The sequence below is a fragment of the Pseudomonas sp. AC211 genome (assembly GCF_979258055.1).
Window position 1 is genome coordinate 5,158,838 of the sequence record NZ_OZ409830.1, and the last position, 56,641, is coordinate 5,215,478.

Consider the following 56,641-nt stretch of genomic DNA (forward strand, 5'->3'; position numbering starts at 1 on the left):
TGGCTGACGGCGTTGAAAGCGCTGGAGCAATCCGACTGGGCCAAAGAGGCGTTCGGCGAGGCGTACCTGAAGGTGTATCTGGCCATCAAGTACACCGAGTACCGCGAGTTCATGGGCGAGGTCGGCGAGCAGGATTGGCGCTGGTACCTGGTGCATGCCTGACGGCGTGTTAGCTGCTACGTTTTAATCAGTCGTTTCGGAGCGGGCGTATGCGGTGGTGTTGGTGGCTGGCAATGGTGTTGACGGTGGGCTCGGCTCAGGCCGAAACCCTGCGTGTGGGCATCGAAAGCCACGACTACATGCCGTACTTCCGCGCCCAGCCCGGGCAGCCGGTGGAAGGCTATGCGGTGGAGCTGTTGCAGCGCTTTGCCGATGACCAGAAGATGACGCTGCAACTGCTGCCGCGTCCGCTCAATCGCCTGCACCACGATTTGCTCAATAGCGAAAACCTCGACGTGATCTTTCCCGACAACCCGCAGTGGTCGCGCGAGTTGAAGGGCGACCGGCGCATGTATTACAGCCATGCCGCCATCAATCTGGTGGACGCCACGCTGGTGCTGCACGAACGCCTGGGCATGGGCCGAGGGGCGGTGAAGCGGCTCGGCACGGTGCGCGGGTTCACCCCGCAAGCCTGGGCTGAGCAGATGGCCAGCGGCGAGGTGGAGTTGCTTGAAGCCAATGACATTGGTGGGCTGATTCGCATGGCACTGCGCGGGCGCATCGATGCGGTGTACGCCAACGCCGAAGTGGTGCGTCTGCAATTGCAGGAAATGGGCGAGCCGGGTGAGCGCCTGGTGGCCGACCCGCAGTTGCCGCTGGCGCGCACCAGTTTTCACCTGAGCACGCTCGAGCATCCGCAGTTGCTGGAACGCTTTAACCGCTTCCTTGAACAACACGCCGGCGAACTGGCGGCGTTGCGCGAACGCTATGGGCTGGCTTGCAGCGCCAGCGACCTGGTCGAAGAGCTGCCCGCCTGCCGCGCGCGCAGTCTGGCCGGCAGCCGCTAAGCGGTTCGCCCGGACGTGACGCGCAAGGGCGTTGCATCGTTCCCATAGCCAATGCTAAACAGCGCCAGTGCGCCTTTGCCGTCAGGCTTGCGCGCTCACTTTCTCAGGGCAAACGAGACGACCATGGAACCCGGAAACTCCCAGCTGACAATGACCGTCTTGATGACGCCCGACATGGCCAACTTCTCTGGCAACGTGCACGGCGGCACGCTGCTCAAATACCTCGACGAAGTGGCCTTCGCCTGCGCCAGCCGCTATGCCGGTACTTACGTGGTGACCTTGTCGGTGGATCAGGTGATTTTCCGCGAGCCGGTGCATGTCGGTGAGCTGGTGACTTTTCTCGCCTCGGTGAATTACACCGGGCGCACGTCGATGGAAATCGGCGTGAAAGTGGTGACCGAAAACATCCGTGAAAAAGTCGGTGCGCCACACCAACAGCTGCTTTTTCACCATGGTGGCTGTGGGCGATAACGGCAGCCCAACCGTGGTGCCGCCGCTGGAGCCGGAAAGCGCCGATGAAAAGCGCCGCTTCCGCCAAGCGCAACAGCGCCGCGATTTGCGCCAGGAACTGGAGCGTCGCTACCAAGAGATCCGTGAAGACGGCGACCCCGCCAAGGCCTGAAGCCAGCGCCCGCGCCGTGTTCAAATGGCTCGAACGTGGCGCGAATGCCCCGCCAAACGGTCGCTTTTGGCGGGTACTGTTTTCCCGAATCTTTACGTTATACTGCGCGGCCTTTGGCCGGCTTCGCTCCGGTCTCGCATACAAGCCACGCCTGGTTTTCCAGCGTGGCTTGTTAGTTTTTGCCGCGCCTTCAGGCGCCAATGAGAAGAGGCACGACGATGAGCGTACTGGTTGGCGTGATCATGGGCTCCAAGTCCGATTGGTCCACCCTTAGCCACACCGCCGATATGCTGGAGAAGCTGGGCATTCCTCACGAAGTGAAGGTTGTGTCCGCTCACCGCACCCCGGATTTGCTTTTCCAGTACGCCGAAGAAGCCGAAGGCCGTGGCATTCAGGTGATCATCGCCGGCGCTGGCGGCGCGGCCCATTTGCCAGGTATGTGCGCGGCCAAAACGCACCTGCCGGTGCTGGGTGTGCCGGTGCAGTCGTCGATGCTCTCGGGCGTCGATTCGCTGTTGTCGATTGTGCAAATGCCAGCCGGCATTCCGGTCGCCACCCTGGCCATCGGCAAGGCCGGCGCGGTGAACGCGGCTTTGCTGGCGGCGAGCATTCTTGGCCATCAACACCCGCAGTTCCACGCCGCGCTGAAGCAATTCCGTACCGAGCAAACGGACAGCGTGCTGGATAACCCGGACCCGCGCATCGCCTGATGCCACGCCGGTTTTATGCGGCGCCGAGCGCCGCTGTGTCTGAGTTTCGAATGGGGCGGTAAAGATGAAAATCGGTGTAATCGGTGGCGGCCAACTGGGTCGCATGTTGGCGCTGGCGGGTACGCCGCTGGGCATGAACTTCGCCTTTCTCGACCCGGCGCCAGATGCCTGCGCAGCTGCCTCGGGCGAGCACTTGCGCGCCGATTACAACGACCAGGATCACCTGCGCCAACTGGCCGACGAAGTGGACCTGGTGACCTTCGAATTCGAAAGCGTGCCGGCCGAAACCGTGGCCTTTCTGTCGCAATTCGTGCCGGTTTATCCCAGCGCCGAAGCCCTGCGCATCGCCCGCGACCGCTGGTTCGAAAAGAGCATGTTCAAAGAACTGGGCATTCCCACGCCTGCGTTCGCCGACATTCAGTCGCAAGCCGACCTCGACGCCGCCGTCACCACCATCGGCCTGCCAGCGGTGCTGAAAACCCGCACCCTGGGCTACGACGGTAAAGGCCAGGTGCTGCGCAAGCCTGAAGATGTAGTCGGCACCTTCGCCGAGTTGGGCAGCGTACCGTGCTTGCTCGAAGGCTTCGTGTCGTTCACCGGTGAAGTGTCGCTGGTAGCCGCTGCGCGCCCGCGATGGCGAAACCCGTTTCTACCCGCTGGTGCACAACACCCATGTGAACGGCATTTTGTGCCTGTCCATCGCCAGCACCGCTCACCCGCTGCAAGCGTTGGCGGAGGACTACGTGAGCCGCGTGCTGACAAAGCTCGATTACGTGGGCGTGTTGGCCTTCGAATTTTTTGAAGTAGACGGCGGCCTCAAGGCCAACGAAACCGCGCCGCGTGTGCACAACTCCGGGCACTGGACCATTGAAGGCGCCGAGTGCAGCCAGTTCGAGAACCACCTGCGCGCCGTCGCCGGCCTGCCGTTGGGCTCGACCGCCAAGCTGGGCGAGAGCGCCATGCTCAACTTCATCGGCGAAGTGCCGGCGGTTGAGCAGGTGATCGCCATCGACGATTGCCACGTGCACCACTACGGCAAAGCGTTCAAAGCCGGGCGCAAGGTGGGCCACGCCACGGTGCGCAGCGCCGACCGCGCCACGCTGGATGCGCAAGTGGCCAAGGTTCAAGCGCTGATCAAATAGCGCCGGCCTTTCGCCTGGGTCGCGGTTGCCTGGACCTAAACATGGAACCTCCCCGTTCGCCTACTCTCTGATTTCAGGTGCCAGCGTTGGCACCCTTGCCATTGAGAGGGGATTTCCACGGGCATTATCGGCACCATCATTATTGGTTTCTTCGCGGGCCTGATCGCGCGCTTCCTCAAGCCGGGCGACGACAGCATGGGCTGGATCATGACCATCCTGCTGGGTATCGCCGGTCTGCTGGCAGCCACCTACGGCGGCCAGGCGCTGGGCCTGTATCAGGCGGGCGAAGCGGCCGGCTTTGTCGGCGCGGTAGTCGGCGCGATCGTTCTGCTGGTCATCTACGGCATGGTTAAGAAGCGCTAAGCCGCATTGCCGCAACGGGCGGTTGATTCGCCGCGCGTGATTCGCGCAGCATGGCGCGATGACTGACTTCTTCGCGTTTTATCAGCACCTTGGCGTTGCCCTGACCGTGCTGGTGCTGGCCACGTTCGTATTGGCCGGCACCGTCAAAGGTGTAATCGGCCTTGGCCTGCCCACCGTGGCCATGGGCTTGTTGGGGCTGGCGATGCTGCCCCGCAAGCTGCGGCTCTGCTTTTCATTCCTTCCACCGTCACCAATATCTGGCAGCTGGCAATCGGCGGCGCGTTGCGTCCGCTGTGGCTGCGCTTGTGGCCATTGCTGCTGACTATCGTCATCGGCACGGCGTTGGGTTCCTGGTGGCTAGGGCTGGGCTCGGGTCAGTGGGATGACCCATGCGTTGGGCGCTGCGTTGCTGGTGTATGCCTTGAGCGGTTTGCTGCTGCCGACCCTGCGCGTTCCCGCCGCATGGGGAGCCCTGGTTGGTCCGGTTTGCGGTCTGCTGACCGGCGTGGTCACTGCCGCCACCGGCGTGTTCGGTGATTCCTGCCGTGCCGTATCTGCAAGCCTTGGGCTTGCAGCGCGATGCGCTGGTGCAGGCGTTGGGGCTGTCGTTTGACGGTGTCCACGTTGGCGCTCGGCGCGGCGCTGTTTTGGCGTGGCGAGCTGGGCAGCGCTGGAGTTGGGCGCCTCGCTGGTGGCGCTGCTGCCGGCGCTGTTGGGCATGGCGCTGGGCCAGTCGGCTGCGGCAGCGCATCAGCGCGCTGCTGTTCAAGCGCCTGTTCTTTATCGGCTTGGCGCTGCTGGGTCTGCACCTGGCAATTAGCGGCTGATAGACTCGCCGGCTTCCGTCTTCCCTGAGTTTTTCCATGCGCCGCTTATTGTTCAGCCTGTTGCTACTCAGTGGTTTCGCTCACGCCCAACTGCCCGGAAACCGACTGGCTGTCGCTGATGCCCAAAGCCGATCAAAAGGCGTTGGAAGCCATGCCGGAAATCAGCCACAACACCCCCGAAGGCGACGGAACGTTCAGCAGCAAAGGCGGTTTAAAGCAGGAGAAAGGTTTGCCGGCGGTGATGTATTCCACCCACACCGTGGCGGCGATGAACAACAAGACCATCCGTATCGGCGGCTACCCGGTGCCGCTGGAAACCGACGCCAAAGGCCGCAGCACCTTGTTTTTCCTCGTGCCATACCCCGGCGCCTGCATCCACGTGCCGCCACCGCCGCCGAACCAAATGGTGCTGGTGCGTTATCCCAAAGGCCTGAAGCTCGACGACATCTATAACCCACTCTGGGTGACCGGCACCTTGAAAGTGGAAAAGGTCAGCAACGACCTGGCCGACGCCGCCTACGCACTGGATGCCAGCAACGTGCGAGCGGTGACCGAGGCGGATTTGTAATCATCGTTGCCGGTGCTCCACGATAGATTTTTTCTTATGGCCATCAAGCGGCGATAGCTTTTAATCTGCGTTTACATTTTTCAGCGCCGGTTCACTGCTATGCCGACTTCCATTCTTGCCATGCGAAACGCCTGGGTTAACCAGGCGCACAACCACCCGTTCACCACCTTGGGTTTCGGCGCCGCTGCCGTCGCGGTGCTGGTGTTGCTGGTGATGAGCATCTACAACGCCTTTCAGGGCGACGGCTCCGGGCATTTGCACATCGCCTTTTACGGCGGCATGGCCGGTTTCGGCGCCACAGCACTGGGCGCGATTTTCGCGCTGACCTTGGGCTCGATCAAAGCCCGCACCCAAGACACCATGCTCGGCTTCGCCGCCGGCATGATGCTCGCCGCCAGCTCCTTCTCGCTGATTCTGCCGGGCCTGGCCGCCGCCAAAGAAATCACCGGCAACGGCCCCATGGCCGCCTTAACGGTGGTTGTCGGCCTCGGCCTGGGCGTGTTGCTGATGCTCGGCCTCGACCGTTTTACCCCGCACGAACACGACAGCACCGGCCCCTGCGGCCCGGAAGCCGAGCGCATTAACCGTGTGTGGCTGTTTGTGTTGGCCGTGACGCTGCACAACATCCCGGAAGGCATGGCGATTGGCGTGAGCTTTTCCGGCGGCGACATGAGTGTTGGCCTGCCGCTGACCACCGCCATCGCCATCCAAGACATTCCCGAAGGCCTCGCCGTGGCCAGCTGGCGCTGCGGGCCACCGGTATGTCGTCGATGAAAGCCGCGCTGCTGGCCGTTTTGAGCGGTGCCATGGAGCCGTTGGGCGCGTTGATCGGCATTGGCGTTTCCAGCGGCTTCGCCTTGGCGTACCCGATCAGCATGAGGCCTGGCGGCCGGCGCGATGATTTTTGTGGTGTCCCACGAAGTGATTCCGGAAACCCACCGCAACGGCCACCAGACCCCGGCCACGCTGGGCCTGGATGGCGGGCTTCGCGGTGATGATGTTCCTCGATACAGCGCTGGGCTAACGCACTCAGGCGCTGGTGTCGGTATCCACCAGGCGGTTACGCCCCAGCGCTTTGCCGCTGTACAAGCGCTGGTCAGCGCAGCGGTAGAGTTCGGCCGCGCTGAGGCCATCGGTCGGCCACTGGGCCAGGCCGAAGGTGGCCGACAGGGCGATAACCTCGTCGCCATAGCGCAGTGGATGGCTGGCGATGTGCTCACGCAGGTTTTCCACCAGCGGCGTGGCGGCCGCCAATTCGGTGTTGGGCAGAATCAGCCCGAACTCTTCGCCGCCCAGCCGCCCCAGGCTGTCGGTGGCGCGCAGCCGTAGCCGCAAACCCTCGCAACATCATGCCTCAGCGCCTGATCGCCCGCGTCGTGGCCCCAGGTGTCGTTGACCCGTTTGAAATGGTCGACATCCATGATCACCAACACCACCGGCAGGGTGCTGCGTTCCGCTTCCAGAATGCTGCGCTCCAACGCCTGCTGAAAACTGCCGCGGCTGGCCACCCCGGTCAGCGCATCGGTCTGCGCCTGGCGTTCGAGCTGGTCATAGCAGCGGCGCGACGGAATTCGTACAGGTGCACAAAGATGATGATCATCACCCCGCACAGCACGGCGTTGAGCACATCGATGAGCGCGGCGGAATCGGCCGGCAGCGGGTATTTGTCGAAATACAGGGCAATGGCGGTGAGCGTGAACGGCATGGTCAGCAGGAAGCCGCGTACCCGGCCGAGGAGCAGATACGAGAGCAGCGGAATGATGTAAATCCACACATAGGCGGCGCTCGACGCCTCGGGCATGACGATGATGTACAGAAGAAAGAAGAAGGTCGGGATCAGGTACAGGTAAATCCACGGCACCAGGTTGCGCACCGCCACAATCTTCCAGCCACCCCATACCAGCAGCGCGCTGGTGACCAGCTCGAACACGGCGATGGCGGGATGCGAAGCGAGGAACTGCAGCACGGCGAAGCAACTCAGCGTGACGCCCGTGCTCACCAGAATCAGGCGCATCAGCGTGCGCTTACCGGTGTCTTCCAGGCCGTTCTTACCCGCCGAAGCGCTGAATTTTCTGAGCATGGGAGCCGGGCACTGGCGAAGAGTGATGGCGCATTGCAATACAGTGCCGGGCGATTGGCAAGGGGCGCTTGAGCAGAGCCCCCGTGTTTAGGCGGATTCAGCCCAGAGCGTGACGGCCATAGTGTGCGCGGCGCCGGGCGCGAGGGTGAGGTGGTCGTCCAGCACGTTGGCGGTTTCGATGCACAACATGCCGGGCCAGGCGTCGTCGGCGAACTGGCTCAAGCGCTGGGCTTTATCGGTCCACGGGTTCCACACCACCGCCGATTGCGAGCCGCTGCTGGCCAGGGTGAATGCGTCGGTTCCACAGCGGATCAAAGATGCTCACCTGCGCCGGTACATCGAGATAGATGCGGTCGGTTTCGCCAGTAAACGTGATGTCGCCGTGCTGGGTGCGCTGCTCCCAGTTCGCCAGTGTTTCGATGTAGCGGGTCTGGTCGAAGCCTTCGAGGCGCGTCTGGTGGATGTCACCCACAGCAAAATAGGTATGCAACGCCTGGCTCATCGCCAACGGCTGATTGCTGCCGTTACGGGTGGTCAGGCTGAGGGTCAGGCGTTCGTCCAACTGAACTTCCAGGCTGAGTTCAATGCCGGCGGGCAGCGCGGGCAGGCTGTTGGCCGGCAAGGTGAAACGCAGGGTCACGCGCTGGTCATCGTTGTCGATGCCTTGCAACTGCCAGTCCAGGCCACGAACCGGGCCGTGAGCGGGTGCCGACGCGCCGGCATGTTGCTGCTGAATCGGCTCGGGGTTTCGCGCCAGGTCGCCAAACCACGGCCAGCACACCGGCACGCCGCCACGCACCGATTGGCCTTTTTTATAGGCGGCTTGCTCGCTCAGCCAAACGACCGGTTGTTGATCGTGGGGCTGGTAAGTCAGCACCTGCGCGCCCTGTTGGGCGATCAGCAAATTGGCGTGGGCGGTGCGAATGCGCCAGCACACCAGTTCGTCCAGTTCGATGCGTTCAACGTGGGGGGCGATGGTGGCGAGGGACATTCGGGGGCTCCTGACGTACGAAATTCAGTCCCCTCTCCCGTTTACGGGAGAGGGTTAGGGTGAGGGCAGCAGGCGACTCGGTCTTGACTGGCGCAACGGCCAACCCTCACCCCTCGCCCCTTCTCCCGGAGGGAGAGGGGAATCACAGCGGCTTACCGCCGTGGCACGGGCCGTGTCCGGCCGCTGCCATCAATAGCCACAAACACAAACACCGCCTCGGTCACCTTGCGCCATTCGCTGGAGAGCGGGTCATCGCTCCACACTTCGACCAGCATCTGAATCGAGCTGCGGCCGATTTCCAGGGTTTGGCTGTAGAAGGAAAAGCTGGGCGCCTACGGCAACCGGGACCAGAAAGGCCATGCGGTCGATGGCGACGGTGGAGACGCGCCCGCCAGCGACTTTGCTCGCCATGGCCGTGCCGGCGAGATCCATCTGCGAGACCAGCCAGCCGCCGTAAATGTCGCCGAAGCCATTGGTTTCGCGGGGGAGGGCGGTAATTTGCAGCGCCAGATCGCCTTGCGGCGTTGGGTCTTCTTGTTCGAGTTCGATCATGCCTAGGGTGCCTCTTACCCGTCACTCTTATTGGTTGTGGTCAGTCTCGGGCTTGACTGCTCACTCGGCTAACAGGCCGCAAGTTGGGTTCGCAGAAGACCCGGCCGCTCTAGCTGGGGCCAGACGCGGACAGGCCGCAGTATATCGGGGGTTTTGTCCTAGCACGACTGCCGGGTTCCAGAATTGACCGAGATGGTTACATTGCTGTGTCGAACTGTCGCAATTTGCTATCGTGCCGCCCTGCCGCGCGGGGCTTTGCGCCCGCTGTGGCTGCGCTTTCAGCCGATTGAGAAGCCCTCTTTTATGTCCACCGCCGCCTCGCCCGCCCCTGTCCCGACCCGACCGCTGACTCGCAGCGATTACAAAACCCTGTCGCTCTCCGCTCTGGGCGGTGCGCTGGAGTTTTACGACTTCATCATTTTCGTGTTCTTCGCGGCCGTGGTCGGCAAGCTGTTCTTCCCGGCCGAAATGCCCGAATGGCTGCGGCAGATGCAAACCTTCGGCATCTTCGCCGCCGGCTATCTGGCTCGCCCGCTGGGCGGCATCGTCATGGCGCACTTCGGCGATCTGCTCGGGCGCAAGAAAATGTTCACCCTGAGCATTTTTATGATGGCCGTGCCCACGTTGCTGATGGGCTTGCTGCCCACCTACGCGCAGATCGGTATCTGGGCGCCCATCGCCTTGCTGGTGCTGCGGGTGATTCAGGGGGCCGCCATTGGCGGTGAAGTGCCCGGCGCCTGGGTGTTTGTCGCCGAGCACGTGCCGCCACGGCACATCGGCTATGCCTGCGGCACGCTGACCTCGGGGCTGACCGCCGGCATTCTGCTGGGCTCGCTGGTGGCCACCTTGTTCAACAGCATTTTCACGCCCGAAGAACTGCTGGCCTACGGCTGGCGTGGGCCCTTCCTGCTCGGCGGCGTGTTTGGGTTGTTCTCGGTGTACCTGCGCCGCTGGCTGCACGAAACGCCGGTGTTCGCCGAGCTGCAGCAACGCAAAGCCTTGGCCGAAGAAGTGCCGCTCAAGGCCGTGGTGCGCGATCACCGGGGCGCGATTCTGTTGTCGATGCTGCTCACCTGGGTGCTGTCGGCCGGCATCATCGTGGTCATTCTGATGACGCCCACGCTGTTGCAAACCCTCTACCACTTCAACGCGGCCACGGCGCTGCAGGCCAATAGCCTGGCCATCGTGTTTTTGAGTATGGGTTGCGTAGCGGCTGGTGCTTTGGCTGATCGATTCGGCGCGGGCCGTGTGTTTATCGTCGGCAGCTTGCTGCTGTTGGCCAGTTCGTGGACGTTCTACACGCAGGTCAGCGCTCATCCCGAATGGCTGTTCCCGCTCTACGCGCTAACGGGCCTGTTCGTGGGCACCATCGGCGCGGTGCCGTTTGTGATGGTCAATGCCTTCCCGCCGGTGGTGCGTTTTTCCGGGTTGTCGTTTTCCTACAACCTGGCCTACGCCATCTTCGGCGGGCTGACACCGATGCTCGTCACCCTGCTGCTCAAGACCGACCCCCTCGGGCCGGCCTATTACGTGGCCGCGCTGTGCGGCCTGGGCTTTTGCGTAGGCGTGTACCTGCTTACTTCGAAGCGCTGACCCGCCACACTTTGTTGCCGACGTCGTCAGTCACCAGCAGGGCGCCCTGGCTGTCGATGGCGACATCCACCGGACGGCCTTGCGCTTCGCCTTCAGGGTTGAGGAAGCCGGTGAGCACGTCTTGCGGCATGCCGTTGGGTTTGCCGCCGCTGAACGGCACGAAGATCACCTTGTAGCCCGCGCGCGGCTCGCGGTTCCATGAGCCGTGTTGCGCCACCAGCAGCCCTTCCTTGTAGTCCGGTAGCGCGCTTTTGTCGCCAAAGGTGATGCCAAGCGACGCGGTGTGCGAGCCCAGCGCGTAATCGGGCACCAAGGCTTTGGCGACCAGGTCCGGCTGCTGCGGCTCTACGCGTTCGTCGACGTGCTGGCCGTAGTAGCTGTAGGGCCAGCCATAAAAACCGTCTTCCTTCACCGAGGTGATGTAGTCCGGCACCAGGTCATTGCCGATTTCGTCGCGCTCATTCACCGCCACCCACAGCGCACCGGTGGTGGGTTCCCAGGCCAGGCCGTTGGGGTTGCGCAGACCGGTGGCGAACAGGCGTTTGTCGCCGCTGCTGGGGTCCAGCTCCCAGATGGCGGCGCGGCCTTCTTCTATATCCAGGCCGTTTTCGCCGACGTTGCTGTTGGAGCCGACCGTGACGTACAGCTTTTTACCGTCCTGGCTGGCGATCAGGTTTTTCGTCCAGTGATGGTTCAGGCCGGCCGGCAGCGCGGTGATTTTGGTCGGCTCGGCGCTGATTTCGGTCTGGCCTGCCACGTACGGCACGCGCACCACGGCGTCGGCGTTGGCGATATACACGTCGTTGCCGACCAGGGCCATGCCGAAGGGTGAGTGCAGGTTTTTCAAAAAGGTGGTGCGCACTTCGGCGATGCCGTCGTGGTCGGCGTCGCGCAGCAAGGTGATGCGGTCGGCGCTCGGCACGCCGGCGCCGGCTTTGGCCATGATCTTCTTGGCCACCCATTCCTTGATTTTGAAGTCGCCTTCATCTTCCGGCTTCGGCGCGTTGCTCTCGGCCACCAGCACGTCGCCGTTGGGCAACACGTGCAGCCAGCGCGGATGGTCCAGCCCTTCGGCAAACAGATTCACCTTGGTGCCCGGCGCCGCTTCCGGCGTTCCACCCACTGGCCAGCCGACCGCGTTGGCAATGTTCACCGTCGGCAGCAGGCCCGACTCGGGTTCCGGCAGCGTCGGCTTCGGCCCGTAGCCCTTTAGCGCATCGGCGGTTGGCGTTTCCGCGCAGCTCACGCACGCGACGGTCAGTAGGGATAGCGGCAGTAAACGAGCGAAATGCATGGGGCGGTCTCCGGGTCGTTGCTAGTGGCTCAATAAGTGACAGCACAACGTTCACACTGTTTTGAAAACCTGCGCTGCGGCTTTATTGGCAGCTTTTAGTTATACGGCAGCTTCGCGATTCTGGACCCCCGCGTTCGCGAGGGTGACGGGGCTGCGCATCTATTTATAGGTGGTGGAGCGTCGCGAGCGAAGGCCAGGCAAGGCGAAGGGCGGACGAGCGAGCGCAGTTGGCTGCAGCCAATGAGCATCGCGACCCGCACTTCAACGCCGCATGGCCGAGCGCAGCAGCTCCATGATGGCCTTTCATCTAATTGTCACATTCAAGTCATAGAGTCTTCACACGGCCTAAAGATACTTGGGCCCGTTCCATCACAACCCTATCCTGCTAGGAGCAAGGCATGAAACTTAAGCGTTTGATGGCGGCCCTGACTTTTGTCGCCGCTGGCGTCGCCACCGCAAGCGCGGTTGCCGCTGTTGACCCGTCGATCCCGGCCTACAACAAGACCACCGGCGTATCCGGCAACCTGTCCAGCGTTGGTTCCGACACCCTCGCCAACCTCATGACCCTGTGGGCTGAGGAATACAAACGCCTGTACCCGAACGTCAATATCCAGATTCAGGCCGCCGGTTCTTCCACCGCGCCACCCGCTCTGACCGAAGGCACCGCTAACCTGGGCCCAATGTCGCGCAAAATGAAAGACGTTGAGCTGCAAGCCTTCGAATCCAAATACGGCTACAAGCCGACTGCCGTTCCGGTAGCCGTCGACGCCCTGGCTGTATTCGTACACAAAGACAACCCGATCAAAGGCCTGACCATGGCTCAGGTTGATGCAATCTTCTCGGCAACCCGCCTGTGCGGTGGCCCGAAAGACATCAAAACCTGGGGCGACCTGGGCATCACCGGCGACCTGGCCAACAAGCCAGTACAACTGTTCGGTCGTAACTCGGTATCGGCACCTACGGCTACTTCAAAGAAGAAGCCCTGTGCAAAGGCGACTACAAAGCCAACGTGAACGAGCAGCCGGGTTCGGCTTCGGTGGTTCAGTCCATCAGCTCCTCGCTGAACGGCATCGGTTACTCGGGCATTGGCTACAAAACTGCCAGCGTTCGTACCGTACCGTTGGCTAAGAAAGAAGGCGGCGAGTTCGTAGAAGACAACGAGCAAAACGCCCTGAACGGTTCCTACCCGCTGTCGCGCTTCCTGTTCGTGTACGTGAACAAGGCGCCGAACAAGCCTCTGGCTCCGCTGGAAGCTGAATTCGTGAAGATGGTGTTGTCGCAATCCGGTCAGCAAGTGGTCGTGAAAGACGGCTATATCCCGCTGCCTGCGAAAGTTGCCGAGAAGGCGTTGAAAGACCTGGGTCTCTAAGACCAGCAGGAGCGGTTAACCGCCGCTCCGTTGAACACATAAGCGCCGTTTGGTGATCCGAGCGGCGTATTTCGCAAGCCCGCTGTCAATTGCACTTGGTGTTATTGCTCAGTGGGTTTTTTGCGTCACTGCTTTGTCATGTTTCTGTCATACAGAGCCGCTAGGGTGTGCGCATGAACGATCTGGCAAATTCCCCCATGACTGCGAATTCCTCCTCCGGACGCATTGATTTCAATACGCCCGAGCTGCAACGCAAGCGCCGTATGCGTGCGCTTAAAGACCATTTGGCCCGCTGGTACGTAATGATCGGCGGCCTTTCCGTGCTCGGCGCGATCACTCTGATCTTCTTTTATCTGGGCTATGTCGTGTTCCCCCTGTTCCAGGGCGCCGAGCTGACCGAGAAGAAGGTGCAGACGCCTGCATGGCTGCAACAAGACGCTGGCAAACCCCTGCTGCTCGCCATTGAAGAGCAGAACCAGGTGGCCATGCGCGTTTCCGATAAAGGCGAGGTGATTTTCTTCACCACCAAAACCGGCGACGAAATCAAACGCTTCCCCCTGACCCTGCCAGCCGGCGCCACCGTGGCGTCCATCGGCCAGGCGCAAGCCGGTAACAATCTGGTGGTGCTGGGTCTGTCCAACGGCCAGGCGCTGGTGTTCAAACACACCTACGTCGTCACCTACCCGGACAACCACAAAACCATCACCCCGCAGCTCGACTACCCCTACGGCGAAGCGCCGCTGGCTATCGACCCGCAGGGCCGCCCGCTGGAACACGTGAGCATCAACGCCAACGACGAAACCATGCTGCTGGGCGCCTCCAGTGGCAGCGAGTTGCTGATGCTGTCGCTGACCAGCGAAGAAAACATGATGACCGGCGAAACCACGCTGACGCAGGACCGCATCGTGCTGCCGCAGATCGCCGAGCCGATCAAAGCGCTGTACATCGACCCGCGCCAGCAGTGGCTGTACGTGTTGAACGGTCGTGCCCAGGCCGACGTGTTCAACCTGCGTGAACGCAGCCTCAACGGCCGCTACAAACTGCTGGAAGACGCCGATACCGAAGTCACCGCCAGCGCCCAGTTGCTGGGTGGCATTTCGCTGATGGTGGGTAACTCCAAAGGTGGCATCAGCCAGTGGTTCATGGCCCGCGACCCGGACGGTTCCTCGCGCTTCAAACACATTCGCGACTTCCAACAAGGCGATTCGGCGATTCTGCAGATCAACCCGGAAGAGCGTCGCAAAGGCTTCGTCGCCCTGGATGCCGCCGGTGAGCTGGGCGTTTACCACAGCACCGCCGAACGCACGCTGCTGGTGGAAAAAATTGTCGAGGGCAAAGGCGCCCTCGCCATGTCGCCACGGGCTAACCGCTTGCTGGTTGAAGCCGGTACCGAGTTGCATCCGCTGACCCTGAAAAACCCGCACCCGGAAGTATCCTTCAGCGCGCTGTGGGGCAAGGTCTGGTACGAAAGCTACGACGAACCCAAGTACATCTGGCAGTCGACCGCCGCCAACACCGAGTTCGAGCCCAAGCTGAGCCTGGCACCGCTGACCTTCGGTACGCTGAAAGCCGCGTTCTACGCCATGCTGCTGGCCGCGCCGCTGGCCGTCGCCGCCGCCATCTACACCGCCTACTTCATGGCGCCGCGCATGCGCCGCAAAGTGAAGCCGGTGATCGAACTGATGGAAGCGCTGCCCACCGTTATTCTCGGCTTCTTCGCCGGCCTGTTCCTGGCGCCGTATGTAGAAGGCCACTTGCCAGGCATTTTCAGCCTGCTGGTGCTGACGCCGTTGGGCATCTTGCTCGCCGGCTGGGGCTGGAGCCGCTTGCCGGAGTCCATCCGCCTGCGCGTTCCTGAAGGCTGGGAATCGCTGACCCTGATCCCGGTGATCCTGATCGTTGGCACCCTGGCCCTGGGCATGAGCCCGTACATGGAAAACTGGTTCTTCGGCGGCGACATGCGCCTGTGGATCTCCCATGACCTGGGCATCACCTACGACCAGCGCAACGCCCTGATCGTCGGTCTGGCCATGGGTTTTGCCGTGATCCCGAACATCTTCTCGATTGCCGAAGACGCCGTGTTCAGCGTGCCGCGCAGCCTGACCCTGGGCTCGCTGGCACTGGGTGCAACCACTTGGCAGACCATGACCCGCGTGGTGATTCTCACCGCCAGCCCGGGCATTTTCTCGGCGCTGATGATCGGCATGGGCCGCGCGGTCGGCGAAACCATGATCGTGCTGATGGCCACCGGCAACACGCCGGTCATGGAAATGAACCTGTTCGAAGGCCTGCGCACCCTGGCCGCCAACGTGGCGGTGGAAATGCCGGAATCGGAAGTCGGCGGCAGCCACTACCGCGTGCTGTTCCTCTCGGCACTGGTACTGCTGCTGTTCACCTTCATCATGAACACCTTGGCCGAACTGATTCGTCAGCGTCTGCGCAAGAAATACGCAGCGCTCTAAAGGATGAATGCCGTGAAGAAGAATTCTCTCAACGCTTGGTTCAAAAGCGGTTCGCCAGGCATCTGGATGAGCGGCGGCGCGGTGTCTATCGCCGTCATCATGACCATCGGCCTGCTGCTGGTTATTGCCTTCCGCGGTCTGGGGCACTTCTGGCCCGCCGACCTGCTGCAAGCCACTTACTCCATTCCCGGCCAAGCCAGCCACACCGTGGTCGGCGAAGTGGTGCAGGCCGAAGAAGTGCCGCTGGCGCGTTTGAAAGGTGCTGGCTTGCCGGTGCCGGAAAACGGCCCGGAGTTCATGACCCGCGAGCTGCTGAAAGTCGGTAACCGTGACATCTACGGCAGTGACTTCACCTGGCTGGTCGGCGATTGGCTGGTCGACCAGAAGAAGCCGGTTGAACTCATGACGCTAGTGCGCCGCGAGTGGGGCAACTTCTACGGCACGCTGGTTAGCGTCAAGGAAAGCGGCAAGGTGATCGCCGAAGGCGAAGCCGGCTGGCCGACCCTGCAAGAGCGCATCGTTCGGGTCGAAGGCCTGGCCGAGCAACTGAGCAAGCTGGAAAAGAAAGACATCGGCGCGATCAACCATGACCTCGAACGCCTGCGTCTGAAAACCCGCAAGCTCGAACTCGACAAAGCCCTGACGCCTGAAGCCCAGGCCGACATCGAAGCCGAGCGCGCAGAGCTGGACGCCAAGTACAAAGGCCTGGAAGGCCAACTGCTGGAGCTGCACCAGGCGGTCGACCGCGACAGCATCGTGGTGCGTGAAGCCGACGGCAAAGAAATTGAAATCAGCCTCGGCAAGATCGTGCACGCCTACCAGCCAAACGGCATGGGCGTGTTCACCAAGCTGCGCATGTACTTCGCCAACCTGTGGGAATTCCTCTCCGACGACCCGCGTGAAGCGAACACCGAAGGCGGCATCTTCCCGGCCATTTTCGGCACCGTGATGATGACCCTGATCATGGCCATGATCGTCACGCCGTTTGGTGTACTGGCGGCGGTTTACCTGCGCGAATACGCCAAGCAAGGCCCGCTGACCCGCATCATCCGCATCGCGGTGAACAACCTGGCCGGCGTTCCGGCCATCGTTTACGGCGTGTTCGGTCTGGGCTTCTTCGTCTACGTGCTGGGCGGCTCCATCGACCGCCTGTTCTTCGCCGAAGCGCTGCCGGCGCCGACCTTTGGTACGCCGGGCCTGATGTGGGCCTCGCTGACCCTGGCGATTCTCGCCGTGCCGGTGGTGATCGTGGCCACCGAAGAAGGCCTGGCGCGTATTCCGCGTGCCGTGCGTGAAGGCTCGTTGGCCCTCGGCGCGACCAAGGCAGAAACGCTGTGGAAAGTCGTACTGCCAATGGCCAGCCCGGCGATGATGACCGGCATGATCCTCGCCGTGGCCTGCGCCGCTGGCGAAGTGGCTCCGCTGATGCTGGTGGGTGTGGTGAAACTGGCGCCGTCGCTGCCAGTGGACGGCAACTACCCGTACCTGCACCTTGACCAGAAAATCATGCACCTGGGCTTCCACATCTACGACGTCGGCTTCCAGAGCCCGAACGTAGAAGCGGCCCGCCCGCTGGTATACGCCACTGCGTTGCTGCTGGTGATGGTGATTGCAGGCCTGAACCTGTCGGCGGTGGCCATTCGTAACCACCTGCGCGAGAAGTACAAGGCGCTGGATCACTAACGTCATCCCCGCGAACGGGAAATGACGAAGTAAAGAATTGAACGACTATTCGCTGACCAGTGCACCGGTCAGCCAAACGCACACAACGCATCGAGGTTTCTCCATGCAGCACGAAGCCCAGCCACACGGCATCAACATCTCTGCCCTTGGCCGTGAAAAGCAGAACCTGACCCTGGCTGAAGAAGCCGTGACCCTGGAAGTGCCAGGCTTGAGCCTGTTCTACGGCGAAAAGCAGGCGCTCTACGACGTCAAAATGAACATCCCCAAGCAGCGCGTGACCGCCTTTATCGGCCCGTCGGGCTGCGGCAAGTCGACCCTGCTGCGCTGCTTCAACCGCATGAACGATCTGGTAGACGGCTGCCGCGTTGAAGGTGAAATCAACCTCGACGGCAACAACATCTACCGCAAAGGCGAAGACGTGGCCGAGCTGCGTCGCCGCGTCGGCATGGTGTTCCAGAAGCCCAACCCGTTCCCCAAAAGCATCTACGAGAACGTGGCGTACGGCCTGCGCATTCAAGGCATCAACCAGAAGCGCGTGCTCGACGAAGCCGTCGAAGCCTCGCTGCGTGGCGCGGCCCTGTGGGACGAAGTAAAAGACCGTCTGCACGAGTCGGCGCTGGGTATGTCCGGCGGTCAGCAACAGCGTCTGGTCATCGCCCGCACCATCGCCGTGCAGCCTGAAGTGCTGCTGCTCGACGAACCGTGCTCGGCCCTGGACCCGATCTCCACCCTGAAAGTGGAAGAGCTGATCTACGAGCTGAAATCGAAATTCACCATCGTCATCGTGACCCACAACATGCAACAGGCCGCGCGGGTGTCTGACTACACGGCGTTTATGTACATGGGCAAGCTGATCGAGTTTGGCGACACGGATACGTTGTTTACCAACCCGGCGAAGAAACAAACGGAAGACTACATCACCGGTCGCTACGGCTAGTTTCGGTCAGTCCCCTCTCCCGCCTGCGGGAGAGGGTTAGGGAGAGGGGCTTTTGCGTTGTCTGCCAACCCTCTCCCCCGGCCCCTCTCCCGAGGACGGGAGAGGGGAGTCAAACCCCGGTTCAGGACATGCTCATGATCAACAAAGACAGCCTCACCCACCATATTTCCGCCCAGTTCAACGCTGAGCTGGAAGACGTGCGCAGCCACCTGCTGGCCATGGGCGGCCTGGTGGAAAAACAAGTGAACGACGCCGTTACCGCGCTGATCGACGCCGACTCCGGTCTGGCTCAGCAAGTGCGCGAGATCGACGACCAGATCAACCAGATGGAGCGCAACATCGACGAAGAGTGCATCCGCATTCTGGCCCGTCGTCAGCCTGCCGCGTCCGACCTGCGTCTGATCATCAGCATCTCCAAATCGGTGATCGACCTCGAGCGCATCGGCGACGAAGCGACCAAGATCGCCAAGCGCGCCATCGAACTATGCGAAAGCGGCGAGTCGCCACGCGGTTACGTGGAAGTGCGCCACATCGGCGACCAGGTTCGCAAAATGGTGCAGGAGTCGCTCGACGCCTTCGCCCGCTTCGACGCCGACCTGGCCCTGTCGGTGGCCAAGTACGACAAAACCATCGACCGCGAATACAAAACCGCCCTGCGCGAATTGGTCACCTACATGATGGAAGACCCGCGCTCCATCACGCGCGTGCTGAGCATCATCTGGGTACTGCGCTCGCTGGAGCGCATCGGCGACCACGCCCGTAACATCGCCGAGTTGGTGATTTACCTCGTGCGCGGCACGGATGTAAAACACCTGGGTTTGGCAAGAATGGAAGAAGAAGTGAAAGGGATCGCCGACAAAGGCTGACCCTTACACGTCCCTGTAGGAGCGGCTTTAGCCGCGATGCTTTTTGCGACTTCAAAAAGCTCGAGGCTAAAGCCTCTCCTACAGGTATGCGCAGCACTGCTAAAACGCCCGGCCCAGCCCGGGCGTTGTCGTTTTTGTGCACTACCGTCGGGTTCCGTAAGCCGATTTGCCTATTCGCCGCGTGGCGAGGCTATGCTTATGCCATTACTGAAGGGGTGGTCGATGAGCAAAATCAGCGTGCTGGTGGTGGATGACGCGCCGTTTATTCGTGATCTGGTAAAAGAAAGGGCTGCGCAATGCATTCCCTGGCATCCAGATTGAAGACGCGGTTAACGGTCGCAAAGCCCAGCAGATTCTTGGGCGACAGGCGTTCGACCTGATCCTGTGCGACTGGGAAATGCCCGAACTCTCCGGCCTGGAATTGCTCAGCTGGTGCCGCGAACAGCCCGAGATGAAAACCACCCCGTTCATCATGGTCACCAGCCGTGGCGATAAAGAGAACGTAGTCCAGGCCATTCAGGCCGGCGTGTCCGACTTTATCGGCAAGCCCTTCACCAACGAGCAGTTGGTCACCAAAGTCAAAAAAGCGCTGCACAAAGCCGGCAAGTTGGAAGCCCTGATGGGCGGCGCCCCGAAAACGGCGGCCTCGCCATTCGGCAATGACTCACTGTCTGCACTCACCGGCGGCAAGGCCGAAGTGGTCAAACCCAAACCTGCGGCGCCGGCGTCCACTGGCTCTGCCGCTGCACTTCTGGGCGGCGCCGCCAAACCGGCGCCGGCCACTGCCGCGCCGTCAGGTCGCGGCCAAGGGCAACTGCGGCTACCCAGCGGCAGCCTGGCCTGCGTGATCAAAGCGCTGAGCCTGAAAGAGGCCTCACTGTTGGTTAAACGCCTGGATACTTTGCCGCAAGTGCTGGAAAGCGCCGTGCTTGACCTGGAGCAGGGCGACGGTGGCGAAGTGGCGCGCCTCAACGGCTACCTGCACTCGGTCGCCGCCTTCGAACCCAAACCCGACAGCGAGTGGCTGCAACTGATCTTCCGCTTCGTTGACCGCGACCCGCAAAAGCTCGACTACCTGTCGCGGTTGATCGCCCGTGGTTCGGCGCAGAAGCATTTCAGTCCGGGCGCCTAAACGCGTCAGCCGACCGATGGCGCGAGGCGGTTCACATCGCGACGGCTGGTGTCTCGCGGGCCCCGCGCGGCGCTGCTAATCTTCTCCGTCCAAGAACCCATTAGAACGATGCCGTTATGCTAGGGCGCATTATCCTTCTCTGTGGTCTGACGCTCGCGGCTGCCAACCCGGCAGCGGCATTGACCATCTACAAATACACCGACGCCAATGGCGTGGTGACCTACACCGACAAAGCCGCGCCCGGCGCGCAGGTGTTCGTGTTTCGCGACCGCATGGTCGAGCGCCTCGACACCCAGGTGAAGCTGGAAACCAAAAAACACGACGCCGGCGAAACCCTCTTGGTACGCAACGACCTCTACGGGCCCGTGGAAATCGAACTGAGCGTGAACAACGCGGTGAACGTGTCCGGTATGCCGGATAAACCGATTCACTGGGTATTGCCGCCGCGCAGCAAAATTCGCCTGCTCACCCTGGCCCCGCGCGACCCCAACCAAGCCATGCGCTACAAACCCAAACTGCGCACGGCGCTGGGCGACCCGCGCTTGCTGCCGATTGCCTACGACTACCCGCTGCCGTGGGTCGGCGGTCCGTTCCGGCAGAGTCAGGGCGCCAACGGCAAATACAGCCACTTCACGCCAAAAGGGCGCTTTGCCATCGACATCGCCATGCCCGAAGGCACGCCTATCGTCTCGGCCCGTGCCGGTACGGTGGTGAAAGTGGAAAACAGCCAGAGCGGGCGCGGCAATAACCCGTCGGGCAACTTTGTGCGGGTGCTGCACGACGACGGCACCATGGGCGTGTACCTGCACCTGATGCGCGGCTCGGTGGTGGTCAACGAAGGCCAGCGCATTGCCCTCGGCACGCCGCTGGCGCGCTCCGGCAATACCGGCAACAGCAGCGGCCCGCACTTGCACTTCGTGATTCAGCGCAACATGGGCCTGGCGCTGGAGTCGATTCCCTTCGACTTCGTGCAGCCGGTCGACACCTTGCCCAACTTTGCCGTGGGCGGTGAGTGAACGGGCCTGCTAGCCTGTGGGCAGAACGTCGGTTTTTGCCATGGACCGACACCGAGGCAAAGGGTGAGCAATGCGGGTACGTGTACAAGTCATAAGCCTGTTGATGTGCTGGCTGGCAGCGTTCAGCTGCCATGCCGCACTGGTGCAATTGCAAGACGACAGCGAGCCCGTGCGCCTCGGCCCACAGCTTGAATACCTGATCCCCCAGCAACCGCTGCAATTCGTCGACGCCCAGCGCTCGCGCGGCTGGCAAGCCGTGAACGCCGAATCGCTGAACCTCGGCCATCAGGAACAACCGGTGTGGGTGCGCATGCACCTGCTCAACCTCGCCGCCATCAACAACTGGCTGCTGGTGGTGGAATGGCCGATTCTCGACCGCGCCGACGTGCGCCTGTACTACCCCGAAAGCCGCGGCTGGGGAAATGTGCAGTCTGCTGGCGACCACATTCCCTTCAGCAATTGGCCCATGGCCGAGCGACAACTGGTGTTTCCCCTGAAGCTGGAGAAAGCCGAGGAAGCTTGGGTCTACATGCGCATCAGCAGCAAAGAAAACGTGCTGGTGCCCATGCAACTGTTCAGCGAAACGCAATTTCAGGCCCAGGAAAAAAGCCTGCGCATGCTGCTCGGCATGTTCTTCGGCGCCATGCTCGCCATCCTGCTCTACAACGCCGCGCTGTACCTGTTCACCAAACACCGCAGCTACATCTGGTACACCTTGTACCTGCTGGGCGTGATCATCTACGAGCTGAGCATCAGCGGTGTCGGCCCGCTCTACGTGTGGCCCGACCTGGGCGAACCGGCGCGGCAGATCTACGCGCTGTCGGCGATCTGGAGCTTCTTTGCCGCCGCCATGTTCGTACGCGCCTTCCTGCGTCTGCCGCGCTACGGCGGCTGGCCGTTGTGGACCAACAACCTGCTGGCCTTCTATTGGCTGGCGGCCCTGGTGCTGGTGGTGGTCGAGCCGGACTGGGTGTACTGGATTGGCGTCAACCAGGTGGCCCTGGCCTCGTGCATTTTGGCCTTGGTGGTGGCGGTATTCGCCTGGCGACGGGGCAACGGCTCGGCGCCGATGTTTATCCTGGCCTGGACGTTTTTGATCGTCTGCACCTTCGTGCATGTGGCGGCGCTGGAAGGCCTGCTGCCGATTAACCAAGTAACCTTGCGCATGCAAACGCTGGGCTTTTTCGTCGAATTTATTCTGCTCTCCGTCGCCCTGGCCGACCGCCTCAACCGCGAGCGGGCCGCGCGGGTGAAAGCCCAACACAGCCTGCTCGAAGCCCGCGAACAGGCCCTGAGTACCCAGCAGCAAATGCTCGACGTGCAGCGGCGCACCAACGAAGAACTCGAACTGCGCGTGCAAGAACGCACCGCCGCGCTGCAACGCACCAAACTCGATCTGGAACAGGCCAACACCGAGCTGACCCGCATCAGCCACACCGACGCCCTCACGCAATTGGCCAACCGCCGTTACTGCGACCAACAGCTCGCCCACCTCAACGACCCAGCGTTGGCGGTGCTGATGATCGACATCGACCACTTCAAACGCATCAACGACACCTACGGCCATCCATTCGGCGACACCTGCATCAGCGCTGTGGCCCAAGTGCTCAAACAAGCCACACGGCGCAGTGCCGATTTGGCCGCGCGTTATGGCGGTGAGGAATTTGTAGTGTTGCTGCGCGACAGCAACCCCAAAGACGCGTTTGAACTGGCCGAACAAGTTCGCCAGGCCGTAGCGGGCATAACCCTCGACAGCGGCGTAGAGCCCGTGCAACTCACCGTGAGTATTGGCGTGGCGTGCAACTCGCCTGAGCGAGCGCTGGATGTGCAGGCGCTGCTGAGCGCAGCGGATCGGGCGCTGTACGCCGCCAAGCAGGGCGGGCGCAACCAGGTTCAGGGCGTGGCGCCGTTGCCGGCTTGAAGGGTGCGAGCATCGCCGCTCCGGTGCACGTAGGTTGGGTTGAGCGAATGCGAAGCCCAACGTTACCCGAGGCGCAGGTATTCATTACCGCGTGTGGCTGAGCGTTTGCTTTCGCGCCTTACGCGCGAGTCACTTTTAGCAGTCGCCCTAAAAAGTAACCAAAAACGGCTTGCCCCTACCTTGGCCCTCCGCTGCGCTGCGGGTTCCCTCATTCCGCCGCCGCTCCGGGGGCACGGCGAGACGGGCCATCCTTGGCCCGACACGCCTTTCGCGGCTCCCGGCCGCTCAACCCCCTCCACGTCGACTCTACTCGGCCTGCGATGAATGGGGCGGGCAGATCAAGATCAAGGTCAACATCAAGATCAAAAGCCCCTCACCCCAGCCCTCTCCCTGAGGGAGAGGGGGCGGGCCAGGTGTGGACGCGGTGGTGGCGTTACGTCACCCCTCGCCCGCTTGCGGGGAGAGGGGCTGGGGGTGAGGGCCTTTGTTCGAGACACCTTCGCTCAAACGCACTGAAACCATGCGCCTTGCCAGCGCCTGGTGCGCCATCTCCAGGCAGCGCCGGCCTTACGCTTCCCAGCCTCCCCAACAACCCCTTGAAAACCCGCAGGTTTTCCCCCTCAGCAAAACCCTGGCACCGACCTTGCTACATCCCTACCCGAACGGGATGAGTTATTCGCGTCGGCGCCGCCGTCACAACGCTGCTCATGACGCTTGGCACACAGGAGCTGTAACCAGAGGCGAACTAGGGTTCCGGTCCACAGAAGTGGACGCTGGTCCGAGAGTTTTCCGGCCCTAAGGAAGAGGGCTACACGGCGGGAGAAAAGCCCGGGAGACGTGATGTCATCCCGTGCCTGTTTCCTAACGTGTAGGAGTGTTGCCATGACCACGCCGTTGTCTCGCTTCAAGCTTCCTCTGTTGCGCAAAAGCCTGCTCGGGGCTTGCCTGGCCGCTGCCGCCAGCCTGTTGCCGGTCACTTCTCACGCCGTTGAAAAACTGAAAATCGGCACCGTTGTCTGGGCCGGTTACGCGCCGTTTTACGTGGCCGACAAGCTCGACCTTTACAAACCCCACGGCCTGAAAGTCGAGCTGCAGTTTTTCAACGACCCAGCGTTGATTCCCACCGCCATGGTCGGCGGCGCGCTCGATGGCGGCATGTTGACCTACGACCAGGTCGTCGGCGGCGTGGCCAAGGGCCTGAAGCACCGAGTGGTCATGCCCATCGACTTCTCCAACGGTGGCGATGCCATCGTGGCCGACAAATCCATTGCTTCGGTGAAGGACTTCAAGGGCAAAAAAGTCGGCTACAACCCGCTGTCGCCCTCTGACTTCCTGCTCGCCTATGCCTTGAAATCCAACGGCATGACCGAGAAAGACATCAGCCCGGTGAACATGACCCCCGAGGGCATTCCCGGCGCCATGGCGTCTGGCAGCTTGCCGGTTGGCGTGACCTACGAGCCAAACGTGTCGCAGATTCTTGGCATGCCGGGCGACAAGTTTCACGTGGTGTATTCCTCCAAAGACGCCCCGGGCCTGATCACCGACGTGCTGGTGTTCGACGAGAAAGTCATCGCCAAACGCAAAGTCGCCATCAACGCGCTGATGCAGGGCTATGTCGATGGCCTGGCGTATATCAAAAGCCACCCGGAAGAATCCGCCGAAATCATCGGCAAGGTGCTCGGCGTCAGCGCCAAGGAAGCCACCGAGCAAATGAGCGGCGTGTACAACATTCCGCTGGCGGAAATGAGCAAGAACTTCGAAAAGTCCGACGCTACCAGCTCCTTCTTTGGCAGCGGCGCGAGTGATCGGCACCTTGCTCAAGGACAACGGCCAGATTCCCGCCGTGCCGGATTTCGCCGCCACGTTTGACGCGTCCTTTGTCGAGGCGCTGGCTAAGTAAGCCGGTATCGATGTCACGTTGCCGGTGCGCAACCCCCTGCGCACCCACGCAACGCCGATGAGACAGGAGCCATCATGTCTGCTCAGATTTTCCGCTACGCCGACGGGAAAATTCCCAATTCACTGGCGTTCGCCTATGTATTCGCCGCCTACTTCGGCGGCCTCGCCCTGCTGTTTTCCGCCCATCTGGGGCTGAACCTGCTCGGCACCTTATTGCTCGGCCACGGCATGATCATCGCGGCCTACCTGATTCACGAGTTTGCCCATGGCACCATTTTCGCCAAGCCCAAGCACAACGAATGGGCGGGCGAAGTGTGCAGTTGGCTGTGTGGCAGTTGCTACGCCGGGTTTCAGTACCTGCGCAAGAAACACATGCGCCACCACGTCGACCGCGCCGACGTCATCACCTTCGACACCAAGGCGTTTATGAGCGCCTGCCCGGCGTGGCTGCGCAAAATCATTCTGGCGCTGGAATGGATGTATATCCCGGCCATCGAGCTGGTGATGCATTACTACGTGGTGGTGTTGCCCTTTATCACCACCGACGAAAAACACCGCGCCAATCGCAAGAAAGTGCTGCTGACGCTGGCGATCCGCTCGGCCTTGTTCGCGCTGCTGGCGGCGGTGTCGGTGAAGGCGCTGGTGCTCTACGCCGTGGCCTGGATGTTGATGTTGACCGTGCTGCGTTTTGCCGATGCCTATCAGCACACCTACGACGCCTTCGCGGTGCTCGAAGACGGCGGCGCCATTCCCGAAGACAAAGTGCGCGACCGCGTTTACGAGCAGCACAACACCTACAGCAACGTGGTCTCGGCCCGTTGGCCGGCGCTCAATCTGTTGCTGCTGAATTTCTCGTACCACAACGCTCACCACGAAAAACCGGTGGCGCCGTGGTATCGCCTGCCGGCGTTGCACCGCGAGCTGTATGGCAGCGATTACGCCCAGGTGCTGCCGATGCGCCTGCTGCTCAAAAGCTTCCATGAACACCGCTTGCGCCGCGTGCTGGATGACCACTACGGCGAAGTGGCCGCGCCCGAGCAGCAACGGCGCGCCGATGGTTTTTACGGCGCGGTGGGCGTGTCGTTTCTGACGGCGGTGTAAACCATGAGCCTCGATTACGTTGGCAAAACCGTGGTGCTCACGGGCGCGGCGAGCGGTATCGGCAAAGGCCTGGCCCGCGCGTTTGCCGAGCAGGGCGCGCGCCTGGAATTGCTCGACCGCAGCGGCGACGCCTTGTCGAGGGTGGCCGACGAGTTGCAACGCCTGACGCGGGTCAGCACCCATGTGCTGGATCTGGCCGACAGCGAAGCCGTTGCCGCCTACGCCGCCAGCCGCGCCGAACGGCCGCTGGATGTGCTCATCAATAACGCTGGCGTCGAGTACGCCACGCCGCTGAGCGACACCGGCGCCGCTGCCGACGCTCACTGGCAAGCGCTGCTGGATAACAACGTGGCCTCCATGCTGCGCCTGACTCGCGCGCTGCAAGGTCAATTGAAAGCCGGCGCCAGCATCATCAACCAGGCCTCCATCTGGGGCCTGAAGGGCGTGCCAGGGTTTAGCGCTTATGTGGCCAGCAAGCACGCAGTCATCGGCCTGACCCGTTCACTGGCTTGGGAGCTTGGCCCTCGGCGTATTCGGGTGAACGCGGTGTGTCCCGGCTGGATCGGCACCGAGGCGGCCATGCGCTCGCTGGCAGTAATGGCGGCCAGCAACGGGCGCAGTGAAGCTGAAGAACTGGCGCTCATCCTCGCCGCCCAGGCAGTGCCGGAATTGCTCACGCCGGCCGACCTGGCAGGCACCTTTTTGTTTCTCGGCAGCGCCCTGGCCCTGCCACTGACCGGGCAGGCGTTGTCGGTCAGCCACGGCGAGGTTATGCACTGATGACGGACTTACCGCTAAAAGGCCAGGTGGCCCTGGTTACCGGCGCCGCCACGGGCATCGGGCGCGCCACGGTATTGGCCTTGGCTGCGGCGGGCGCCAAGGTGTGGATCAATCACCTGGACCAGGAACGTGCCGCCATCGGCTTGGTGGCGCGCATCACCTCGGCCGGCGGCTGGGCGCGGGCGGTGGAGGCCGATGTGTCGTCGGCGCCGCAAGTGGCGGCCATGTTCGAGGAAATATTCGCCGCTGGCGTGCTGGATATTCTGGTCAACAACGCCGGCATCATTCTGGAAAAACCCTTTTTGGAAACCACCGAGGACGACTGGGCCAACCTGCTCGGCGTCGACCTCAGCGCCGTGTACCGCTGCTGCCGCCATGCGCTGGGGCATATGCAGCCGCGTGGCTCGGGTTGCATCGTCAATATCGCCTCGGAACTCGGCCACTTGGGGCGCGAGAAATACGCGGCGTACTGCACCGCCAAGGCCGGCGTCATCGGCCTGACCAAATCGCTGGCCCGCGAATTCGCCCCGGCCATTCGCATCAATGGCGTGGCGCCCGGCCCCGTGGACACGCCCATGGTCAGCGCAGAACACATGAGCGCCGAAATGATCGCCAAGGAGGTCGCCATTCCCGCTGGCCGCCTCGGCAAGCCCGAGGAAATTGCCGCCGCCGTGCTGTTTCTGGTGTCGCCTCAGGCCAGTTTCTTCCAAGGCCAAATGCTCGGCGCCAATGGCGGCGCGTGGATGGGCTAATGATCAGATTCCTGCTCAAACCCGAAAGCATTTTGCTGCTCGCCGCCGCCATCTGGGGCCTGGGTTGGATGCCGCTGCAACACCTCAGCGGCCTGGGCCTGCGCGGTATGCCGGTGGTGTTGGCCACTTACGGTTTGCTCTGCGTGGTGGCGGTGCCCATTCTGCTGTGGCAGCGCCGTGCCTGGTGGCCTCAGCGCTATGCCTTGCTGGCAATCGCCGTGTTTGGCGGCTGGGCCACGGCGGGGCTGGTCGGCGCCTTGTCCGAGGGCGAAGTGGTGCGCGCCATGCTGCTGTTCTACCTGGCGCCGGTGTGGGCGATGCTCGGCGGCTGGCTGCTGCTCGGTGAGCGCCTGACGCTGTTACGGGTTGGCGCGCTGGTGCTGGCGATGATTGGCATTGGCCTGACGCTGGGCGTCAGCCGCGACAGTTTCAGTGCTTTTGGCAGCAGCGATTGGCTGGCCCTCAGTGCCGGTCTGGCCTTTGCCCTTAACAACCTCGCCACCCGCCACGCTGAACAGATTCCCTTGGCCAGCAAAGCCGTGGTGGCTTTTATCGGCAGCGCGCTGCTGGCCGGGCTGTTCTGCCTGGCCGAAGGCAGCAGCGTGCCGCCAATGGACGGCTTCACCTGGGCCAAGATCGCCCTCTTTGGCGTGTTCTGGCTGCTGGCCATGGGCGCCGCGCAATACGGGTTTACCCATGTCGAAGCCAGCCGCGCGGCGGTGTTGGCCGTTATCGAACTGGTGGCCGCCGTGCTCAGTTCCGCCTGGTTTGGCGACCGCGAATTGGGCCTGCGCGAATGGTGTGGCGGCGCCCTGGTGTTGGTGGCCGCGCTGATCGCCGCCCGGCCGCCCCGTGAACCTTCTCTTATTTCCTGTGAGGCAAGCCGATGAGCGTCGAACCCAACGCAACCGTACGCATGGACCAACTCAGCTGGGTGGAATACGAGCGCCGCGTGCGCGAGCTGTCTCCGGTGGTCTTTCTGCCTTGCGGCGCCACCGAGCAGCACGGCCCGCACTTGCCGCTGGGCACCGATGCACTGCTGGCCAGCGCCTTGTGCGAAGACGTGGCCGCCAAGGTTGGCGGCCTGGTGGCGCCGGCGCTGTCCTACGGCTACAAGTCGCAGCCCAAGTGCGGCGGCGGAAATCACTTTTGCGGCACCACCAGCCTCGACGGGCAAACCCTGATCGCCCTGGTGCGTGACGCCGTGCGCGAGTTCGCCCGCCATGGCGTGAAGCGGCTGGTGCTGGTCGACGGCCACTACGAAAACCAGTGGTTCGTCACCGAAGGCATCGAGCTGGCCATGCGCGAACTGGGTAAAGACACGGCCCTGGAAGTGATGCGCCTGGAGCATTGGGATTTCTGCACCGAGCAGACCCTGGCAGCGGTATTTCCCAACGGCTTCCCCGGTTTTGCCCTGGAACATGCGGCCGTCATCGAAACCTCGCTGATGTTGCATTACCTGCCCAACCTGGTGCGCATCGACCTGATTCCCGACGAGCCACCGGCCGACTTCCCGCCGTATGACATGTACCCGAGCCGCACCGAGTGGGTGCCGGCTTCGGGCGTTCTCGTCGGCCAAAGGCTCGACGGCGGAGAAGGGCGCGCGCATGGCCGGCGACATCACCCAGGGCATCGCCCAGGCCGTGCGCAAGGAATTCCGCTTGTGAGCAAGGCGCTGATCGTGATCGACATGCAGCGCGACTTCTGCGCGCCCGGCGGCTATGCCGACACGGCCGGCTTGGACATCAGCCGTCTGCGCGCGCCTATAGAACCCATCCAGCGCCTGCTCGCCTGCGCCCGTGCGCAAGGGCTGCTGGTGGTGCACACCCGCGAAGGCCATCGCCCGGACCTCAGCGATTTACCCGAGCCGAAACGCCGCCGCGCCGAACACGCCGGCGCACCGATTGGCCAGCCAGGGCCGCTGGGGCGGCTGCTGGTGCGCGGCGAGTTTGGTCACGACCTGATCGACGAGCTGCAACCGCTGCCCGGCGAGCCGGTCATCGACAAGCCCGGCTACAGCGCCTTTGCCAGCACCGACCTGGAATTGCTGCTGCGCAACCGTGGCATCAGCGAACTGCTGATTACCGGCGTGACCACCGAAGTGTGCGTGTCTTCGACCCTGCGCAGCGCCGTGGACCTGGGTTACGCCTGCACGCTGGTCAGCGATGCCTGCGGCTCGGCGTATCCCGAACTGCATGCGGCGGCGCTGGCGATGGTCGACGTGGAAGGCGGTTTGTTCGGCCGCGTGTGCGACAGCGTGCGATTGATCACTGAACTGGAGGCACGCCCATGAGCGGTTCGCCATTAACTTGCAGTGCCGTGCCCGAGCGCTATCTGGGCGTGTGGCAGCGCACGCTGCTGACCACCACCGACGGCGTGCACGACACCAGTACCCGCGTGTACTGGCTGCAAACCGCGCGACTGTTTGCCGATCTGCGCATTCCGCTACCAACGCCCTACAGCGTGCGTGAGCTGACGGCGCAGGGCGGCTTTGCCGGCGTTACCGAAGTGACCCAAACCGGCGACAAGGAAACCTGCCAATGGCACCGCGCCGTGGACTTCCAGCCGCCCCGTGGCAGCGAAGACATCGGCTACATGGACTTTCAAAACGCCAACTGCGTGTTCGAAGACGGCCTCGACGCCAGCTACCACGAAGTGTGGGAGCGCTTGCCCGAGTCGCTCGGCCGCAACTGGGGCGTATGGCTGGTGGCGGCGGATGACCGCCAGGGCTGCCTGTTGCTGGCCGGCGACTGCTTCTTGTTTGTGGCCGGGCGGCCAAGGCCGCTGACGCCGGCGCCGTCACTGCAAGCCTTGCTGGACGAAGGCGGCAGCGCCGAGCGATTGCTTGAGTGCGAACTCTCTTTTGGCTGGCATCAACAGGGCGAAACGCCGTGGCTGATTAGCCTGTCGACCATTCCCGAGCGCGTCGGCGATGTGCTGTTGCCTGCCAGCGTCAGCCCGGACGACAGCACCCAGTTGTGCGCCGCTCACATCCTGGAACAGCTCGGCCATGTCCCACCGATTGGCGGCTGGCGCCTGCGCGAGCACCCCGTTTTTCCGTTAGCCGAGGAGGCCGTGCTATGAGCGCGCATCAACCCTTGCCTGAGGTTCAGGCGCCCACCCGACCGGCCCGGCAACGCTGGTGGGTGATTCGCGGTGAATTGCCGCGCGCCGCGATCTGGGGCCTGGCCACCGCAGGTTTGCTGCTGCCGTTGCTCATCTGGTGGGCCTATACCGCCGCCGGGCTGGCCAACCCGATGTTCATGCCAGGGCCAGACGCGGTGCTGGCGCGGGTAGGGCGCTGGTGGAGCGACGAGGGCTTGCTCGCCGACATCGGCATCAGCGTGTACCGCGTGATGACCGGCTTTCTCGCCTCGGCGCTGTTCGCCTTGCCGCTGGGGTTGTACATCGGCACCTACCGGCCGGTGCAGGCGTTTCTCGAACCGCTGACCGACTTCATCCGCTACATGCCGGCCGTGGCGTTTATTCCGCTGGTGATGCTGTGGGTCGGGATCGATGAAAGCTCGAAAGTGCTGATCATCTTTATCGGCACCTTTTTCCAAATGGTGCTGATGGTTGCCGAAGACGTGCGCCGCGTGCCGATGGCGCAAATCGAAGCGGCGCAAACCATGGGCGCCAGCCGCAGCGAAATCGTCAAACTGGTGGTGCTGCCCTCGGCGCGCCCGGCGCTGCTCGACACGCTGCGCATCACCTGCGGTTGGGCCTGGACGTACCTGGTGGTGGCCGAACTGGTGGCCGCGAATTCGGGCCTGGGTTACGCCATTCTCAAAGCCCAGCGCTATATGCAAACCGACAAGATTTTCGCCGGCATCATTCTGATCGGCGTTATCGGCCTGCTCACCGACCAGGCGTTTCGCTGGCTCGGCCGCGCGGCCTTTCCCTGGTTGAAGAGGTGAGCCATGAGCGACGCTAAGATCAAAATCCGCCAGGTCAGCAAAGTCTTCAAAACGCGCGACCGCGACGTGCAGGCGCTGCAAGACATCAACCTGGATATTCAGCGCAACGAATTCATCACCTTTGTCGGCGCCTCGGGCTGCGGCAAGTCCACGCTGCTGCGCAGCATTGGCGGGCTTGAACAGCACAGCCGTGGCGAAATTCTGCTCGACGGCCGCGCCGTAAACGGGCCGGGCATCGACCGCGCCATGGTGTTTCAGCACTACAGCCTGTACCCGTGGTTGAACGTGATGCAGAACATCAAGTTTTGTCGGCAATTGAAGGTGGTGGCCGACACGGTGAAAAGCGATGGCGACGTCGAAGTGGCCAGCGGCCGCGCCGATGCGCTGTTGAATTTGATGGGCCTGTCGGCGTTTCACCAGGCGTACCCCAATCAGCTCTCCGGCGGCATGCAGCAACGTGTGGCGATTGCTCGGGCCTTGATGCCCAAGCCGGAAATTCTGCTGATGGACGAACCCTTCGGCGCGTTGGATGCGCAAACCCGCGAAGTGATGCACGACCTGATCCGCCACGTTCATCGCCTAGAAAAGAGCACCATTCTGTTCGTCACCCATGACGTGGAAGAGGCCATTTACCTGGGCGGTCGCGTGGTGCTGATGGCGCCGCGTCCTGGGCGCATCGACACCATCTATGACGTGCCGCTGCCGGCCGAGCGCAATCAAGACATGAAACTGTCAGCTGAGTTTCTTACCCTCAAACGCGAGATACTGGCGCGCATTCGCGAAACCTCGGGCATGAGCACCGATTTGGAGCTCCTCGAGCAACTGACGCGTACGCAGCCGTTGGCGTTGTAGGCGGCAATCGGCGGTTCCAGGAATCGAGACTGAAACCTCGAGCTTCTGATCGCGGTTGGCCGCAACTAACCGCCAACCGTCCGGTCTCACCCATGCCCGGCGTGGAACTTGCTTTTCACGCTGGGTAGCGTCACCCCTTCTAATAAAAACAATCTGCTTACTTCTGAATCGTGAATAATCGCCGCCGCCGAGTGACCGGCCGTGGCTGTGTGTGTCTGTGAGGGATAACGTGGAATTTGCTCTATCTATTGCGCCCTATGCGGGCATTACCGTGATGATTCCGGCCGTGCTGTTGGTGGCCGCCTGGCTCAATTACAGCGCCTCGCGACGCGTCGCGGTGCTGTGGCTGACGGTGGTGGTGCTCGCCTATGGTGCGGTGATGTTCAGCAAACTGGCATTCAAAGGCTGGGGCCATGGCTGGGAAGCGTTGAACATTGCGGTGTTCAGTGGCCACGCCATGAACGCCTGCTTGGTAACGCCGGTGCTTGTGAGCCTGCTGGCTCGCCAATGGCATCCGTTGCTGCGCTGGCCCGCTGCCGGTGCGGCGTTGATCGGTGGTTGGTACTTCAGCGTCACGGTGGTTGCGCCCTATGTGCATCCGTTGCCCGAAGCCATTGCCGGCGCGCTGATCGGCGGCCTGGGCTCCATGACCTTCCTGGCCCTCGCCGAACGTGCGGAAATTCGCCCGCTGCCGGCGCGCGCCATGGCCATGGGTTTCACCGTGATCGCCGTGTGCGCCAGCTTGCCCAAGTACACCGCCGAGGGCTTGCTCAACCACTTCGCCATCACCCTGTCGGGCGCCGAAGAGCCCTATACCAAACCCCATTGGCACAATTCACCGACCGCGCAATCGTCGCGTTGATCGGCATAACGGCGCGCGCCTGAACTATTAAAGCGCGGCCGGGGTCTGTAGGTGCGTGTTACCGGCGCACCGCCATCAGCGACCGCTTGCCTGACCCGTTTAGCTGCAGTCAAACGGGTCGCCAACGGTCGCCGCAGTAGGCGCAAGGATGAACAGGAACGGCCCGCGCGCGACGCTGGCCTTGGGCAGTTTCACCGCAACAAACGACTGCAGGGATTCGCTATGAAGCGCCTCGAACTACTGGACTACGGCCGTTTTATCGCCGCCATCATGGTGGTGCTTTACCACTACACCTTTAACGGCATTGCCAATGGCAAGCTCAGTTCTCTCAGCCATATTCCCGAGCTGATCGAGTTCACCAAATACGGTTATCTGGGCGTTGAGCTGTTCTCTATGATCAGCGGCTACGTCATCTTCTACTCCGCGCGCAACCGCAGCGCCGCCCAATTCGCCGCCTCCCGCGCGATTCGTCTTTATCCCTCGTACTGGTTCGCCGTGCTGTTCACCAGCGCCATCGCCTGGATGTGGGCGACTACGCAAATGCAGGTCACGCAGCTGCAAACCTTGGTCAACCTGAGCATGTTCCAGTCCTACCTGGGCATCGGCCACGTCGATGGCGTGTACTGGACGCTGGTGCTGGAAGTGCAGTTCTACGTGCTGGTGCTGCTGTGCCTGTTCGTGGGCTGGCAGGACCGCCTGGAAATTCTGTTCAGTTGGTGGCCGGTCGTCATGCTGGTGGCCTTGCTCGTCGGCCTCAACCGGGCGCCGTTGTTGGGCGGCTATTTCAGCTACTTTGCCGCCGGTGCGCTGTTCGCCATTCTCAAAGAAAAAGCCAACTGGAAAAGCGCGGCCTCGCTGGCCCTGGCGTTTGGCTTGTGCGTGCGCTTCTCGCTGGAAGTGGCGGGGGAGAAAGCGCTGGAATCCGGCGCCTATTTCTCGCCCGTGGTAGTGGCGAGCATGATCTGCCTGTTCTTCGCGTTCTTCCTCACCCTGAACGTGGAAAAAGTGCAGCAACTGCGCCTGCCGTTCTCGAAAACCCTCGGCGCGCTGACCTACCCCGTGTACTTGATTCACGCCCACTTCGGTTACATGTTCCTCAGCCGCTTCGCCACCGACGAGAACCGCGCCTGGATGTATCCGCTGGCGATTGGCATCGTGCTGGTGGTGGCGTTCTGCATGAACCGCTTTATCGAAGTGGGCCTGGCCGGTATGTGGAAAAAACTGGCTAACCTCACCGTGTACCGCGCGGTAGATGGCGTACAACGACTGTCGGCTGGTGTGCTGCGCCGGCCCGCTTAATTCCTGGAAACGGATTTTCCCCCATGGCCCGCTGGGTAGTGCTGATTGTTGTCGCCCTGACCTTGCCTGCGGGCGCGTACCTGTGGGCCAAAGCCGAGTATTACCCCGCCGAGGTGGTGGACCGCGCCCAAGCCTTTATCACCCTTCTTGAAGCCGGGCAGATGGATCAAGCCCAGGCCATGGCCATGAGCAACGAGTACATGGGCCGCACGCCGGAAGAATTCGCCGACCGCATGTGGGCTCAGCGCTGCCGCGTTGACCGAGTGGAATGGACCTCACCACCGCAAACCAACGGTAACCGCCTGCGCCGCTGGTGGCGCGGCGTCGACATCGAAATGCCGGAAGTGGCGGTCGAATTCGAAGGCGACTGCCTGCTGCTGGTCAGCATGCGCCGCGGCGCCGACGGCCAATGGCGCGTGTTCAACATCCAGCGCCACGCCGGCTGAACCGCACCCAAGCTTTTGCCTAACCAACGACGACAAAAAATCTAATTTCGCTATGGCCGGTGCGTGGACAGAATGCGGGCATAGGTCGTGGGTGCTGCAAAAGCGCCCTCTCCCCCAGCCCTCTCCCGCGAGCGGGCGAGGGGGCAGACCGCAACTGATCGTCGAACTCCGCTCCAGTCCCCTCGCCCGTTTACGGGAGAGGGCTAGGGAGAGGGGCTTTTCCCACGGCAAACCAGGGCGTCCCATGAGCACACCGACCCATACCCGCATTCGCATGTTCAACACCAAGGACACCTACCCCAACCAGACCCTCGACAACGACCTGTGCCAGGCCGTGCGTGCCGGCAATACCGTGTACGTGCGCGGCCAGGTGGGCACCGACTTCGACGGCAACCTGGTCGGCCTCGGCGACCCCCGCGCCCAAGCCGAACAGGCCATGAAAAACCTCAAGCAACTGCTGGAAGAGGCGGGCAGCGACCTCAGCCATATCGTTAAAACCACCACCTACCTCACCGACCCGCGCTACCGCGAGCCGGTGTATCAGGAAGTGGGGAAATGGTTGAAGGGTGTGTTTCCAATTTCCACTGGCCTGGTGGTTTCTGCGTTGGGACAGCCACAGTGGCTGATGGAGATCGATGTAATCGCCGTCATTCCGGACTAAAAGCTACTGCGCTTGGCGATACGGCGTTGAAAGCCTCTTCGGAATGCTCATTGACTACAGTCAACTCCGCTTCCTCATCGACTTTCGCCTTGCCTCGCCGGCGCTCGTGACGCTTTTCTTTTTTATGCAGGAGCATTAATGACCTTCTCCATCGTCGGCCGTTGCGCCGAAACCGGCCAACTCGGCATCGCCATCAGCTCCTCCAGCATTGCCGTGGGCGCCCGTTGCCCCTGGGTGCGAGGTGGCATTGGCGCGGTCAGCACGCAGAACATCACCCTGCCGGCCCTGGGCCCGGAAATTCTCGACCTGCTGGAACAAGGCGCCGCTGCCAGCGAAGCGCTGGACAAGGCCCTGACCACCCACGGTTTCAGCCAATACCGGCAAGTGACTGTGATTGATCACCACGGCGCCACCGCGTTGTTCACCGGCAGCGAAGCCCTCGGCGTGCACAACGCCGTGGCGGGTGACCAATGCGTGGCGGCGGGCAATCTGCTCTCCAGCCCGCAGGTGATCGACGCCATGGTGGCGGCATTTGAGGGCAGCACCGGCGAAGCGCTGGCCGACCGCCTGCTGGCCGCCATGAACGCGGCGATGGCCGCCGGTGGCGAAGCGGGGCCGGTGCATTCAGCCGCGATGTCGGTGGTCAGCGACTTGCTGTGGCCGATTGTCGACTTGCGCGTGGACTGGGCCGAGCACGACCCAATCGGTGAGCTGGGCAACCTGTGGACCGCCTACCGCCCGCAAATGCAGGACTACGTCACCCGCGCCCTGGACCCCACGAAGGCGCCGAGTTATGGCGTGCCGGGGGACGAATGAACACCTGTGGACCTGCGCCATGTATCTGAGCCGCGACCTGCTTTCCCACCTCATCGCCTTCGACACCGTCAGCCGCGAGTCGAACCTGGCGTTGATCGGGTTCGTCCGCGATTACCTCGCCGGCCTGGGCATCGACAGCGAGCTGATTTACAGCAACGACCGCCGCAAGGCCAATTTGTATGCGCGCCTCGGCCCAGCCGGCGCGGGCGGGGTGATGCTATCGGGGCACAGCGACGTGGTGCCGGTGGACGGTCAGGCCTGGACGCTGCCGCCGTTCACCCTCACCGAGCGCGACGGCAAGCTTTATGGCCGAGGCGCGGCCGACATGAAGGGCTACATCGCCTGCGTGCTCGCGGCGCTGCCTGCGTTTCTGGCCAGCCCGATGCGCGTGCCGCTGCACCTGGCGATTTCCTATGACGAGGAAGTCGGCTGCCTCGGTGTGCGCAGCCTGATTGAGGCGCTGGAGCATCGGCCGGAGCGACCAAGCCTGTGCATCATCGGCGAGCCGACGTCCATGCGCCCGGTGCTCGGCCACAAAGGCAAACTCGGTATGCGCTGCGAGGTACACGGCGCCGCCTGCCATTCGGCTTACGCGCCACAGGGCGTGAACGCCATCGAATATGCCGCCAAGTTAATCAACCGCCTCGGCGAAATCGGCCAGCGCCTGGCCGCCAAAGAGCGCCACGACGCGCGCTTCGATCCGCCGTACTCCACCGTACAAACCGGCACCATCAGCGGCGGCAGCGCCTTGAACATCGTGCCCGAACACTGCCGCTTCGACTTCGAAGTGCGCACCTTGCCGGCCGACAATGCCGAGACCATCGCCGACGAATTGCAGGCTTACGCCGCCGAGCTGCTGCCGCAGATGAACGCCGTGCAACCCGGCACGGGCATCCGCTTCACACCCATCAGCGCCTACCCCGGTTTAGCCACCGCCGCCGACAGCGAAGCCGCGCAATTGCTGGCGCTGATCAGCGGTTCGGACGATTTCGGCACCGTGGCCTTTGGCACCGAAGGCGGCCTGTTCGACCAGGCCGGCATTGCCACCGTGGTCTGCGGGCCGGGCAGCATGGACCAAGGCCACAAGCCGGACGAATTTGTCAGCCTTGAGCAGCTAAGCCAGTGCGACGCCATGCTGCGGCGCTTGGCGAAATGGATGCAGGCATAGAGCTTTCTGTAGGAGAGGCTTCAGCCTCGATAGGCTAGACCAAACACCATCAAACCATCGCGCCTACGGTTTCACCGCATCGGGCCCGCCGCTCAACTCCTGCTGACAATAATCGGCAAACAACTGCGCCGACTTTGTCAGCTGCGAGCGCTTCAACCAGGCCGCCACCAGCCCGGAGCCGGTGACGTTCTCGGCAATATTTACCGCCACCACTTTCTGCCCGTCATAGGTGCATTCCGAGTGCGGCCGCGTAACCAGCACGGAAAAGCCGAACCCTTGCCCGACCATGCCGCGCACCATCTCGATGGAAGGCGAGCTGAAGGCGATGTGAGGCGTTAGGCCGAGCTCTTCGAACAGGCTCACGAAGTAGGTTCGGCTCGGCAGCACGTCGAGCAAAATCATCGGCTCCAGCGCCAGGTCGCGCAGCGACACCTGCGCCTGCTGGGCGAAACGGTGGTCGGCTGGCAACAGCGCGTAGGGGCGCTGCGGCGGCATCAACTCCTGGGTTTCGATGGTGCCGTCCAGGTCGTGGTCGTAAAGAATCGCCAGGTCGAAACTGCCGGACGTCAGGCCTTGCACCAGCTCCAGTTGTTCGCCGTCCCGAATGCGGATTTCCACGCCCGGGTACAGCGCGTTGAAGCTCTGCGATCAGGCGCGGCAGATACAGCGGCGCCACGGTTTCAAAGCAGCCGATATCGATCTGCCCGGCAATGATGTCGTTGTCGGCCAGGGCGTTCTGCTCGAACTCCTTGGCCATGCGCAGCAGTTCCTGCGCCTTGCGATAAAAGCGTGCGCCGCTGGGGGTTAGCGACACGCCCTGGGCGTGGTGACGAATAAACAGCTGCACGCCAAAGCTTTCCTCCAGGCCCTTGATGGCCGTGGAAATCGACGGCTGGGCGATGTACAGCTTGCGCGAGGCCTCGGCAACGCTGCCGCACTCTACAGTGGTGACGAAGTATTTAAGTTGGCGCAGGGTATAGGCAGCCACGACAAACCTCAGATAAGACATTTCCGTGCACACCTTACCGCGTTGGTGCAGCCGTAACGGTCTGGCATGACCACCTTTTTGCGCGGCAATGGGCATATTTTTCTTGGCCGGCGGCTTGCTGAAGATGCACAAGCAGCGGCTAGAGTGTTGCTAGCAAAACCCGTACACAGCCTAAAAACACAGGAGGACATTGCATGCGTCTGGCGCTCTGGCAAACCGAAGGACACCCCGGCGACGTCGCCGCCAACCTCGCCGACCTGGCCACCCAGGTGCGCGCGGCGGCAGCAGCTGGCGCGCAGTTGCTGCTGTGTTCCGAGCTATGGCTGGGCGGCTACAACCTGCGGGCGCAGCCGGCCGAAGCGGCGGACGGGCCCTCGGCGCAACGCATCGCCGAACTCGCGCGCGAGCACAACATTGGCATCTGCTACGGCTATGCCGAAACCCACGACAGCGGCGGCAAACCCTACAACTCCGCGCAACTGATCGACGGCCAGGGCACGCGCCTGTGCAACTACCGCAAAACCCATCTGTTCGGTGCCTTCGAGCGCACCTTGTTCACCCCCGGCGAGCACTTGCAGGCGCCGTTCGAGTTCGCCGGTTGGTCCATCGGTTTGCTGATTTGCTTCGACGTCGAATTTCCCGAGAACGTACGCAAGCTGACGCTGGAGGGCGCCGAGCTGCTGCTGATTCCCACCGCGCTTACGCCGGAATACCGCGCCGTGCCCGACCTCATCGTGCCGGCCCGCGCCGTGGAGAATCAGCTGTTCGTTGCCTACTGCAATCACAGCGGCGTGGAAGCCGGCCTGGTCTTTCTCGGCGGCTCGTGCGTGGCGGCGCCAGATGGCAGCAAACTGGCCAGTGCGGCCAATGGCGAGGCGTTGCTGGTGGTTGATCTCGACCACGGCCAGCGCGCCGCGCAGGAGAGCACCTTTCCCTACCTCGCCGGCCGGCGCCCGGAGATCTATAGCCATTCATAACCCCTGTGGGAGCGGCTGGGCGGCACTCCGATTAGCCGCGATGCTCTTGATCAAAAGCATCGCGGCTGAAGCCGCTCCCACACTTAAACGCCGATGCACTTTTATCTCGCACTCCGCCCCACCTCGGTGCGCTCCAAAGCAGCTTTTTCATATACCCCGAACACATATTTAATAATTTTCCTATGCAGCCCGTTCCGCCACCATCGCTCTCACTAATCGGCACGAGGGCGTTGGGGTGTTTGAGCTTAATGACTGGCAACAACGGGCGGCGGCTCAGTGCTTTCCTACCCTGGCGCTGATCGATGGTCAGGCGGTTGCGGCGCAATCCGGGGCGACCTTTGCGGCCATCAATCCGGCCACCGGCGCGGTGCTGGCCGAGGTGGCTGCGTGTGGCGATGCCGATGTCGATGCAGCCGTTCGGGCGGCGCGTCAGGCGTTTGAGTCCGGCGTGTGGGCGCGTCGTTCGCCGGCCGAGCGCAAGGCGGTGCTGCTGCGCCTGGCCGAGCTGATTCTGGAGCACCGCGAAGAGCTGGCGCTGCTCGATTCGCTGAACATGGGCAAGCCGGTAATGGATGCCTACAACATCGACGTGCCCGGCGCCGCCGGCGTGTTTCGCTGGTACGCCGAAAGCCTCGACAAGCTCTACGACCAAATCGCCCCCAGCGCCCACAACGTACTCGCCACTATTACCCGCGAAGCGCTCGGCGTAGTCGCGGCCGTGGTGCCGTGGAATTTCCCACTGGATATGGCCGCTTGGAAACTCGCCCCGGCACTGGCGGCCGGCAACTCGGTGCTGTTGAAACCGGCCGAGCAGTCGCCGTTCTCGGCCTTGCGCCTGGGCGAGCTGGCGCTTGAGGCGGGCATTCCAGCGGGCGTGCTCAACGTGCTGCCGGGCCTCGGTGAGCAGGCCGGCAAAGCCATGGGCCTGCACGCCGACATCGACTGCCTGGTCTTCACCGGCTCCACGGAAGTGGGCAAATATTTTATGCAGTACTCGGCCCAGTCGAACCTCAAGCAGGTGTGGCTGGAGTGCGGCGGCAAGAGCGCGAACCTGGTCTTTGACGACTGCACCGACCTCGATCTGGCCGCCGAAAAGGCGGCGTTTGGCATCTTCTTCAATCAGGGCGAAGTCTGCTCGGCCAACTCCCGCGTGCTGGTGCAGCGTTCCATCCATGACGAATTCGTCGAGCGCCTGTGCGCCAAGGCACAAGCCTGGCAGCCGGGCGACCCGCTAAACCCGGCCAGTACCGCCGGCGCCATTGTTGAAACGCGGCAAACCGAACGGGTGATGAACTACATCCGCGACGCCCATGAGCAGGGCGCGCGCCTGGTCTGCGGTGGCGAGCAGGTGAGCGTCAACGGCAGCCGAAACTTCGTACAGCCGACCATCTTTACCGGCGTAACGCCGGACATGCGTCTGGCCCGTGAAGAAGTGTTCGGCCCGGTGCTGGCAGTGATCCCATTCGACAGCGAAGAAGAAGCCCTGCGCCTGGCCAACGACAGCATCTACGGCCTGGCCGCCTCGCTATGGACTGACGACCTCAACCGCGCCCACCGCGTGGCCCGGCAATTGCGCGCCGGCACCGTGTCGGTGAATACCGTCGATGCCCTGGACGTGACCGTGCCGTTCGGTGGCGGCAAACAGTCGGGTTTTGGCCGCGACCTCTCTTTGCACTCTTTCGACAAGTACACGCAGTTGAAGACCACGTGGTTTCAGCTGCGCTAATAAAAAGACCGGAGACATTTGATGACTGCCCCACTGCCCAAACGCGAAACCAGCGACTACCAAGCCTCTGACGCCGCTCACCACATCCATGCCTTTCTCGACCAGAAAGCGCTGAACGCCGAAGGGCCGCGGGTGATTGTGCGAGGTGAGCGTTTGCATCTGTGGGACAACGACGGCAACCGCTTCCTCGACGGCATGTCGGGCCTGTGGTGCACCAACCTCGGTTACGGCCGTAAAGACCTCGCCGCTGCGGCCAGCCAACAGCTGGAGCAGCTGCCGTACTACAACATGTTTTTCCACACCACCCACCCGGCGGTGGTGGAGTTGTCGGAGCTGCTGTTCAGCCTGTTGCCCAGCCATTACAGCCACGCGATTTACACCAACTCCGGCTCCGAAGCCAACGAGGTGCTGATCCGTACCGTGCGCCGCTACTGGCAGATTCTCGGCAAGCCGCAGAAGAAAATCATGATCGGCCGCTGGAACGGTTACCACGGCTCAACACTGGCCGCGACGGCGCTCGGCGGCATGAAGTTCATGCACGAAATGGGCGGGCTGATTCCGGATGTCGAGCACATTGACGAGCCCTACTGGTACGCCCACGAAGGCGATCTGACGCCGGCTGAGTTCGGCCTGCGTGCGGCGCGCCAACTGGAAGAAAAGATTCTCGAACTGGGCGCCGACAACGTCGCCGGGTTTATCGCCGAACCGTTCCAGGGCGCGGGCGGCATGATCTTCCCGCCCGAAAGCTACTGGCCGGAAATTCAGCGCATCTGCCACCAATACGACGTGCTGCTGTGCGCCGACGAAGTGATTGGCGGCTTCGGTCGCACCGGCGAGTGGTTCGCCCACGAATACTTTGGTTTTCAGCCGGACACCCTGTCCATCGCCAAGGGCCTGACCTCTGGCTACATCCCCATGGGTGGCCTGGTGCTGAGCAAGCGCATGGCCGAGGTGCTGGTGGAGCAGGGCGGCGTGTTCGCCCACGGCCTGACCTACTCCGGCCACCCGGTGGCAGCAGCGGTGGCGATTGCCAACCTCAAGGCGCTGCGTGATGAAGGCGTGGTCAGCCAGGTAAAAAACGACACCGGCCCGTACCTGCAAAGTTGCCTGCGCGAAGTGTTTGGCAATCACCCGCTGGTGGGCGAGGTACAGGGCGCTGGGTTGGTTGCGGCGTTGCAATTTGCCGAAGACAAAACCACCCGCAAACGCTTCGCCAACGAAAACGACATCGCCTGGCGCTGCCGCAGCATTGGCTTTGAAGAGGGCGTGATCATTCGCTCGACCCTGGGCCGCATGATTATGGCGCCGGCGCTGGTCGCAACCCGTGGCGAGCTGGATGAACTGGTGAGCAAGACCAAGCGGGCGGTGGATCGGACGGCGCAGGAGATAGGGGTTCTTTGACCCACCACAACCCTTGTAGGAGCGGCTTTAGCCGCGATGCTCTTAAAAGATCAAAAGCATCGCGGCTAAAGCCGCTCCCACAGGTCCCCCAGTCCTGGGTCCCATTTCCATAGGTCACCAAACACAGCTCCATCGAACATCGCTCCACCGCAGAACAAGAACCCAGCCCAACAGAGGCGCGGGTCACGGAATCACTTGGCCGTTGGCCATTACTGCCCCGCAATTCTATCAATAACTAAGCCTTCAGGCTGTGGGAGTGTTCCATGCGTAAGTCCTTGCTCAAGCGTGTCTCGCTGTCCCTCGTTCTCGCCGCTGCCGCTACCGGCGCGCAGGCTGGCAAGTTGTCTATCGGCCACACCACCTGGGTGGGTTACGGCACGTTGTACCTGGCCCGCGACCTGGGTTACTTCAAAGACGCCGGCCTCGATCTGGAGCTGACCACCATCGAAGAAGCCTCGATGTACATGGCCGCTCAAGCCTCCGGCAAGCTGTCCGGCTCAGCGTCGACCATCGACGAAATTCTCAAGTACCGCTCCAAAGACTTCTGCTTCAAAACCGTGGCCGCACTCGATGAAAGCCATGGCGGCGACGGCGTAGTGGTGACCAAAGACATCACCAGCATCAAAGGCTTGAAGGGTAAATCGATTGCCGTGAACGAGGGCTCGGTGTCGCAGTTCTGGCTCTCGTATCTGCTCAAGAAAGAAGGCATGAGCATGGCCGACGTCGAGGTGCAGAACATGACCGCCGACGACGCTGCCACCGCCTTTATCGCCGGTCGTATTCCGGCTGCGGTGACCTGGGAGCCGAACCTGACCATGGTCAAGCAGAAGGGCGCTGGCAACGTGCTGGTCGACAGCAGCGCCACGCCCGGCGTGATTGTCGATGTGGTGGCGCTGTCGTGCGACGTGATCGAAAAGCAGCCTGAAGACGTGAAAGCCCTGGTCGCCGGTTTGTACAAAGCCGTGCAGTACACCAAAGACCATCCCAAAGAGGCCTACACCATCATGGCCAAAGGCGTGGGCGGTTACCTGTCCAAGCCTGAAGACCTGGCCGAAGCCGCCAAGGGCGTGAAGTTCTACGACCAGGCCATGAGCGAAAAACTGCTCGGCACTAAAGGCAAGCCCGGCGACATCGCCGAGATCATCAAGCTGGCCAACGAAACCTGGAGCGAGCTGCAAGGCAAGCCGTTCACCGTCAGCTATGACGACCTGGTGGACACCTCGTTCGTCACCCCGTAACGCCTTCTCGCCGCGTGTTTCGGCACGCGGCGTGCTTTCTCTGCCTTGTTTCTTTCTGCCCTGCTGATGTGGAGGTGGCGTGATGGCCACTGTTCGATCCTGGATAAACCGCTGCCTGACCCCCAAGGTCGGCCTGCCGGTAAAACTTGTTTTTGCGGCTAGCACGTTGTGCTGGTTGGCCGTGTTGGGCCTGTGGGTGGGCCTGTCTTATGGCGGCGTGGTGCCGACCATGTTTCTGCCCACGCCGGGCGCCGTGTTCGATGCGGCGGTGCGCCTGAGCAACGACGGCACGCTGGCCAAGCATGTGGGCGCGAGCCTGGAAGTGGTGCTGATCGGCTTTGCCCTGTCATCGCTGGTGGCGGTGCCCTTGGGCCTGCTGATGGGCAGCTTTCGCATCGTGCAGGCGCTGCTTGAGCCGCTGGTGAACTTCATTCGTTACCTGCCCGTCACCTCGTTCGTGCCGCTGTTTATTTTGTGGATCGGCATCGGTCTGGAACAGCGGGTGGCCGTGATCATCTTTGGCACCTTCTTCCAGCAATTGGTGATGATTGCCGACGTGTCCAAAGGCGTTTCCAAAGACCTCGTCAACGCCAGCTACACCCTCGGCGCCACCCGCCGCGATGTGGTGTTCCACGTGCTCGGCCCGGCCTCGTTGCCCGGCGTGCTCGACACCTTGCGCGTGACCATGGGCTGGGCCTGGACCTACCTCGTGGTCGCCGAACTGGTGGCGGCATCCAGTGGCCTTGGCTACATCAGCCTGAAAGCCATGCGCGGCTTCCAGGTGGACGTGATTTTCCTCGCCATCGCCATCATCGGCCTGCTGGGCCTGATCACCGACCAACTCTTCCGACTGCTCCGCCTGAGGATTGCCGCATGGGCACAATAGCCTCCACCAAGCCCTACATCATGCCGCCGCTGAGCGAGTACGCCGCCGTCGAAAGCCGCCTGAAAGTGGAAGGCGTGAGCCTGCGTTACCAGTCGCCGAGCGGCGACACCTTCACCGCGCTGGATAACGTGTCGTTCGAAGTGCCGGACCAGCAATTCGCCGTGATCGTCGGGCCGTCGGGCTGCGGTAAATCCAGCCTCCTGTACCTCACTGCCGGCCTCGCTGAACCCAGCGACGGCGCCATTTTTGTCGGTGGCAAAAAGGTGCAGGGGCCGGGTGCCGATCGCGGCATGGTGTTCCAGAGCTACACCTTGTTTCCCTGGCTGACGGTGCGCCAGAACATCGAGTTCGGCCTCAAACGCCGTGGCCTGCCGGGCGATGAAATCAACACCATCGTCGAGTTCTACCTGGGCGAAGTGGGCCTGAGCAAATTCGCCCAGCATTACCCCAAGCAACCTCGGGCGGCATGATGCAGCGCGTCGCCATCGCCCGCGCCCTGGCCAACGACCCGCAGATTCTGCTGATGGACGAACCCTTCGGCGCCCTCGACAGCCAGACCCGCCTGCAAACGCAGCAGCTGCTGTTGCAGGTGTGGGGCAACGCCAAGAAGACCGTGGTGTTCGTCACCCATGACATTGACGAAGCCATTCTGCTGGCCGACCGCATCTACGTCATGGGCGCACGCCCGGGGCGCATTAAAGAAGTGCTCGACGTGCCCATCGACCGGCCGCGCTCAATGGACGTGGTCATGGAGCCCGAGTTCATCCGCATGAAACGGCGGATCCTTGAGCTGCTGCATGATGATTTGGCGCAAGTGCACTGACACCTAAAGCATCGCGGCTAAAGCCGCTCCCACAGAGTGCACGAGTCTGTGGGAGCGGCTTTCAGCCGCGATGCTCTTCACCGTTTACACCGAGGCCAGTACATGTCTGAGCAATACGACTACATCATCGTCGGCGCCGGTTCGGCTGGCTGCGTATTGGCCAATCGCCTGAGCGCCGACCCAGCCGTGCGCGTGTGCCTGCTTCAGGCCGGCGGCAGCGATGCCAGCCCGCGCGTGCAAACGCCGGCCGGCACCATCACCTTGTACAAGAGCAAAATCTTCAGCTGGAATTTCTTCTCTACGCCGCAAAAAGAGCTGAACAACCGTCGCCTGCACACGCCCCGAGGCAAGGCGCTGGGCGGGTCCAGTTCGATGAACAGCATGATCTACATTCGCGGCGATGCCTCGGATTACGACCGCTGGGCCGAGCTGGGCTGCACAGGTTGGAGCTGGGCCGATGTGTTGCCGCTGTTCAAGAAATCCGAACGCAACCTGCTGGGTCAGAACCCGGCGCTGCACGGCACGCTCGGCGAGCTGCTGGTGGACCGCGCCCGAGACCCGAATCCGCTGTCGACACTGTTTGTAAAAGCGGCCGAGCGGGTGGGCATCAAGCGCAACGACGACTTCAACGGCGGCACGCTGGAAGGCGCAGGCATCTACAACCTGACGCAGAAAAACGCCAAGCGGCTGTCCGCCTACCGCGCCTTCGTCGGGCCCATTCGCGGCCGGCCGAACCTCACCGTGCTGACCGGCTGCACCGTGCAGTCGCTGGACATGGACGGCACCCGCGCGCGGCCTGCAGGTGCTCAAAGACGGCCAACCGCTGACCCTGACGTGCAGCCGCGAAGTGATTCTGTGCGCCGGCGCGCTGGGCTCGCCGCAGATTCTGCTCAACTCCGGTATCGGCCCACGAGCCGAGCTGGAAGCGGCGGGTGTGCCGGTGGTGTGCGACCTGCCGGGCGTGGGCAAGAACCTGCAAGACCACCTCGACGGTTTGATTGCCGTGCGCTCGGCCAGCCCGCTGACCCTGGGTTTTTCCTGGGGTTCGCTGGCTGCCATCGTGCTGTCGCCGTTCAAATACCTGCTGCAGAAAAAGGGCTGGCTAACCACCAACTACGTGGAAGCGGGCGGCTTTGCCCGCACGCCGCTGGCTGATGCGTTGCCAGACGTGCAGTTCCACTTCGTGCCGGGCTACCGCAGCCATCGCGGGCGCTTGTTCGAGTGGGGGCATGGCTATGCCGTGCACACCTGCGTGCTGCGGCCCAAGTCCATCGGCGAACTGCGCCTGAGCCCGCAACGGGAACTGGAGATTGACTACAACTTCCTCGCCGACATGGACGACGCCAAAGTGCTGATCGAAGGCCTCAAGCTGGCGCGCAAGGTGTTGGCCGACAGCAGCTTCGACGGCTTGCGCGGCAAGGAAATGCTGCCGGGGGCCGAGGTGCAGAGTGATGAGCAATTGCTGGCGTATATCCGTGATTACGCCGCCACGGTTTTCCACCCCGTAGGCACCTGCAAGATGGGTGTGGATGCCCTGAGCGTGGTGACGCCGCAATTGCAGGTGAGGGGCGTGCAGGGGTTGCGCGTGGCTGATGCTTCGATCATGCCGACGCGCTGATCAGCGGCACCAATGCGCCGTGCATCATGATTGGCGAGAAGGCGGCGGGGATGATTGTGGCTGACGCTGTTTCTATAGGAGCGGCTTCAGCCGCGATTGGCCAAAGTGCGGTTCCGGTGTCGGTCGCTTAAGCTCAAAAGCATCGCGGCGGGGATGATTGTGGCTGACGCTGTTTCTGTGAGCGGCTTCAGCCGCGATTGGCCAAAGTGCGATGCTGGTGTCTGTCGCTTAAGGTCAAAAGCATCGCGGGTAAAGCCGCTCCCACAGGGGGCGCACCGTCAATCGACGCTCAAACGTTTCAATCCAGCTTCACAACCTTCGCCAAAATCACCTTCGGCCCTTTCATCTTCTTGATGATGATGCGCAGCCCTTCCACGTCGAGCACTTCTTCCTCTTCCGGCATGCGGTTGAGGGTTTCGTAGATCAGGCCGGCCAGGGTTTCCGCTTCGATGTGGTCGAGGTCCACGCCCAGCAGGCGTTCGACTTTGAACAGCGGCGTATCGCCCCGCACCAGCAGCTTGCCGGGCTGGTAGGCGAGGATGCCGCGTTCGGCTTTGCGGTGTTCGTCCTGAATGTCGCCGACCAGCGCTTCGAGCACGTCTTCCATGGTCAGGTAGCCGATTACTTTGCCGTCGGCTTCTTCCACCAGGGCGAAGTGCGAGCCGCCTTTGCGGAATTCTTCCAGCAGGCTCGACAACGGCATGTGCCGGGTGACGCGCTCGACCGGCATCATCAGGTCGCTGATTTTCAGGGCAGATGGCAGCATTTCCAGCAACGACAGGTGCAGCAGCAAATCCTTGATATGCAGCACGCCAACGAATTCTTCGGTTTCCTCGTTGTACACCGGGTAACGGCTGTATTTGTGCCGGCGGAATACGGCAAATACTTCATGCAGGGCGGCGTTGAGGTTCAGGTAGACCAAGTCTTCGCGGGAGTTGGCCCCAGTCCACCGCTTCCAGCTCGCCCATTTCCACGGCCGAGGCCAGCACGCGCATGTCTTGATCGCTCGGGTCGCTGGCGCGGCTGGGTGCAGGATCAGTTTCAATTCGTCGCGGCGCTGTAATGGTGTTCGTGGTGGGGCCCGGTTCGCCCTGGCCGGCGATACGCAGAATGGCGTTGGCGCTGGCGTTGAGGATGAAAATGGCCGGGTACATGGCCCAGTAGAACAGGTACAGCGGCGCGGCCGTCCACAGCGAGAGCAGCTCCGGCTGGCGAATGGCCCAGGACTTGGGCGCCAGCTCGCCGACCACGATGTGCAGGTACGAAATGATGAAGAACGCGGTGAAGAACGCGATGCCGTGCACCAGTTGCGGCGAGTCGACGCCCAGGCTGTGCAGCAGCGGCGTTAGCAGCTCGGCGAACGCCGGCTCACCGACCCAACCCAGGCCCAGCGATGCCAGGGTGATACCCAGTTGGCAGGCGGACAGGTAGGCGTCGAGTTGGTTGTGCACGGTGCGCAGAATGTGGCCGCGCCAGCCGTTTTTGGCGGCGATGGCGTCCACGCGCGTGGCGCGCAGTTTGACGATGGCAAATTCGGCCGCAACGAAGAAACCGTTGAGCAGAACCAGCAGAAGGGCGAAGAGAATAAGGCCGAAGTCAGCGAAATACGTGGCGGCGTCGTAACTAGGAGAAGGGTCCATAGGGTGGTTCAGGGTGTCCGGATTCGAAGTAGTGAGTGGCGTTAAACGCGTCGGTCTGGGCGGTGCAGCCGGCACCGCCAGATCAGCAGACCAGCCGCTAGCGAAGCGCTTGCCCAGCGTGGCAATAACGCCGATTACCGTCTGACCACCTGAGCCGGGGCAAAGTGGCAAATAAATGTGCTGCCTTTGCCGGGTACGCTGCTGATGTCCAGACGGGCGCGGTGGCGCAGCAAAACGTGCTTGACGATGGCCAGCCCCAGCCCGGTGCCGCCGGTGTTGGAGGCGCGGCTGGAGTCGACGCGGTAGAAGCGCTCGGTCAGGCGTGGCAGGTGCTTGGCGTCGATGCCAATGCCGCTGTCTTGCACGGTGAGGTGCGCGCCCTGGTCGTCGGCCCACCAGCGCACGCGAATTTCGCCGTTGTCGGGCGTGTATTTCACGGCGTTGAACACCAGGTTGGAGAACGCGCTGCGCAGTTCCGCTTCGCTGCCTTTGAGGCGGATGTTGTGGTCCGCTTCGAGGCTGATGCGGTGACGGTCGTTGGACAACGCCTGGGCGTCGCCCTTGATCGACAGCAGCAGCAAATCGACGGCTACGGGCTGGTTATCTGACGGGTAATCGGTGGCTTCGAGCTTGGCCAGTAGCAGCAAGTCGTTGAGCAGGTTTTGCATGCGCCCGCCCTGTTGCTGCATTTGCTGCAAGGCGCGCAACCAGCGCGGGTTCACGTCGTCAACGTTATCGAGCAGGGTTTCCAGATAGCCGGCAATCACGGTCAACGGCGTGCGCAATTCGTGTGAGACGTTGGCGATGAAGTCTTTGCGCATCTGTTCCAGCAAGTGCATGTGCGTGATGTCGCGCACCAGCATCAGGTGCTCGCCGTTGCCGTATTGGGTGATGTGAAACTGCAAATGCATGCGGTCGTTGACCAGTGACATCAGCTCCAGCGGCTCCGGATGGGCGCTTTGCTCGAAGTAGTCTTTGAAGCGCGGATGGCGCACCAGGTTGGTCACCGGCTGACCGCTGTCTTGCGGGGTTTTCAGGCCCAGAAGGTTTTCGGCGGCGCGGTTCCACCATTCCAGGTTGCCGTCGTTGTCGAGCATGACCACGGCATCGTTCAGGGCCGCAGTGGATTCCTGCACACGGTCGATGACCGCTTGCAGGCGGCCCCGTACGCGCTGATCGCGGCGTTGCAGGTGGTAAATGCTGTCGAACACCTCGCCCCACAAGCCATAGCCATCGGGCGGCGGCTGGTCGGTTTGGTGGTGTTTCAGCCAGTTGTGCAGGCGCAGCAACTGCGAAAGGGTCCAGCCCAGGTACGCACCGAGGCCGACCACCAGGCTCCAGGCATATTCACCACTGATCAGGCCCACCAGCAGGCAGCCGGCGATCAGCAGTAACAAGCGGCGGATAACCACGCCACGCCAGTCTTGATTCACGGAGATTGGACGTCCTAGCTTTTGGTGGAAAAGCGATACCCGGTGCCGCGCACGGTTTGCACAAGGTTCTCGTACACCTCGCCCAGGGCTTTGCGCAGGCGGCGAATATGAACGTCGACGGTACGTTCTTCAACGTACACGTTGCCACCCCAGACCTGATCCAGCAGCTGGCCACGGGTGTAGGCGCGTTCCTGGTGGGTCATGAAAAATTGCAGCAGGCGGTATTCGGTGGGGCCCATGTCGGCAGGTTTGCCATCGATGGTGACGCGGTGGCTGATGGGGTCGAGCAACAGGCCGCCGACTTCGATCGGGGTGTCGCTGTCGCCGGTGCCAGCGCGGCGCAAAACGGCTTTCAGGCGGGCAACCAGTTCGCGGGGGGAGAAAGGCTTGGTGATGTAATCATCGGCGCCCACTTCCAGACCCTGGATCTTGTTGTCCTCTTCACCCTTGGCGGTGAGCATGATGATCGGGATGTTGCCGGTCAGCTCATCGCGCTTGAGGCGGCGGGCCAGCTCGATGCCGGAGGTGCCAGGCAGCATCCAATCGAGCAGGATCAGGTCGGGTTTGCGATCGACGATGATGGCGTGGGCTTGCTGGGTGTTCTCTGCTTCGAGGCACTCGTAGCCGGCCATTTCCAAGGCCACGGCGATCATTTCGCGGATCGGCGCTTCGTCATCAACGATCAGGATGTTCTTACCAACCATGGAGCCAACCTCGGGTCGTTTAATCTGTCTTGCGCCGCATTAGATAACGGAATTATTGCAGCTGTGTGACAGAACGTTGCCGCGTTTAACGCATGGCGAAGTCGACCGCGATACCAATGAGGATCGCCAGCCCGGCCCAATGGTTGTGCAGAAACGCCGCCAGGCACACCTGCGGTTCCCGGTTGCGCGTGCTCCAGAACTCCCAAACGAAACAGCCGGCAGCCGCCGCCAGATAAAGCAGGAACCAGATGCCCAGGGTGAAACGCGCGCCCGCCAGCGCCAGGCAGAGCAGGGCGATGCTTTGCAGAATAAGGATGATCACGCGGTCAGCGTCACCGAACAGAATGGCCGTGGATTTCACCCCGATTTTCAAATCGTCTTCACGGTCGGCCATGGCGTAGTAGGTGTCGTAGCCGACGGTCCAGACAATGTTGGCGATAAACAGCAGCCACGCCGCGCTTGGCAGTTCGCCGGTTTCAGCGGTGAACGCCATCGGCATGCCCCAGGAAAACGCCGCGCCCAGCACCACCTGCGGGTAGAAGGTGAAGCGCTTCATAAACGGGTAAGTGGCGGCGATGGCCAGCGCGCCGAACGACATAAGAATGGTGGTGAGGTTGGTGAACAACACCAGCACAAAACTCAGCGCCACCAGCACTGCAAACAGAATCAGCGCCTCTTTCGGCGTGACCTTGCCGGTGGCCAGCGGGCGGCCTTTGGTGCGGGCCACATGGCCGTCGAAGTTACGGTCGGCGTAGTCGTTGATCACGCAGCCGGCCGAGCGCATCAGAATCACGCCGAGTACGAAGATCACCAGGTTGCCCAGCGACGGCACGCCTTTGGCGGCAATCCACAACGCCCACAGCGTCGGCCACAGCAGCAGATAAATGCCGATGGGGCGCTCCAGGCGCATCAACTGAATGAAGTCGAACGCGCGCGGGTGGAGGTGGTTGAGCGACTGCAGCAGGCGGGTGTACATCGAGCGCAACTCCTTGTCAGTGTTCAGACGGCCACGTCGGCAGCGGCCCATAACGATGGCAAAAACACTTCAGCCACCAGCACGCTTAAACCGTCGCGGCTGAAGCATGAGCGCCGCGCCCAGAGCTGGTCGGCGCTGACGCCGGCGGGCAGCCAATGTTGCGGATAGCGGCACACCTGCATCGGGCCACGGCTGAATGCCTGGTCGCTGAACAGCAGCTCGCCGAGTGAGCGGCTGCCGAGTTCGTCCATGTGCAGGTCCGAGTCGATTAATTGGCTGCGCGCTGCCACGCTGCGGGCGAATACCCAGGGCTCGCCATAGCCACGCAAAAACACTTCACGCACCCAGCCGACGCTGCCGTCGCGCACATTCAGCGCGGCGCACTCATCGCTGCGCAGGGTTTGCCAGCTTTCGTTCAGGGGCGTGACGCTAAAGGCGTCGTGGGACAGGGCGGTGAGGCGGCGGGTCAGCGAGCCGTCATCGAACAACCAGTCGAACACCGCCGGGGCGGGCGCAGGTTGCAGTTGATCGGCAGTTAGCCAGGCGGCGGTATCGGCAAAAGAGGCGTGCGGCACGGCAAATACATCGGCGGCAAACGGGGCGGCGAGCTTAGCATGTTTGGCCTTTTTGCCCGCGCCGCGCTAACGTCCGGAGCTGACCACCGCCCTTCAGGAAGCCACCCATGATTACCCTCCACCATCTGAACAACTCGCGCTCGCAGCGCATTCTCTGGCTGCTCGAAGAAATGGGCGTGGAGTACGAAATCAAACGCTACGAGCGCGACCCGAAAACCATGCTGGCGCCGCCGGAACTGCGCGCCGTGCACCCGCTGGGCAAATCGCCGGTTATCACCGACGGCGATCTGACCCTGGCGGAATCTGGCGCCATCATCGAATACCTGGCCGGCCGTTACGGCCAGCAATTGCTGCCTGCCGACGGCACGCCGGAACGCCTGCGTTGCAGCTACTGGCTGCATTACGCCGAAGGCTCGGCCATGCCGCCGTTGTTGCTCAAGCTGGTGTTCGACGGCATCGAAAAGGCGCCGATGCCGTTCTTCGTCAAACCTATTGCGCGCGGCATTGCCGGCAAGGTGAAAAGCACCTTTATCAACCCGCGACTGCGTGAAAACCTCGACTACCTCGAAGGCGAGCTGAGCAAGAGCGAGTGGTTCGCCGGCGACACGTTCAGCGCCGCCGATATTCAAATGAGCTTCCCGCTGGAAGCCGCCGCATCGCGCGCGGGGCTGGATGCCAGTCGGCCGAAGTTGAAAGCCTTCCTGGAGCGAATTCACGCCCGTCCCGCCTACCAGCGCGCGTTGGAACGAGGCGGCGAATACGCCTACGCGTAAGAGCGTGCTACGTTTTCACCCTGCTCGGAATCGTACCGGGCGCACCCGGGCTAAAGCATGGAATCGCCCGATGGCGCTTGATTACCAGCGCTTCGATCAGTAAAAAGCGGGGAGCCTGGCGGCATTTCAACCATCGACCGCTGCGCCTAAAAGCCTGAAGAGCAGCCTGAAGAGATTGAGGTAGTAGCAACATGAAGAAGTGGCAATGTGTGGTCTGCGGTCTTATTTACGACGAAAGCCTTGGCTGGCCGGATGAAGGCATCGCTGCCGGCACGCTGTGGCAAGACGTACCGGAAGACTGGCTCTGCCCGGACTGCGGCGTCGGCAAGCTGGATTTCGAGATGATCGAAATCGCTTGATTCACGCGTGAGTGGTTTACCAACGGCGACCTCGGGGTCGCCGTTGTTGTTTCAGGGGCGAGCAATTGCGCGACGCCTCGCCACCCTGCCCAACACGCCAAACCATGGGCTGGCTGACGCCTGCGGTTATTGGCCTTGCAGGAGCAATTGCGGTAGGGTCGCTGGCACATTTGGCCCAGGGGTGAACCGTGATGCGCAAATGGCAGTGTGTGGTGTGTGGCTTTATTTACGACGAAGCCCAAGGCTGGCCCGACGATGGCATCGCGCCCGGCACGCTGGGAAGATGTGCCAGAAGACTGGCTCTGCCCGGACTGCGGCGTCGGCAAGATGGATTTCGAGATGGTCGAAATCAACTGATCAATTTCCCCAAATTTGTTTAGCGCGGCCTCAGCGGCCGCGCGTTTCAGGAGTGAGTCATGTCTGCACCCGTGGTGATCATCGGCACCGGCCTGGCCGGCTATAACGTGGCCAAGGAGTTTCGCAAGCTCGACACCGAGACACCGCTGCTGCTGATAACTGCCGACGACGGCCGCTCCTATTCCAAGCCGATGCTGTCCACCGGCTTCGGTAAAAACAAAGACGCCGACGGCCTGAGCATGGCGGAACCCGGCGCTATGGCCGATCAGCTCAAGGCTGAAATCCGCACCCATACGCGCATTACCGGTATCGACCCGGGGCACAAACGTTTGTGGATCGGCGAGGAAGCGGTCGAGTACCGCGATCTGGTGTTGGCCTGGGGCGCGGAGACGATTCGCGTGCCGGTTGAAGGCGACGCCGCCGATGCGATTTTCCCGATCAACGATCTTGAGGATTACGCCCGTTTCCGCGCCGCTGCCGCCGGCAAAAAGCGCGTGCTGGTGCTGGGCGCGGGGCTGATCGGCTGTGAGTTCGCTAACGACCTGACCGCTGGCGGTTACAGCGTCGAGCTGGTGGCCCCGTGCGAGCAGGTGATGCCAGGTTTGCTCCATCCCGCCGCCGCCGGCGCCATTCAAGCGGGGCTGGAAGGCTTGGGCGCACGTTTCCATTTGGGCCCGGTGTTGGCCAGCTTGCAGCGCACTGGCCGATGGCCTGGATGCGCATTTATCTGACGGCACGCGGGTGGCCTGTGATGTCGTGTTATCGGCAGTGGGCTTGCGGCCGCGCACCGATCTGGCGTCCGCGGCGGGCCTGACCATCAACCGTGGCGTGGTGGTGGATCGGCAGTTGCGCACCTCACACGCGAACATCTTCGCGCTGGGCGATTGCGCTGAAGTGGACGGCCTCAACCTGCTTTACGTTATGCCGCTGATGACCTGCGCGCGGGCGCTGGCGCAGACCCTGGCCGGCAACCCGACCGCCGTCACTTACGGTGCCATGCCGGTGCAGGTGAAAGCACCGGCTTGCGCCAGTGGTGGTTTCGCCGCCGCCGCGTGGCACCAGTGGGGAATGGCAGGTGGAAGGCAGCGGTGCCGACATCAAGGCGCTGTGCCGCGATGCCGATGGCCGCTTGCTGGGCTACGCCCTCACCGGAACGGCCGTTCAAGACAAGTTGGCGCTCAATAAGGAGCTTCCCGCCCTTTTGGCGTGAATGGCGCCCGTTCTGTCGGATCAGTCACGAAGTTGCGTGTGAAAGTTGTCGGACACGACTGGCGCGGGTCTCATGAGCGTGCCATCCCTCCCCCGGTCTGCCGCAGCGCAGAGCTGTTGCGGCGCCTCCAAGCGCTGCTGGATGGCAGCACGGACACAAAAACAAAAAACCGTCTAAGGGGCTTTTTTATGCGTAAACCGGAACTCGCCGCGGCCATCGCGGAACAGGCTGATCTGACTAAAGATCAAGCCAATCGTGTACTCAATGCTGTGCTCGAAGAAATCACTGCCGCCCTGAACCGCAAGGACAGTGTGACCCTGGTGGGCTTCGGCACGTTCGTGCAGCGTCATCGCGGCGCCCGCACCGGCAAAAACCCACAAACCGGTGAGCCGGTGAAAATCAAAGCCAGCAACACCGTTGCCTTCAAGCCAGGCAAGTCTTTGAAAGACGCGGTGAACTGAGCCCAGTACGCCCGGGGTCGAACGGCTCCGGGTGCACTTTCCGCTTTTAACGTCCTATTCGCTGCAAATCCCCGCCACAACCCACCAGAAAGCAGGCTGTAGTCCACGCCGCAAACCGCTACAATGCGCCGCCGTTTCACTATTTGATTGAGGCCAGCGCGCATGAAATTTCGTTTCCTCCTCTGGATGCTCGGCCGCATGATGGCCAAAGCCAGCAAGACCAATCCTGCGTTTCAGCAGCAGCTCGAAGGCCGTGATCTGGTGTTTCAGCTGCACACGCTCGATGGCAAAGTCGCCCGTCATTTCATCGTTAAAGACCAACGCCTGACCAGCAAACGTGGCCCCGCCGCTGCAGCCGGATTTCGCCTTGGGCTTTAAAGACGCCGATTACGGGTTCGCCACCATGAACGCGAAGAACAAGCAGCTCGCGTTTATGCAGGGCATTCAGAACAAAGATATTCAAATTCAGGGCAACCCGGCGTTGGTCGTCTGGTTCCAGGGTTTGACCAAATACATCATGCCCAAGAAGAAAAAAGCCGCAGACAAAAAAGCCGCCTGATTCTCGCTATGGCCGCATCCAACTGGTTGGAATGCCGCACGTTAGCTAGGCTGGGGTGAATTTCTCCCGGAAGCCATCCCATGCGCAGTTCTTTTGTCCTACCCCTGATGTTGCTGGCGACGGTCGCCCAGGCCGAACCGAGCAAGCCTGCGGCATTTGAGCGGGTGTTCGAGCTGGCCGGCATCCGCTTGCTCTGCGAGCAAAGCGGGCCCTTGGTAACGCGGGGTTTGCCGGAAGAGAAGCAACCGC

At 62.3% G+C, this 56,641-nt stretch carries 44 protein-coding genes, 17 pseudogenes and 1 riboswitch (2 of these 62 cut by a window edge); of the genes and pseudogenes, 48 read left to right on the forward strand and 13 right to left on the reverse strand.

Annotation, left to right across the window (positions count from 1 at the left end; all coding sequences use genetic code 11):
* The 9 genes and pseudogenes from ACZZZP_RS23990 to ACZZZP_RS24030 all read left to right on the forward strand — a co-directional run.
* Positions 1–162, forward strand: the 3' end of a protein-coding gene (locus ACZZZP_RS23990; protein ID WP_463384376.1) for a glutamine synthetase family protein. Its footprint begins 1,206 nt before the window's first position; 162 of the gene's 1,368 nt are visible here — the last part of the coding sequence; its start codon lies beyond the left edge, outside the window; the stop codon is at positions 160–162.
* A 71-nt stretch (positions 163–233) separates the two neighbouring features.
* Positions 234–1,007 (forward strand): substrate-binding periplasmic protein, encoded by a 774-nt coding sequence (locus ACZZZP_RS23995; protein ID WP_463384377.1) that lies wholly within the window; start codon positions 234–236, stop codon positions 1,005–1,007.
* A gap of 123 nt (positions 1,008–1,130) precedes the next feature.
* Positions 1,131–1,629 (forward strand): annotated as a pseudogene (locus tag ACZZZP_RS24000) (acyl-CoA thioesterase).
* 218 nt (positions 1,630–1,847) lie between these two features.
* Positions 1,848–2,339 carry a 5-(carboxyamino)imidazole ribonucleotide mutase gene (gene purE, locus ACZZZP_RS24005; protein ID WP_463536905.1) on the forward strand — a complete coding sequence of 164 codons (492 nt, stop codon included), beginning with the start codon at positions 1,848–1,850 and terminating at the stop codon, positions 2,337–2,339.
* Positions 2,340–2,403: 64 nt separating this feature from the next.
* Positions 2,404–3,481 (forward strand): annotated as a pseudogene (locus tag ACZZZP_RS24010) (5-(carboxyamino)imidazole ribonucleotide synthase).
* A gap of 111 nt (positions 3,482–3,592) precedes the next feature.
* Entirely contained in the window at positions 3,593–3,844 is a 252-nt protein-coding gene (locus tag ACZZZP_RS24015; protein WP_463536989.1) for a GlsB/YeaQ/YmgE family stress response membrane protein, read from the forward strand.
* A gap of 58 nt (positions 3,845–3,902) precedes the next feature.
* Positions 3,903–4,671: pseudogene (locus ACZZZP_RS24020) on the forward strand (sulfite exporter TauE/SafE family protein).
* A 36-nt stretch (positions 4,672–4,707) separates the two neighbouring features.
* A pseudogene (locus ACZZZP_RS24025) lies at positions 4,708–5,239 on the forward strand (DUF3299 domain-containing protein).
* A 120-nt stretch (positions 5,240–5,359) separates the two neighbouring features.
* Positions 5,360–6,263 (forward strand): annotated as a pseudogene (locus ACZZZP_RS24030) (ZIP family metal transporter).
* 5 nt (positions 6,264–6,268) lie between these two features.
* On the opposite strand, the gene ACZZZP_RS24035 reads toward ACZZZP_RS24030, so the two are convergent.
* The 5 genes and pseudogenes from ACZZZP_RS24035 to ACZZZP_RS24055 all read right to left on the reverse strand — a co-directional run bounded on the left by ACZZZP_RS24035 (position 6,269) and on the right by ACZZZP_RS24055 (position 8,862).
* Positions 6,269–6,574: a GGDEF domain-containing protein gene (locus ACZZZP_RS24035; RefSeq protein WP_463536906.1), complete on the reverse strand. Its 306-nt coding sequence runs from the start codon at positions 6,572–6,574 to the stop codon at positions 6,269–6,271.
* Positions 6,511–6,747: a diguanylate cyclase gene (locus ACZZZP_RS24040; protein WP_463536907.1), complete on the reverse strand. Its 237-nt coding sequence runs from the start codon at positions 6,745–6,747 to the stop codon at positions 6,511–6,513. Before ACZZZP_RS24040 ends, ACZZZP_RS24035 begins: the two co-directional genes overlap by 64 nt.
* A 5-nt stretch (positions 6,748–6,752) precedes the next feature.
* Complete coding sequence (locus ACZZZP_RS24045; protein ID WP_463536908.1) at positions 6,753–7,319, reverse strand: hypothetical protein; 567 nt, start codon at positions 7,317–7,319, stop codon at positions 6,753–6,755.
* An 87-nt stretch (positions 7,320–7,406) separates the two neighbouring features.
* A pseudogene (locus tag ACZZZP_RS24050) lies at positions 7,407–8,310 on the reverse strand (D-hexose-6-phosphate mutarotase).
* Positions 8,311–8,462: 152 nt separating this feature from the next.
* Positions 8,463–8,862: pseudogene (locus ACZZZP_RS24055) on the reverse strand (acyl-CoA thioesterase).
* A 303-nt stretch (positions 8,863–9,165) separates the two neighbouring features.
* Between ACZZZP_RS24055 and ACZZZP_RS24060 the strand changes: the two are divergent.
* Entirely contained in the window at positions 9,166–10,455 is a 1,290-nt protein-coding gene (locus ACZZZP_RS24060) for an MFS transporter (RefSeq protein ID WP_463384384.1), read from the forward strand.
* On the opposite strand, the gene ACZZZP_RS24065 is transcribed toward ACZZZP_RS24060, so the two are convergent.
* Positions 10,439–11,749, reverse strand: a complete 1,311-nt coding sequence (locus tag ACZZZP_RS24065) for a PQQ-dependent sugar dehydrogenase (RefSeq protein WP_463536909.1) — start codon at positions 11,747–11,749, stop codon at positions 10,439–10,441. The two genes, ACZZZP_RS24060 and ACZZZP_RS24065, sit on opposite strands and share 17 nt — an antisense overlap.
* Before the next feature lie 398 nt (positions 11,750–12,147).
* On the opposite strand from ACZZZP_RS24065, the pseudogene ACZZZP_RS24070 reads away from it, so the two are divergent.
* From ACZZZP_RS24070 to ACZZZP_RS24175, 22 genes and pseudogenes are all read left to right on the forward strand, one after another.
* Positions 12,148–13,118: pseudogene (locus tag ACZZZP_RS24070) on the forward strand (phosphate ABC transporter substrate-binding protein PstS family protein).
* A 173-nt stretch (positions 13,119–13,291) separates the two neighbouring features.
* A complete protein-coding gene (locus ACZZZP_RS24075; protein ID WP_463384387.1) occupies positions 13,292–15,580 on the forward strand; it encodes an ABC transporter permease subunit in 2,289 nt (762 codons plus the stop codon).
* 3 nt (positions 15,581–15,583) lie between these two features.
* On the forward strand, positions 15,584–17,263 hold the full coding sequence (pstA, locus tag ACZZZP_RS24080) for a phosphate ABC transporter permease PstA (protein ID WP_463536910.1): 1,680 nt from the start codon (positions 15,584–15,586) through the stop codon (positions 17,261–17,263).
* Positions 17,264–17,366: 103 nt separating this feature from the next.
* Positions 17,367–18,200: a phosphate ABC transporter ATP-binding protein PstB gene (pstB, locus tag ACZZZP_RS24085; protein WP_122492357.1), complete on the forward strand. Its 834-nt coding sequence runs from the start codon at positions 17,367–17,369 to the stop codon at positions 18,198–18,200.
* A gap of 134 nt (positions 18,201–18,334) precedes the next feature.
* Complete coding sequence (phoU, locus tag ACZZZP_RS24090; RefSeq protein WP_122450000.1) at positions 18,335–19,066, forward strand: phosphate signaling complex protein PhoU; 732 nt, start codon at positions 18,335–18,337, stop codon at positions 19,064–19,066.
* A gap of 222 nt (positions 19,067–19,288) precedes the next feature.
* Positions 19,289–20,198, forward strand: a pseudogene (locus tag ACZZZP_RS24095) (response regulator).
* A gap of 116 nt (positions 20,199–20,314) precedes the next feature.
* Positions 20,315–21,214, forward strand: a complete 900-nt coding sequence (locus tag ACZZZP_RS24100) for a peptidoglycan DD-metalloendopeptidase family protein (protein ID WP_463384390.1) — start codon at positions 20,315–20,317, stop codon at positions 21,212–21,214.
* Between the two features lie 70 nt (positions 21,215–21,284).
* Positions 21,285–23,135, forward strand: a complete 1,851-nt coding sequence (locus ACZZZP_RS24105) for a diguanylate cyclase domain-containing protein (RefSeq protein WP_463384391.1) — start codon at positions 21,285–21,287, stop codon at positions 23,133–23,135.
* A gap of 734 nt (positions 23,136–23,869) precedes the next feature.
* A riboswitch (guanidine-I (ykkC/yxkD leader) is annotated at positions 23,870–23,972 on the forward strand.
* 45 nt (positions 23,973–24,017) lie between these two features.
* Positions 24,018–25,004, forward strand: a complete 987-nt coding sequence (locus ACZZZP_RS24110) for an ABC transporter substrate-binding protein (RefSeq protein ID WP_463536911.1) — start codon at positions 24,018–24,020, stop codon at positions 25,002–25,004.
* A 105-nt stretch (positions 25,005–25,109) separates the two neighbouring features.
* Positions 25,110–26,135, forward strand: coding sequence for a fatty acid desaturase family protein (locus ACZZZP_RS24115; RefSeq protein WP_463384392.1), 1,026 nt, complete (start codon positions 25,110–25,112; stop codon positions 26,133–26,135).
* 3 nt (positions 26,136–26,138) lie between these two features.
* Complete coding sequence (locus ACZZZP_RS24120) at positions 26,139–26,915, forward strand: SDR family NAD(P)-dependent oxidoreductase (protein ID WP_463384393.1); 777 nt, start codon at positions 26,139–26,141, stop codon at positions 26,913–26,915.
* Positions 26,915–27,667 carry an SDR family NAD(P)-dependent oxidoreductase gene (locus ACZZZP_RS24125; protein ID WP_463384394.1) on the forward strand — a complete coding sequence of 251 codons (753 nt, stop codon included), beginning with the start codon at positions 26,915–26,917 and terminating at the stop codon, positions 27,665–27,667. The genes ACZZZP_RS24120 and ACZZZP_RS24125 overlap by 1 nt, the downstream gene beginning before the upstream one ends.
* The gene (locus ACZZZP_RS24130) at positions 27,667–28,557 is read left to right on the forward strand and encodes a DMT family transporter (RefSeq protein ID WP_463384395.1); all 891 of its coding nucleotides are present in this window, start codon (positions 27,667–27,669) and stop codon (positions 28,555–28,557) included. Before ACZZZP_RS24125 ends, ACZZZP_RS24130 begins: the two co-directional genes overlap by 1 nt.
* Positions 28,554–29,334: pseudogene (locus tag ACZZZP_RS24135) on the forward strand (creatininase). Before ACZZZP_RS24130 ends, ACZZZP_RS24135 begins: the two are co-directional and overlap by 4 nt.
* Positions 29,322–29,960, forward strand: a complete 639-nt coding sequence (locus tag ACZZZP_RS24140; protein ID WP_463536990.1) for a cysteine hydrolase family protein — start codon at positions 29,322–29,324, stop codon at positions 29,958–29,960. The pseudogene ACZZZP_RS24135 and the gene ACZZZP_RS24140 overlap by 13 nt, the downstream one beginning before the upstream one ends.
* Positions 29,957–30,751, forward strand: a complete 795-nt coding sequence (locus ACZZZP_RS24145) for a hypothetical protein (protein WP_463384397.1) — start codon at positions 29,957–29,959, stop codon at positions 30,749–30,751. Before ACZZZP_RS24140 ends, ACZZZP_RS24145 begins: the two co-directional genes overlap by 4 nt.
* Positions 30,748–31,584: an ABC transporter permease gene (locus ACZZZP_RS24150; RefSeq protein ID WP_463384398.1), complete on the forward strand. Its 837-nt coding sequence runs from the start codon at positions 30,748–30,750 to the stop codon at positions 31,582–31,584. The genes ACZZZP_RS24145 and ACZZZP_RS24150 overlap by 4 nt, the downstream gene beginning before the upstream one ends.
* A gap of 3 nt (positions 31,585–31,587) precedes the next feature.
* Positions 31,588–32,436 carry an ABC transporter ATP-binding protein gene (locus tag ACZZZP_RS24155; protein ID WP_463384399.1) on the forward strand — a complete coding sequence of 283 codons (849 nt, stop codon included), beginning with the start codon at positions 31,588–31,590 and terminating at the stop codon, positions 32,434–32,436.
* 229 nt (positions 32,437–32,665) lie between these two features.
* Positions 32,666–33,298, forward strand: a complete 633-nt coding sequence (locus ACZZZP_RS24160) for a hypothetical protein (protein ID WP_463384400.1) — start codon at positions 32,666–32,668, stop codon at positions 33,296–33,298.
* 222 nt (positions 33,299–33,520) lie between these two features.
* Positions 33,521–34,597 carry an acyltransferase family protein gene (locus ACZZZP_RS24165; protein ID WP_463536912.1) on the forward strand — a complete coding sequence of 359 codons (1,077 nt, stop codon included), beginning with the start codon at positions 33,521–33,523 and terminating at the stop codon, positions 34,595–34,597.
* 23 nt (positions 34,598–34,620) lie between these two features.
* The gene (locus ACZZZP_RS24170) at positions 34,621–35,043 is read left to right on the forward strand and encodes a hypothetical protein (protein ID WP_463384402.1); all 423 of its coding nucleotides are present in this window, start codon (positions 34,621–34,623) and stop codon (positions 35,041–35,043) included.
* 244 nt (positions 35,044–35,287) lie between these two features.
* Positions 35,288–35,704: a RidA family protein gene (locus tag ACZZZP_RS24175; RefSeq protein WP_463384403.1), complete on the forward strand. Its 417-nt coding sequence runs from the start codon at positions 35,288–35,290 to the stop codon at positions 35,702–35,704.
* On the opposite strand, the gene ACZZZP_RS24180 is transcribed toward ACZZZP_RS24175, so the two are convergent.
* Positions 35,691–35,840: a hypothetical protein gene (locus ACZZZP_RS24180; RefSeq protein WP_463536913.1), complete on the reverse strand. Its 150-nt coding sequence runs from the start codon at positions 35,838–35,840 to the stop codon at positions 35,691–35,693. The two genes, ACZZZP_RS24175 and ACZZZP_RS24180, sit on opposite strands and share 14 nt — an antisense overlap.
* Positions 35,841–35,842: 2 nt before the next feature.
* On the opposite strand from ACZZZP_RS24180, the gene ACZZZP_RS24185 reads away from it, so the two are divergent.
* A complete protein-coding gene (locus tag ACZZZP_RS24185; protein WP_463536914.1) occupies positions 35,843–36,520 on the forward strand; it encodes a DUF1028 domain-containing protein in 678 nt (225 codons plus the stop codon).
* A 19-nt stretch (positions 36,521–36,539) separates the two neighbouring features.
* Positions 36,540–37,688, forward strand: a complete 1,149-nt coding sequence (argE, locus tag ACZZZP_RS24190; RefSeq protein ID WP_463384405.1) for an acetylornithine deacetylase — start codon at positions 36,540–36,542, stop codon at positions 37,686–37,688.
* 63 nt (positions 37,689–37,751) lie between these two features.
* Here the strand turns inward: argE and ACZZZP_RS24195 are convergent.
* Positions 37,752–38,676: pseudogene (locus tag ACZZZP_RS24195) on the reverse strand (LysR family transcriptional regulator).
* Between the two features lie 194 nt (positions 38,677–38,870).
* Here ACZZZP_RS24195 and ACZZZP_RS24200 point away from each other — a divergent pair.
* The 7 genes and pseudogenes from ACZZZP_RS24200 to ACZZZP_RS24230 all read left to right on the forward strand — a co-directional run bounded on the left by ACZZZP_RS24200 (position 38,871) and on the right by ACZZZP_RS24230 (position 47,476).
* A complete protein-coding gene (locus tag ACZZZP_RS24200) occupies positions 38,871–39,653 on the forward strand; it encodes a carbon-nitrogen hydrolase family protein (RefSeq protein ID WP_463384407.1) in 783 nt (260 codons plus the stop codon).
* Positions 39,654–39,888: 235 nt separating this feature from the next.
* Positions 39,889–41,379: an aldehyde dehydrogenase gene (locus tag ACZZZP_RS24205; RefSeq protein WP_463384408.1), complete on the forward strand. Its 1,491-nt coding sequence runs from the start codon at positions 39,889–39,891 to the stop codon at positions 41,377–41,379.
* A gap of 21 nt (positions 41,380–41,400) precedes the next feature.
* Entirely contained in the window at positions 41,401–42,780 is a 1,380-nt protein-coding gene (locus tag ACZZZP_RS24210; protein ID WP_463384409.1) for an aspartate aminotransferase family protein, read from the forward strand.
* A gap of 263 nt (positions 42,781–43,043) precedes the next feature.
* Positions 43,044–44,018, forward strand: a complete 975-nt coding sequence (locus tag ACZZZP_RS24215) for an ABC transporter substrate-binding protein (protein ID WP_122449816.1) — start codon at positions 43,044–43,046, stop codon at positions 44,016–44,018.
* Between the two features lie 82 nt (positions 44,019–44,100).
* Positions 44,101–44,904, forward strand: a complete 804-nt coding sequence (locus ACZZZP_RS24220; RefSeq protein ID WP_122492379.1) for an ABC transporter permease — start codon at positions 44,101–44,103, stop codon at positions 44,902–44,904.
* A 20-nt stretch (positions 44,905–44,924) separates the two neighbouring features.
* Positions 44,925–45,727, forward strand: a pseudogene (locus ACZZZP_RS24225) (ABC transporter ATP-binding protein).
* Positions 45,728–45,829: 102 nt separating this feature from the next.
* Positions 45,830–47,476: pseudogene (locus ACZZZP_RS24230) on the forward strand (GMC family oxidoreductase).
* 167 nt (positions 47,477–47,643) lie between these two features.
* On the opposite strand, the pseudogene ACZZZP_RS24235 reads toward ACZZZP_RS24230, so the two are convergent.
* From ACZZZP_RS24235 to ACZZZP_RS24255, 5 genes and pseudogenes are all read right to left on the reverse strand, one after another.
* Positions 47,644–48,985 (reverse strand): annotated as a pseudogene (locus ACZZZP_RS24235) (hemolysin family protein).
* A 134-nt stretch (positions 48,986–49,119) separates the two neighbouring features.
* Positions 49,120–50,418: a phosphate regulon sensor histidine kinase PhoR gene (gene phoR, locus ACZZZP_RS24240; protein ID WP_463536915.1), complete on the reverse strand. Its 1,299-nt coding sequence runs from the start codon at positions 50,416–50,418 to the stop codon at positions 49,120–49,122.
* A gap of 14 nt (positions 50,419–50,432) precedes the next feature.
* Positions 50,433–51,122 carry a phosphate regulon transcriptional regulator PhoB gene (phoB, locus tag ACZZZP_RS24245; protein ID WP_108095202.1) on the reverse strand — a complete coding sequence of 230 codons (690 nt, stop codon included), beginning with the start codon at positions 51,120–51,122 and terminating at the stop codon, positions 50,433–50,435.
* Positions 51,123–51,207: 85 nt separating this feature from the next.
* The gene (gene ubiA, locus ACZZZP_RS24250) at positions 51,208–52,098 is read right to left on the reverse strand and encodes a 4-hydroxybenzoate octaprenyltransferase (RefSeq protein ID WP_463536916.1); all 891 of its coding nucleotides are present in this window, start codon (positions 52,096–52,098) and stop codon (positions 51,208–51,210) included.
* A gap of 23 nt (positions 52,099–52,121) precedes the next feature.
* Complete coding sequence (locus ACZZZP_RS24255; RefSeq protein WP_463536917.1) at positions 52,122–52,673, reverse strand: chorismate--pyruvate lyase family protein; 552 nt, start codon at positions 52,671–52,673, stop codon at positions 52,122–52,124.
* 107 nt (positions 52,674–52,780) lie between these two features.
* On the opposite strand from ACZZZP_RS24255, the gene ACZZZP_RS24260 reads away from it, so the two are divergent.
* From ACZZZP_RS24260 to ACZZZP_RS24290, 7 genes and pseudogenes are all read left to right on the forward strand, one after another.
* A complete protein-coding gene (locus ACZZZP_RS24260) occupies positions 52,781–53,446 on the forward strand; it encodes a glutathione S-transferase family protein (RefSeq protein ID WP_463384414.1) in 666 nt (221 codons plus the stop codon).
* A gap of 191 nt (positions 53,447–53,637) precedes the next feature.
* On the forward strand, positions 53,638–53,805 hold the full coding sequence (locus ACZZZP_RS24265) for a rubredoxin (RefSeq protein ID WP_108095207.1): 168 nt from the start codon (positions 53,638–53,640) through the stop codon (positions 53,803–53,805).
* 191 nt (positions 53,806–53,996) lie between these two features.
* A pseudogene (locus ACZZZP_RS24270) lies at positions 53,997–54,162 on the forward strand (rubredoxin).
* A 59-nt stretch (positions 54,163–54,221) separates the two neighbouring features.
* Positions 54,222–55,372: pseudogene (locus ACZZZP_RS24275) on the forward strand (NAD(P)/FAD-dependent oxidoreductase).
* A 188-nt stretch (positions 55,373–55,560) separates the two neighbouring features.
* Positions 55,561–55,833 (forward strand): HU family DNA-binding protein, encoded by a 273-nt coding sequence (locus ACZZZP_RS24280; RefSeq protein WP_463384778.1) that lies wholly within the window; start codon positions 55,561–55,563, stop codon positions 55,831–55,833.
* 162 nt (positions 55,834–55,995) lie between these two features.
* Positions 55,996–56,392 (forward strand): annotated as a pseudogene (locus ACZZZP_RS24285) (SCP2 sterol-binding domain-containing protein).
* Between the two features lie 80 nt (positions 56,393–56,472).
* Positions 56,473–56,641 carry the 5' end (the start) of a hypothetical protein gene (locus tag ACZZZP_RS24290; protein ID WP_463536918.1) on the forward strand. It continues 353 nt past the right edge of the window, so only the first 169 of its 522 coding nucleotides appear in the window; the start codon lies at positions 56,473–56,475; the stop codon falls past the right edge of the window.

What these genes read in the sequence shown, in the direction of transcription:
- ACZZZP_RS23995 (WP_463384377.1), top strand. Translation starts at nt 234, where the DNA reads ATGGTGTTGACGGTGGGCTCGGCTCAGGCCGAAACCCTGCGTGTGGGC.
- purE (WP_463536905.1), top strand. Translation starts at nt 1,848, where the DNA reads ATGAGCGTACTGGTTGGCGTGATCATGGGCTCCAAGTCCGATTGGTCC.
- ACZZZP_RS24045 (WP_463536908.1), bottom strand. Translation starts at nt 7,319, where the DNA reads ATGCTCAGAAAATTCAGCGCTTCGGCGGGTAAGAACGGCCTGGAAGAC.
- ACZZZP_RS24060 (WP_463384384.1), top strand. Translation starts at nt 9,166, where the DNA reads ATGTCCACCGCCGCCTCGCCCGCCCCTGTCCCGACCCGACCGCTGACT.
- ACZZZP_RS24065 (WP_463536909.1), bottom strand. Translation starts at nt 11,749, where the DNA reads ATGCATTTCGCTCGTTTACTGCCGCTATCCCTACTGACCGTCGCGTGC.
- ACZZZP_RS24075 (WP_463384387.1), top strand. Translation starts at nt 13,292, where the DNA reads ATGAACGATCTGGCAAATTCCCCCATGACTGCGAATTCCTCCTCCGGA.
- pstA (WP_463536910.1), top strand. Translation starts at nt 15,584, where the DNA reads ATGAATGCCGTGAAGAAGAATTCTCTCAACGCTTGGTTCAAAAGCGGT.
- pstB (WP_122492357.1), top strand. Translation starts at nt 17,367, where the DNA reads ATGCAGCACGAAGCCCAGCCACACGGCATCAACATCTCTGCCCTTGGC.
- phoU (WP_122450000.1), top strand. Translation starts at nt 18,335, where the DNA reads ATGATCAACAAAGACAGCCTCACCCACCATATTTCCGCCCAGTTCAAC.
- ACZZZP_RS24100 (WP_463384390.1), top strand. Translation starts at nt 20,315, where the DNA reads ATGCTAGGGCGCATTATCCTTCTCTGTGGTCTGACGCTCGCGGCTGCC.
- ACZZZP_RS24105 (WP_463384391.1), top strand. Translation starts at nt 21,285, where the DNA reads ATGCGGGTACGTGTACAAGTCATAAGCCTGTTGATGTGCTGGCTGGCA.
- ACZZZP_RS24110 (WP_463536911.1), top strand. Translation starts at nt 24,018, where the DNA reads ATGACCACGCCGTTGTCTCGCTTCAAGCTTCCTCTGTTGCGCAAAAGC.
- ACZZZP_RS24115 (WP_463384392.1), top strand. Translation starts at nt 25,110, where the DNA reads ATGTCTGCTCAGATTTTCCGCTACGCCGACGGGAAAATTCCCAATTCA.
- ACZZZP_RS24120 (WP_463384393.1), top strand. Translation starts at nt 26,139, where the DNA reads ATGAGCCTCGATTACGTTGGCAAAACCGTGGTGCTCACGGGCGCGGCG.
- ACZZZP_RS24125 (WP_463384394.1), top strand. Translation starts at nt 26,915, where the DNA reads ATGACGGACTTACCGCTAAAAGGCCAGGTGGCCCTGGTTACCGGCGCC.
- ACZZZP_RS24130 (WP_463384395.1), top strand. Translation starts at nt 27,667, where the DNA reads ATGATCAGATTCCTGCTCAAACCCGAAAGCATTTTGCTGCTCGCCGCC.
- ACZZZP_RS24145 (WP_463384397.1), top strand. Translation starts at nt 29,957, where the DNA reads ATGAGCGGTTCGCCATTAACTTGCAGTGCCGTGCCCGAGCGCTATCTG.
- ACZZZP_RS24150 (WP_463384398.1), top strand. Translation starts at nt 30,748, where the DNA reads ATGAGCGCGCATCAACCCTTGCCTGAGGTTCAGGCGCCCACCCGACCG.
- ACZZZP_RS24155 (WP_463384399.1), top strand. Translation starts at nt 31,588, where the DNA reads ATGAGCGACGCTAAGATCAAAATCCGCCAGGTCAGCAAAGTCTTCAAA.
- ACZZZP_RS24165 (WP_463536912.1), top strand. Translation starts at nt 33,521, where the DNA reads ATGAAGCGCCTCGAACTACTGGACTACGGCCGTTTTATCGCCGCCATC.
- ACZZZP_RS24170 (WP_463384402.1), top strand. Translation starts at nt 34,621, where the DNA reads ATGGCCCGCTGGGTAGTGCTGATTGTTGTCGCCCTGACCTTGCCTGCG.
- ACZZZP_RS24175 (WP_463384403.1), top strand. Translation starts at nt 35,288, where the DNA reads ATGAGCACACCGACCCATACCCGCATTCGCATGTTCAACACCAAGGAC.
- ACZZZP_RS24180 (WP_463536913.1), bottom strand. Translation starts at nt 35,840, where the DNA reads ATGCTCCTGCATAAAAAAGAAAAGCGTCACGAGCGCCGGCGAGGCAAG.
- ACZZZP_RS24185 (WP_463536914.1), top strand. Translation starts at nt 35,843, where the DNA reads ATGACCTTCTCCATCGTCGGCCGTTGCGCCGAAACCGGCCAACTCGGC.
- argE (WP_463384405.1), top strand. Translation starts at nt 36,540, where the DNA reads ATGTATCTGAGCCGCGACCTGCTTTCCCACCTCATCGCCTTCGACACC.
- ACZZZP_RS24200 (WP_463384407.1), top strand. Translation starts at nt 38,871, where the DNA reads ATGCGTCTGGCGCTCTGGCAAACCGAAGGACACCCCGGCGACGTCGCC.
- ACZZZP_RS24210 (WP_463384409.1), top strand. Translation starts at nt 41,401, where the DNA reads ATGACTGCCCCACTGCCCAAACGCGAAACCAGCGACTACCAAGCCTCT.
- ACZZZP_RS24215 (WP_122449816.1), top strand. Translation starts at nt 43,044, where the DNA reads ATGCGTAAGTCCTTGCTCAAGCGTGTCTCGCTGTCCCTCGTTCTCGCC.
- ACZZZP_RS24220 (WP_122492379.1), top strand. Translation starts at nt 44,101, where the DNA reads ATGGCCACTGTTCGATCCTGGATAAACCGCTGCCTGACCCCCAAGGTC.
- phoB (WP_108095202.1), bottom strand. Translation starts at nt 51,122, where the DNA reads ATGGTTGGTAAGAACATCCTGATCGTTGATGACGAAGCGCCGATCCGC.
- ubiA (WP_463536916.1), bottom strand. Translation starts at nt 52,098, where the DNA reads ATGTACACCCGCCTGCTGCAGTCGCTCAACCACCTCCACCCGCGCGCG.
- ACZZZP_RS24260 (WP_463384414.1), top strand. Translation starts at nt 52,781, where the DNA reads ATGATTACCCTCCACCATCTGAACAACTCGCGCTCGCAGCGCATTCTC.
- ACZZZP_RS24265 (WP_108095207.1), top strand. Translation starts at nt 53,638, where the DNA reads ATGAAGAAGTGGCAATGTGTGGTCTGCGGTCTTATTTACGACGAAAGC.
- ACZZZP_RS24280 (WP_463384778.1), top strand. Translation starts at nt 55,561, where the DNA reads ATGCGTAAACCGGAACTCGCCGCGGCCATCGCGGAACAGGCTGATCTG.